We start from the raw sequence: 50,390 nt of genomic DNA on the forward strand, positions 1-50,390 counted from the left end.
GAGCTGGACATGAAGCGAGGTCAGAAGACGGGTGCGGAGCAGGTGGTGCTGAAGCTGCGCCAGATCGAGGTGCAGACGGCGCAGGGTAAGAGTTTGGCGATAGCGTGCCGGGAGGCGGAGATCTCCGAGCAAAGCTGCTATCGCTGGCGCAAGGAGTACGGCGGCCTGCAGATCGACCAGGCCCGTCGGATGAAGGATCTGGAGCGCGAGAACGCTCGATTGCGCCGGCTCGTGGCTGATTTGTCCCTGGAGAAGCAGGTGCTGGCGGACGTCGCCGCGGGAAACTCGTAGCCCCGGAGCGACGCCGGCGGGCGGTCGACGGCATCAGAGAGAAGCATGGTCTCTCAGAACGCCATGCCTGCCGGATCGTCGGCCAGCACCGGGGCACGCAACGCTACGTGCCCACGGTACCGGCTGACGAGGATGCGCTGACCCGCGCCATCGTCGCCCTGGCGTCTTCGTCACGGACGCTACGGCTACCGCCGCGTCACCGCGCTGCTGCAGGCAGCGGGCTGGCAGGTAGGGAAAGACCGGGTTCAGCGGATCTGGCGTCGTGAGGGGCTCAAGGTTCCGCAAAAGCATCGGCCGCGAAGCCGGCTGTGGTTGAACGATGGCTCCTGCGTACGGCTGCGGCCTCTCCATCGCAATCACGTCTGGAGCTTCGACTTCGTGCAGGGCCAGACCCACGACGGGCGAAGCCTGCGCATCCTGACGCTGATCGACGAGCACAGTCGCGCCTGCCTGGCGCTGAAGGTCGCGAGGCGCATCAACAGTCTGGGTGTGATCGAGGCGCTGGCCGACGCGATGTGCCTGCATGGCATCCCGGAGAACATCCGCTGCGACAACGGCCCGGAGATGATCGCGAAGGCTTTGCGGAAATGGGTCGCCAAAACCGGCCAGCAGATCCAGTACATTGCACCAGGATCGCCGTGGGAGAATGGCTATTGTGAGAGCTTCAATGGCAAGCTGAAGGACGAGTGCATACGCCAAGAAATCTTCTACTCGCTCAAGGAGGCACAGACCGTGATTGGGATCTGGCAGAACACCTACAACCGCGTTCGCCCGCATTCGTCCTTGGGCTACCGGCCGCCCGCGCCTGTCACCGTCCCGGACCTGGCCTTCCGGCTACCCATGGCCGCCACCATGCAGTAGCCTCTCAATCGGCTCGCTCCAAAATACCGGTCAGGTCAACCGTGAATGACGAGAACACGCTTCTGTTGTCGAGCACGCTCATCAAGGTCTGCCCGGATACGCAGTAGCTGAGTTCGGTCGCGTTGGCATGCCAATGCGGTTCGCGAACGGCGCCGGCGGCAAGGATCAGGCGCTTGATGGACAGCCGCCTAAGGATAGGCATGGTGTCTGCATCGAGACGCGCGATCGATCCGAGTTCGCTCTCGAACTCGATGGGGCCTGAGTTCAGAGATCGAATGTACTTTCCCTGCATCATTGTTCTCCTGTACATGGATTGTTTACAAGAAACTCCTGAAGGCGCGGAGATCCGACTAGACTCGACGCGGCGCTCGCACAAGCGAGATGCCGACCGGGTCCCTCGACGCCCGGCCTCCGATGCCGCGACCACGCGCCGGCTCTCGGTTCCTCGGCACCCGGAATTTCATCGGGGCTCGGAATCCACCCGACGGCGAAGTCCCCTATACCGCCGCCCTCATCGCGACCGCGATCATCGGCCGCCGCGATCCGGCGGGGCAGCTCGGCTGGTTTGAGCGGAGGAAGCATCCTTCTTGTGTCGGAGGTTCGAACTCCTCCCTCGCCGCCCCGAATCTATCCCGATGCGTCTCTGGTTGATCTCTGTTTTTTGCTGAACTGCCAGCCGGGCTTGTCCTGCTCAGCGACGCTTCGCGTGGGCGCCGAGGCGGGGCGACAGGACGAGCATGAGCGGCACGACGGCAAGGGCCGTGGCGGCGGTGGCCAGCATCGCGGTGCGAGGGCCGGCGGCGTCGCCCAGGCGGCCGTAGAGCAGGGGAGCCGCCAGGGCACTGCCGCCCAGAGTCCAAGTATAGAAGACCGCGAAGGCCTTCGCGACCTGGCCGCCCGGCGCGAGTTCCGGCACCGTCCCGTAGAGCACGGAGGAGGTTCCGTTCAACATGAGGCCGACCACCGGCAGGAGCGCCAGGACGGGCACAAGCGGGAGCACGATCACGGCGAGGATCGCCAGGGCCGTGCCGGTCTCCGTCAGGATCACGGTCCGCGTGACGCCGAAGCGTTCGCCGAACCGTCCGCAGACGGCCTTGCCGAGCGCGCCTCCGATGAAGACGGCCGAAAGGGCGAAGCCGACCGTGGTCAGGCCGGCGCCCTTTTCCTGGAGCAGGAAGGGCAGGTAGAGCAGGAAAGCCGGGCGTGCGGCGTTGTCGAGCGTGCCGATGGCCACGAGCAGGCCGAAGCCGGCCCTTCCGGTCCCATCGGGACCGGCGGAGCGCCGCGGCCGCGCCGGCGCATCGTCTCGTGACGCGGGATCACGCGGCAGCATGCGCAGGAGGCCCATGGCCACCACGACGCCGAGGGCGGCGATCAGCCAGAGCGCCGTGCGCCAGTCCGTCAGCGTCAGCAGGAGCCCGACGAGGGGCGGCACGCTGGCCTTTCCGAGGTCGCCCGTGAAGTTGTAGGTGCCGAGCGGTCCGCGTGCCGAGCCGCTATAGGCGCGGGCGATCACCGCTGAGGCCAGGGGATGCTGGGTGCTGCTGCCGATGCCGCCCAGGGTGAGGGCGACGCAGAGGCCGGTCAGGCTTCCGGAGAAGCCGGCCAGCGCGTAGCCAGCAGCGCTGAGCAGGGTCCCGAGTATGAGCACCGTCCGGGCACCGACGCGCTCTGCGAGCCTTGCCGCCGGCATCTGCAGGGCGGCAAGCGCGCCGTTGTAGAGGCTGCGCAGCAGGGCGAGGGCGGCGTATCCGAGGGCGAACTCCGCCTGCCAGACCGGCAGGAGCACGTAGATCAGGTCCGTGTAGCCGTCGTGCAGGGCGTGGTTGAGGCCGACGGCGGCCAGGGTCCGCCGCGCCTCCGAGCCCGGCGGGGCGGCGACGGCGGAGACGCTGGAGGACGCGGCGAGATCCTGCGTGGGCGGCATGTGGGAATGATCCTGTTTTGCCGCCTGAGGATCGCGCGCTCGTCCGCGGCTGACAAACGCCTTAAGCTGACGCTCGCGTGAGGAAACCTGACCCGTGCTGCGCCGCCTGCCACCCCTGAACGCGCTGAAGGCCTTCGAGGCCGCCGGGCGCCATGCCAGCTTCACCCGAGCCGCCGAGGAGCTGCGCGTCACCCACGGGGCCGTGAGCCGGCACGTCCAGGCGCTGGAGGCCTGGCTCGACCAGCCGTTGTTCGAGCGCCACAACCGGCGCGTGGTCCTGACGGAGGCGGGGGCAGGCTACCTCGCCGAGATCGGCGCCGCCCTCGATCGGATCGCCCTCGCGACGGCGCGCCAGGTGGAGCGCGGACGGCCGCGCCTGCTGCGCGTGAACGCACTGGCGACCTTCACCCTGCGCTGGCTGATCCCTCGGCTCTCCGCCTTCCAGCGTGCCAACCCTGCCGTGGAAGTGCGGCTGACCACGTCGAACGTGCCCCTGGCGAACCTGGCCGAGCCCTTCGACGTCGCGATCCGGGGCGGTCCCGACCTGCGGCCGGGCCATATCGGGCGGCCCTTCCTGTCGGAGCGCCGCCTGCCCGTCTGCAGTCCCGCCCTCCTGCGGCGGCTCCCCCTGACGGAGGCGGGGCAGCTTCGGGACCACACTCTGCTGCACGCGGCGACGCTGCCCCAGGTCTGGCCGCAATGGCTCGAGGCCGCCGGCGTCCCCGGCTTGGAGCCGCGGGCCTCGGTGACGCTGGAGCATTTCTACCTGACGCTCCAGGCCGCCCTGGACGGTCTCGGCGTGGCGATGGGGCCGGAGCGGCTGATCGCCGACGACATCTCCGCCGGTCGGTTGACATGCCCCATCGCCGGTCCGTCCCTGCCGGCGCGGAGCTACTTCACCTACGTGCCGGAGACCCGCGCCGACGATCCCTCCGTGCGGGCGTTCTGCGCCTGGCTCGTCGCGGCGGCCGGTCCGTGAGACACGGGCCTGCCTCGCGGCGGGATCCGACCGCTGGTCTCAACGGGCGGTCGGAGACGGGGCCGCCCTCGTCGCGGACAGGGCGGCGGCCTTGCCGGCGGCCGCGTAGAGATTCAGGCGCGCATAGAGGCCGAAGGCCGATCCGTCGTCCAGGAACCCGCCGCCCGGACCCTGCGTCTCGGTCAGGATCGCGTTGGCTTCCGCGAGGCTGAGCGCCGGGAAGGCGGCGGTGAGCAGGTGCCCGGCCTCCGGGGCGACCCGGCCGACATCCTCGAAGGTGCCAACCCGCTCGGGATGCACCACGGGCAGACCGTAGGTCTGGGTCGCATCGTAGAAGGCCGCGTTGGCCGCGGCATCGCGGAAGCGGCCGGTATCGGCAGCCGCGCAAGCGGCGACGGTGTCGCCGCATTCCGCCTTCAGGAAAGCGGTCAGGTCGGTGCGGGCCGCCTCAAGGGCCGCGCGGTAATCGGTGACGGCCACGGCCGTGTTCGTCGAGCGGCTCATCTCGTTGACCACGGCCGGGTTCCGGCGAATCTGACCGACATAGGCCGGGTCGTTGGCGAGGAGATGGGCGACCGCGTGCAAGGCGACGGCCCGTCCGCCCAGCACGTCCATGGCGTAGTGCGCCCCGAGAATGATCCGGTTGGTACCGTACTCGGCCGCGCGCGCGACCATCTGCTGGTAGCGCTCCGGCACCAGGATCGCGAGCACCACGGACTCGGTGTAGCCGTAGGTGGTGTGACCGCTCGGATAGGAGGGACTGTCGGTCAGGTTCTGGCGCGGGCCCCGCAGCCAGTCCAGGCTGTGGGACGGCCGGCCGAAGTAATCGGTGCCCCGATAGGCGAACAGGCTCGGCAGGGTCTGGAACGGGCGGGCGTTGCCGTAGAGATCGCCCCCCGGCGTGCCGGCCGGCCGGTCGTAGGCCTTGCCGAACACGTCCGCCGTGCCGCCGCGCTCCGTGAGGATCTTGGCAGCGGCCTCCGAGACCGGCACCTTGCCGTTGGTGGTGCCGTTGGCGAAGAAGTACTTGCCGGCGTTCGAGTCGGACTTGGCGACGTTGTTGGTGTAGCCGAGGAGGTCGGCGACGGACTGCGCCACGTTGGTGAAAGTCTCGTCGACGGCGTAGCGGGCCTTGGCCTGGTACGCGTCGCCGAGCCTGCTGCCGAGGCCAGCGGCGAGCTCCGTCGCATTGCCGTCGGTGATGAAGGCGTCGCGCAGGGCGAGTTGGCGTTGCTCGGCCAGCGGCAGGAGGAGCGGCGTCTTGGCGGACCCGGACTGGATCGCTCCGGTGACGGCCAGGTTGGCGTCGAGGGCCACCCGCCCCGCCGCGCTCCCGCGCAGGATGCTGACGGGTGCGAGCCCGCCCAGCGCCGTGAGGTTCGGGGCCGACTGCGCAGCGGCGGGAAGGGGCGCCAGCAGGCACAGGACCGTCGTCCAGGTCCTCAGCGTCTTCCTGGTTTTCAGCGTCTTCGCCATGGCATCGCCTCCGCTGCGCGCCGTCGCTTCGTTGCCAGTCATAGGACGACCGCGTGACATATCGGCGTCAGATGCGCGGGACGATCGACCGCTCAGGCCGATCGGCCGGGGCCGATCGACGAGTCCCGGTCCGCGGCGAGCTGAAGCATCAACTCCGCGAGACGCGGGTCGAGGGGCTCGTCGATGACGGGCTCGTAGAGGGCTTGCAACTGGCGGCCGAGACGAAGCCGCGTGGCCTCGTTCAGGGTCGGCAGAGATATCTCCTCGGGACGGCGATGCCGTTCGTGCTCTAGATCGCTGGCCATGAGCCTCATGTGGCGGACGAACGGTTGCCGGCAATGGGCGAACCCGTCCTCGCCCACACCCTTTCGCTCCGCGGCCCGGCCGGAACCCTCCGCACCCGCCCCCGGTTGGCCGCACACGACACCCGGAGGATCCATCCATGAAGACCAGTCTCGCCTGTACCATCGGCCTCGGTCTCAGCCTCGCTCTCGGCCCCCTGGCTCTCGCGGGTCCGGCCGAAGCCAAGGGCTGCATCAAGGGCGCCATCGTCGGCGGCGCCGCCGGGCACATGGCCGGGCACGGGAAGATGGGCGCCGCCGCAGGCTGCGCGGTCGGGCACAGCAAGGCGAACAAGAAGGATCAGCAGCGGAGCGGCGGCCAGCAGGCGCCGCAACAGAACTGAAGCGCAGGGCCGGACACCCGCCGCCTCGGCCCTGAACAGGACAGGAACCGGAGGAGCCGAAGCCGCCCCTCCGGCATCGATCGCACCGTCTCGAAAGATCTGTTTCCCGGCGAGATCCGGCATCTTGCAGGCCCTGGGACAGACTCCTCAAAGCGCGACGGAAGTGCCGGGAACTTCGCCGCCGAAATGCCCGTTCCCGCGGGCGTGCCCCAAGCTGCGCGCCGCTGCCCAACGGCATGACCTCGGGCGAGCAGAAGGGGCAGATCCTGTGGCAGTCGTCCGGGCTGCGGCCCGGCCCGCAATACGACGCTGCCCTCGTCGACGCCTCATTGCAGGGACACCCGGAGGCCGACGCGATCCACGGCGCCGACGCGGAGACATGGGGAAGATCCTCAGCTCCGCCGCATCGCCCGCGGAGCCATTCCGCTCGTCCGGCTTCACATCTCCCAGCACACCCAGATGCGCGGCATGATGGGCGGCCCGACCAGCTGAGGCCGACACCATCCGGGCGCAGGTGGCCATCGCAAAGACCGACCGCGCCCCTCTCGACCGTCCGGCGCACCGGGGACCGAGGCCTGACCGGCGCGGCGCGCGGCGCCTCGGCCCGAGCGGGGCACGGGGCGAGACCGCCGGCTTCCCGTGGCGGCCGCAGACGCCCGACGAGCCCGAAACAGCCTTAAGGATCTGTGCAGCAGGACCGGCTAAACTCCGACGATGCGCTACACACCGGCGGCCGGCCTTCTTCTCCTCGCCTTGCTCCACGCTCCCGCGGCGTCGGCAGGCCCCCTCGATACCCTGATGGGGGTTCCCGACGCGCCGGGCGTGGTGGCCGGAGGGTCCTTCGGCCCGAACGGGAACGACTATTTCGGCGATATGCGCCTGCAGCGCCCGGGCCCGCGGCCACTCGCCGACCGGTACGCCCGGGTCAAGCCGCGGTCCGCCAAGATCGACAGGCCGCTCCCGAAATCCTGAGGCGGCCCGGATGCGGACATCAAGAAACCCGCCGCGGCCGGAGCCGGGCGGGTGAGGTGTTCGCCTTGGGAGGAAAGCGTCTCTCTTCCTAACGGCTCCGCGAAGCAAAACCACTTCGCCCGGCGCGGGTCTGGTATACCAGAATCGTGCGGACCGCCCGATCCTGCCTCCGTCCCATCCTATTCGGCGAACGGGAACGCCCGCGCGTCGGCAACGATGCCGTCGAAGCGGCCGAGACCGAGAGAGACAAACTCGGTCCTTCGGCACAGTCACGATCCACCGCGCCCCCTTGCCGTGCCCCGAAGGCGGCGGTTCGCCGGCCGCGGCAACGCCCCGATCGATTTCGCCCTGGCGAGAGCGAAGTCCGGGCAGCCTGCCTCGTGCGAGCCGTGGGTGATGACCGCCGCCCCTGATGATCCTGCGACGAAGCGGCGCGCGAAACCTGTCCGATCCGAGTCGTGCCGACCGGAGTGCATAGCGTGGTCGGGAACTTGCCTTCCCGTGCCCCAACCGGTTCTCCGCCGGTCATTCACAAGATCTCGATCCGTAATCCGAAGTCCGAGCTCAAACGTGGATCGAGCCCAAGCCCGCAACCCAACGTTCCTCGACAGTCAAAAAAGTACGTAGATACTATCAAAAGTGAAATACAGCTTACTTCTTAAGTAACGGGTTGTAATCAATTGATCCGCGTTGTAGCTAAGCAAATTATCGTGTCGGCTGTCTTCGAATCTCGGGATCGCCAGCGAGTCGGGCCCACGTGAATGATCGCAAGGGGGAGGCCACGCTATGTCACTCGCCGCAATCGAACCGAGCGCTTCCGTTGCGAGCGATGAAGAGTCGACTGTCGTCGTCATCGACCCCCGGATCCTGTTCAGGGAGAGTCTGATCTCCCAAATCCAGAAGAATGCCGGCGCGCCTCGGGTCCTCGGCTTCTGCAGCGTCGGGCTCTGGCAGAAGGAGGCCAAGGACCGTCCGCCGGCCTCTGTGATCATCATCGCGGCGACCCACCGCAGCATCGCGCAGATGGAGGGCGAGCTGGACGCGCTCGCAACGGTCAGCCCCGGCGTCCCGGTGATCCTGCTGTCGGAGATCGAGGAATACCATCAGGTCACGGAAGCGATGCGGCGCGGCCTCAGCGGCTTCATTCCGATGACGAGTTCCGTGAAGGTCGCCCAGAGCGCGATCGCGCTGGTGCTGGCGGGCGGCTGCTTCGTCCCGTCCGGCATCCTCTGCACGCCTCCCACGCGCCCGGTCTCGGAGGCGCGCGGACGCGGGTCGATCCGGCTGACCGAGCGTGAGGCGGCCGTGCTCAGCGTCCTGCAGATCGGCAAGCCGAACAAGGTGATCGCCTACGAACTCAACATGTGCACCAATACGGTGAAGGTGCACGTGCGCAACATCATGAAGAAGCTCCAGGCCAAGAACCGCACCGAGCTCGCCTATCTGGTCAACACCAATGGCGTGGTGTCCTGGGCGCCCCAGCTCGGCGGGGCCTGGTTCCACGCGCGTCCCTCCGCCGAGCCTGCCGCCGCCGCGCAGCCACCAGCCCTCTCTCAGACCTCCTGACGCGGGACCGGGCACCGCCTCGCCCGCATCCGGGTTCCGGTCGCCGGCGCATCCGGAGCATCGGGCTCGCCCATGGAGGGCCATGCCCGCGCCAGAATCTCCGGGCGGAGACCGGTCAGGCCGACGCGGTCATTCCACGCAGGGCGTTCTCCGCGGCGAGGAAGGCCTCGACCTCGGCGGGCATCGGCTGCGCCTCGACCTCGATGCCGATGGCCGCGAGCAGCGTCCGCATCGGCACGTAGCTGCGCCGCCGACGGTGGTAGAGGCCTGCCTGCACCAGGGCGATGGCCGCGACCGTGCCGGACTCCCGGATCACCAGGCGGTGCTCGATGACGAAGCGGGTGTCGTCCCAATGCGCCAGCCGGGTCTCCAGGTCGAAGGCCTGGAACGGGCGGAGTTCGCGGCGGAACCGGATCTGGCCGGCGCTCACCACCGGGGTCCAGCGTCGGCGCAGCACCGAGCGCCACAGGCCGGAGCCGAGCATGAGGTCTGCGCGGCCGAGATCCATCAGGGTCCAGTAGCGCCCGTTGTTCATGTGCAGCGAGGTGTCGAGGTCGTGGGGCCAGACCCGGAAGCGGAGGCGCGAGACTCCGAAGGGCAGGGCAAGGCGTGGCCGTCGCCACGCGGTCGCGACGAGCCAGAGGAGACGAAGCCAGAGGTTCATGGAAATCCTGGATCGGGGCTATCGGCCCGTCCGGATTGGCAGAACCCCGGCGCCGGCGCCAGCCTGCGCCACCGCCGGGACACGCGCATGCCGGCAGGCCCGGCGGCGGACGAGGGTCGCAACCTCAAGCCGCAGGAGGTCCCTCGCCGGCCCCGGAGCGCGAGCGCGAGCAGGAGGGGTCCCGGCCTCGGCCCTTCGGCTCCCCGTCCCGGCGCCGAGGAAGATGCCGCGCCGCGCCGAAAGCCGCCGCCGGCCTGGTCCATCGGGCCTCTCGGCGCTGTAGGCTCGCCGGGGCTCGGGCGCGACGCGCGCCGGTCGGGTCCGGTGAGAGGGATGGACATGCTGGCCCCGACGCTCCTGCGGCGCCTCGATCCGACGACGCTGCGCCTGTTCGTGGCGATGTGCGAGGACGGCACCCTGACCCAGGCGGCCCGGCGTGCGGCGATCGCCCCGTCCGCCGTCAGCAAGCGCCTGGTCGAGCTGGAGCAGAGCCTGGGCGTCCAGCTGATGACGCGCCAGGCCCGGGGCATGGTCATGACCCCGGCCGGTGAGACCCTGCTCCATCATGCCCGGCGCATGCTGCACGACGTCGAGCAGATCGTGGTGGAGCTCGCCGAGCACGCCAAGGGCGTCCGGGGCATCGTGCGGATGTTCGCCAACCTGTCGGCCATCGTGCAATTCCTCCCCGAGGACCTGCGCGCCTTCCTGGCGCGCCAGGAGACCATCAAGATCAGCCTGGAGGAGCGCCCGAGCGGCGGCGTGGTGGCCGGTGTGGAGGCGGGTCTGGCCGAACTCGGCATCTGCTCCGGGAGCATCCCGGCCCGGGACCTGCACAGCGTGCTCTACCGCCGCGACAGCCTCGTCGTCGTCATGCGGCACGACCACCCCCTGGCGGACCGCCCCGCGCTCGCCTTCCGCGAGACCCTCGACCACGACTTCGTCGGGCTCCACGCCGAGAGTTCGATCTATGCCAGCGTGCGCGGCGAGGCCCAGAGCATCGGCCGCCCCTTGCGCCTGCGCGTCCACGTGCCGGGCTTCGATGCGGTCCTGCGCATGGCCCAGGCCGATATGGGACTCGGCGTGGTGCCGCTCGGGGTCTTCGCCCTCCTCGGAAAGGCCATGGACCTCGCCGCGATCCCCCTCACCGACCCCTGGGCGCAGCGCGAGCTGCGCATCGTGACCCGCCCCGGCGAACTTTCCCCGGCGGCGGGTCTCCTCGTCGCCAGCCTCACCGCCGACGCCGCCTGAAAGCCGCGACCGTTCTCCGGATGCGAACGGTCATGGCCGAAAGACGGTTGGCTCTCCTCCGCCCTTCGCGGGTATCGATGGGGCACCAGGACGGTGGCCGAAGACCATCGCCGACACATCCGGAGGAATCGTTCATGGCCGGACCGCTCGCCGGAATCCGCGTTCTCGAACTCGGACAGCTCATCGCCGCCCCCTTCGCCGCCCGCCTGATGGCGGAATTCGGCGCCGAGGTGATCAAGGTCGAGGCGCCGGGAGAGGGCGATCCCCTGCGCAAGTGGCGCAAGCTGCACGAGGGCACCTCGCTCTGGTGGTACCTCCAGTCCCGCAACAAGAAGTCGATCGCCGTCGACTTGAAATCGCCGGAGGGCGCCGACGTGGTGCGTGCCCTGGCCACCAGCGCCGACGTGGTCATCGAGAACTTCCGGCCCGGTGGCCTGGAGAAGCTCGGGCTCGGCTGGGCGGACCTCTCCGCCCTCAATCCCAGCCTCGTCATGGTCCGGATCTCCGGCTACGGCCAGACCGGGCCCTACCGCGACCGGCCGGGTTTCGGCGCCATCGGCGAGGCGATGGGCGGCCTGCGCTTCACCACCGGCGACCCGGACAGCCCGCCGGCCCGCGTCGGCGTCAGCATCGGCGACACCCTGGCCTCCCTGCACGGCGTCATCGGCGCGCTGATGTCGCTCCTCCACGTCAAGACCGCCGGCGGCAAGGGCCAGGTCATCGACGTCTCCCTGGTGGAGAGCGTGTTCAACGTCATGGAAAGCCTCGTCCCCGAATACGACCTCCTCGGCGAGGTCCGCACCCGGACGGGCGGCGCCCTGCCGGGCATCACGCCCTCGAACACCTACCCGACCCAGGACGGCGGCTACGTCGTCATCGCGGGCAACAGCGATCCGATCTTCCGGCGCCTGATGCAGGCGATCGGCCGGCCCGACCTCGCCGACGACCCGGCCCTGCGCAGCAACGACGGCCGCTCGGCCCAGGCCGCGATGCTCGACGCGGCCATCGCGGCGTGGTCGGGGTCGCGCAACATCGCGGATGCGCTGGCGGCCCTCGAAGCGGCGCAGGTCCCCGCCGGGCGGATCTACTCGGTGGCCGACATCGTCGCCGACCCGCACTACCAGGCCCGCGACATGATCGTGGCGACCGAGCTGCCCGGCGGCACGGCGGTGAAGATGCCCGGCATCGTGCCCAAGCTCTCGGGCACGCCCGGAGAAGTGCGCTGGTCCGGCCCGGCGCTCGGCGCCCATACCGACGCCGTGCTGGCGGATCTCGGCTACGACGCCGCCGCGATCGCGGCCCTGCGGAACACGGGGGCGGTGGCATGATAGGCGGCATGGGCGACGAGGCACCCCTGATCGTCCAGGAGGTCGCGCCCCGCGACGGCCTGCAGATCGAGCCCGTCTTCGTCGAGACCGCCGACAAGGTCGCGCTGATCGACGCCCTCTCGGCCGCGGGCTTCACCCGGATCGAGGCGACCTCGTTCGTCTCGCCCAAAGCCGTCCCGGCCCTGCGCGACGCCGCCGAGGTGCTGGCGCGGATCACCCGGCGCCCCGGCACGCTCTACGTCGCCCTGGTGCCGAACCTGAAGGGCGCCGAGCGGGCGCTCGCGGCGCGCGCCGACGAGCTCAACCTCGTGATGTCGGCGAGCGAGACCCACAACCGCGCCAATATGGGCCTCACCCGGGAAGCCTCCCTCGACGGCTTCGCCCGCATCGTCGCGGCGGCGCGCGGCACCGGGGTCAGGCTCAACGCCACCGTGGCCACCGCCTTCGGCTGCCCCTTCGAGGGCACGCAGCCGCCGGAGCGGGTCCTCGGGATCGTCGAGCGCTACCGCGCCCTCGGGATCGACGGCATCACGCTCGCCGACACCACCGGGATGGCCAATCCGCGCCAGGTCGCCGATCTCGTGACCCGTGCCCTCCGGCTCGTCCCGGCGCAGGCGCTGACGCTGCACTTCCACAACACCCGCGGCCTCGGCCTCGCCAACGTGCTGGCGGCGCGGGCGGCCGGCGGCCGGCGCTTCGACGCGGCCCTCGGCGGCCTCGGGGGCTGCCCCTTCGCCCCGGGCGCCACGGGCAACATCTGCACCGAGGACCTCGTGAGCATGGCCCACGAGATGGGCATCCCCACCGGCCTCGACCTCGACGCGCTGATCGCCCTCGCGCGCGGGCTGCCCGCCCTCGTCGGCCACTCCGTCCCGGGGCAGGTGGCCCGGGCCGGGCGCCCCGGCGCGCTCCATCCGCCGCCGCCCGGGATCGCGACCTGACGCCCGGCCCCGGCCCGAGGTCGTCCGAACTCCGAAGGTCGTTCGGACATCGAAGACCGCCTGAACGTGCAAGACCGCCTGAACGTGCAAGACCGCCCGGCCAAGGGCGGCGCGCCCCATCGAGACGCCCCCAGGGAGAGACACCATGACCCTCGCCGCCCCGGCCGCCCTCGGCGCGCCCGCAGACAGTCGCGAAGCCGCGACCTACCGGAAGATCGCCTGGCGGCTGATGCCGCTGATCATGGTCTGCTACCTGTTCGCCTTCTTCGACCGCATCAATATCAGCTTCGCCAAGTTCCAGCTCCAGAGCGACCTCGGCTTCAGCAACACCGCCTACGGCCTCGGCGCGAGCCTGTTCGTGGTCGGCTACGTCATCTTCGAGGTGCCCTCGAACCTGATCCTGTACCGGGTCGGCGCCCGGCGCTGGATCGCCCGGATCATGATCTCCTGGGGGCTCGCCACGGCCGCCATGGTGTTCATCACCCAGGAGTGGCACTTCTACGCCCTGCGCTTCCTCATCGGCGCCATGGAGGCGGGCTTCGCCCCCGGCATCCTCTACTACCTGACCCTGTGGTTCCCGGCCTCGCGGCGGGGGCGCATCACCGCGATGCTGTTCGTGGCCTCGGCTTTCTCGGGCATCTTCGGCGCCCCGTTCTCGGGCCTGATCCTGACCTCGCTCAACGGCGTCGCGGGCCTCGCCGGATGGCAGTGGCTGTTCCTCGCCGGCGGCCTGCCCTGCCTGCTCCTCGGCGCCCTGGTGATGAGCCGCTTCGACGACCGCGTCACCGATGCCCGCTGGCTCACCGAATCCGAGAAGACCCTGGTGGCGAGCCAGATCGCCGAGGCCAATCGCGGCATCGGCGACCACTCGCTCCTGGGCGCCATCCGCAGCCCCGGCTTCCTCAAGGTCGGGCTGATCTACTTCCTGCTCCAGATCGGCTCCTACGGCCTGAATTTCTGGGGACCCGACCTGATCCGGACCGCGAGCGGCGCCAGCACCGGGACGGTCGGCCTCCTGGCGGCCCTGCCCTACATCTGCGGGGCGATCAGCATGGTGGTGATCGGGCGGCTGTCCGACGCCTCCGGCAACCGGCCGAAATTCGTGGCCGGCCTCGCCATCGCGGCGGCCCTGGGCTTCTTCGCCGCCGGCCTGTTCGACCGTCAGATCGTGCCGCTGATGCTGGCCCTCTGCCTCGTCGGGACCGGGATCGTCGCCTCGATCCCCACCTTCTGGACCCTGCCGCCGAAGCTGGTCACCGGCGTCGGCGCCGCCGGCGGCATCGCCCTCATCAACACCCTCGGGCAGTTCGGCGGCATCGTCAGCCCGGTGATGGTGGGCTGGGTGAAGGACCTCACCGGATCGACCACCCCGGCCATATGGGTGATCGCCGGCCTGTGCCTGACCGCCGCCGCGATCAGCCTGTTCGCCCTGCCGGCCCAGCTGCGCCGCAGCGACCGCATCCACTGACCCGTCCGGGGTGCCCCTGGGAGGGGGCGCCCCGCCCGGCCTCAGGCGTGGGGGACGGGCAGGGGCGCCTCGTCCGTCGCCCCGACGAAGCGGCCCAAGACCCGGCCGAGGACGGCGCCGAGGCTGTCCATCAGCAGGAACACCGCGGGCACGAAGACCAGCGAGAGCAGGGTCGAGACGATCAGGCCCGAGATCACCGCCACCGCCATCGGCGCCCGGAACTCGCCGCCGATGCCGAGCGCCATGGCCGAGGGCACCATGCCGGCCGCCATGGCGATGGTGGTCATCACGATGGGGCGCGCCCGCTTGCGGCCCGCATCGACGATCGCGGTGACCCGGTCGACGCCGCGGGCCATCTCCTCGACGGCGAAGTCCACCAGCATGATGGCGTTCTTCGTCACCAGACCCATCAGCATCAGGATGCCGATCACCACCGGCATCGAGATGGGCATGTTCAGGATCAGGAGGCCGAGGATGGCGCCGCCGATGGAGAGCGGCAGCGAGAACAGGATGGTGAGGGGCTGCAGGAACGAGCCGAACAGCAGCACCAGCACGGCGTAGACCATCATGATCCCGGCCCCCATCGCCATGAGGAACCCGGAGAACACCTCGGCCATGATCTCGGCGTCGCCCGTCTGCCGGATGGTGACGCCCGGCGGCAGGCTCTTCGCGGTCGGGGTCTCCAGCGCCTGGGCGATGAGGGAGCCGAGCGCGTCGGAGCCCTCCATGTTGGCCTCCACGGCCACGCGCACCACACGGTCGTAACGCTCGATGGCGCCGGGGCCCTGGTCGAGCTCGATGTCGGCGACGGCCGCGAGCGGCACGGCGGCGCCGTTCTTGGCCGGCACCTTGAGGTTCTCGAGGCGCGAGACCGCGCCCCGTGCACTCTCCGGCAGTTGCACCCGGATCGGCACCTGACGGTCGGGCGCGTTGAACTTCGCGAGATTCAGGCCGATGTCGCCGATGGTGCCGACCCGCACGGTCTCGGCGATGGCATCGGTGGAGACGCCGAGATCGGCGGCGGCGGCCTCCTTCGGCCGGATGCGGACCTCGGTGCGATTGAGGGGGGCCGTCGACATCACGGAGACGAGGTGGGGGATCGCCGCCATGTCGCGCTGAAGCCGGGCGGCGACCTCCGTGACGACGTCGACGTCGGGTCCGCCGACGACGAGAGCGAGGTCGCGCTGGCCGCCGTCGCGCAGCGTCCAGGAGCGGATGTCGGGTTCCTGGGCGAGCAGGCCGGCGATCTCGGTCTCGATGTCCGCCTGCTTGCGGCTGCGCTCACTCTTCGGCGTCAGGTTGACGATGAGGGTGGCGAGCCGGGTCTCCTTCTTGCCGCCGGCCTGCCGGCCGCCGTCGACGAAGACCGAGACCACTTCGGGCAGGGTCCGGATGCGGGCCACCACCCGGTCGGAGACCGCAACGGTGTCGGGGAGCCGCGCGCCCGGCGCGAGCTCGACCATGAACAGCGTGCGGGCATTGTCCTGCTTGGGCACGAACCCCGAGGGCAGCAGGCCGGTGGAGGCCAGGGAGCCGGCGAACAGCGCGAGGCCCACGATCAGCGTGACGACGCGGTGGCGCACCGACCAGCCGACGAGGCGCCCATAGGCGCGCATCACCGGCCCCTCGCGCTCCTCGGCATGGCCGTGGTCGCGCAGGAAATAGGCGGCCAGCATCGGTGTGATCAGGCGCGCCACGAGGAGCGACATGAACACCGAGACCGCGATGGTCAGACCGAACTGCATGAAGTAGCGCCCGGCGATGCCGCCCATGAACGAGACCGGCGCGAACACCGCGATCAGGGTCGCGGTGATGGCGATGACGGCGAGGCCGATCTCGTCGGCGCCCTCGATGGACGCGCGGTAGGGCGATTTGCCGAGCCGCATGTGGCGGACGATGTTCTCGATCTCCACGATGGCGTCGTCGACCAGGATGCCCGTCACCAGCGTGATGGCGAGCAGGCTGATCCCGTTGAGGGTGAAGCCCATGGCGTCCATCGCCCAGAAGGTCGGGAAGACCGAGAGCGGCAGGGCGATGGCGGCGATCAGGGTCGCGCGCCAGTCGCGCAGGAACAGGAACACCACGAGCACGGCGAGCGCCGCCCCCTCGATCAGGGTGTGCATCGCCGAATCGTAGGAGCCGATGGTGGCCGCCACCGAGGAGTCGATGGTCTCGAACTGGATGTCGGGATAGGCGGTCTTGAACTCGGCGATGCGCTTCTCGACGCCGGCCGCGACCTCCGCGTCGCTGGCGCCCGAGCCGCGGGAGACCGCGAAGGCCACCACCGGCTCGCCGTTGAAGCGCGCGAAGGTGCGGGGCTCCTCGATGGAATCCTCCAGGGTCGCCAGCTCATCGAGGCGGACCTTGCGGCCTCCGGGGAGCACGATCGAGGTGGCCTTGAGGTCGCGCAGCGAGCGCGAGGCGGCCAGCGTCCGGATCGACTGCTCGCGCCCGCCGACCTCGCCGCGCCCGCCCGCCATGTCGGCGGAGGTCAGCCGCAGCTGCCGGTTCACGTCGGCCGCGGTGATGCCCAGCGCCAGCAGGCGGTCGGGGAGCAGGGTGACGCGCATCTCGCGGGCGACGCCGCCGACGCGCTCGACGCCGCCGACGCCCTTCACGCCCTGGAGGGAGCGGGCGACCTTGTCCTCCACGAACCAGGACAATTCGGCCGGCGTCATGCCGGGCGACTTCACGCCGTAGATCAGGATCGGCAGGCCGGTGATCTCGACGCGCTGGATCACCGGCTCGTCGATGGTGCGGGGCAGGTTGATGCGGATCTTCGAGACCGCGTCCTTGACGTCGTTGACGGCCCGGTCGGTGTTCACCTCCAGGCGGAACTCCACCGTGGTCGTGGACGAGCCCTCCGTGATGGCGGAGGTGATGTGCTTGACCCCGCGCACGCCGGCGATCGAATCTTCGACCCACTTCGTCACCTGGGTCTGCAACTCGGCGGGAGCCGACCCGCTCTGCGTGATCGTCACCGAGACGATCGGCACGTCGACGTTGGGCATCCGCGTCACCGCGAGGCTGCGGAAGCTGACGAGGCCGAGCACGATCAGCACAAGGAACAGCACGAGGGGCGCGATCGGGTGGCGGATCGCCCAGGCGGAAATGTTCAGGCGCATGCGGCGACTCGATGGGGGTTGGAGGCAGGGGTCATGCGCGCGTTCCCCCCTCCGGGAGACGGTGGACCGCGAAGCGGGTCGGGCGAGGGGAGCGCGCTGACCGGAGAGGTCGCCCCCTCTCCCGGTCGCTCCGGGACCGCCCGTCCCCCGGAGGGGGGGGGAGGGTTTGGTGTCAGGGCGTGCCGGCCTCGGCGGTCTCACGCGGAGAGGGCGCGGCGGCCACGGCCGGCTCCGGCACGGCCAGCGTCACCGGGCGGACCCGGTCGCCGTCGCGCAGGAAGCTGCCGGCCCGCGCCACCACGCGCTCGCCGTCGGCGAGCCCGGCGCGGATCTCGATGTCGTCGTCGTCGGACAGGCCGGTGCGGACCTCGCGGGCCTCGACCACGTCGTCGGCGACCACCAGGACGGAGCTGCGCTTGGCCCCGCCATACAGCACGGAGGCCTGCGGCACGGTCACGCCGCGGGTGCGGGCGAGCTCGACGGCGCCGCGCGCGAAGGTGCCGATGCGCAGGCGCGGGTCCGGCTCCAGGCGGATTCGGACCTTGCCGAGGCGGGTCGCGCGGTCGACTTCCGGGTAGACGGTCCGTACGCTGCCGGCCAGGCGAACGCCGTCGCCGAGGTCGATCCAGGCCGGGGCGTTCTCGCGCAGCTGCGGCAGCTTAGTCTCGATGACCTCGCCCTCCAGCTCGATCTCGCCCCGGGCGATCAGGCGGAACAGGGGCTCGGCCGAAGCCGAGGCGGCCAGACCCACCCGGGCGGTGCGGCGGCTGACGATGCCGGCCTCCGGCGCGCGGATCTCGGCGCGGGCCAGGCGCAGGTTCAGTTCATCCAAAACGGCCCGGGCCTGGGCGAGGTCGGCCCGGGCGATGCGCAGGCCGTTGCGGGCGAAGGCGAGCTTGCCCTCGGCCTGGCGCAGGCTCGCGGTGCGGCCCTCCATCACGGCCGCGGTGGCGTTGCCGGTCCTGAGGAGCTGCTGGACACGCTCATAGGAGAGGCGCGCCTCGGTCTCGGCTGCCTCCGCCTGCTCGATGCTGCTCTGGGCCTGGGGCACGGCGGCCTCGGCCTTCTCCACCAGCGCCGCCTGCTGGGCGAGCTGGCGGTCGATGAGGTCGCGCGAGAGGCGGGCGAGCACCTGGCCGCGGGCCACCCGAGCGCCTTCCTCGACCAGCACCTGGGTGACCCGGTAGCCCTCGATTTCGGGTGTCACCAGGATCTCGTCCCGTGGGACCAGGGTGCCGGTGACGACCACCGACTCGACGATCTCCCGCCGCCTGGCATCGACCACGCTGATCGTCGGCACGAGGCTGACCTTCACCGGCTGGCCGGAGCCGGCCGGGGGCTGAGCCGAACCCGCGAGGGTCGCGGAGGCCGGCAGCGCCAGGGCGAGCAGGGCGAGGCCGAGGCGGGCGGCGATCATGGGCGGAGTTCCGTGGCGGGGAAGGGGGCACGGCCGGCGAGCCCGGCCTCGATGAGGACCTGGAGTTGCGCCACGGCGGATCCCGTGTCGAAGTCGGGCAGGATGGCCCGGCTCAGGACAATGCCCTTCAGCTGGGGCGCCAGCAAGTCGTAGAGGGCAACCGGATCGCAGTCCGGTGCGGTGGCGAGGTCGGCGAAGGTCTCTTCGAACCAGGTCCGGGCCTCCGCCTCGGTCTCCGCCGTCAGGGCGGCGATCGCCGGGTTGCGGGTGCCCTCGGACCAGATTTCGAGACGCAGCACCGCCGCCTCCCGGGTCAGGGCGCCGAAGTACTGCCCGAGCACGCCGAACAGCGCGCCGCGCCGGTCACCCTCCTGCTGAAGGCGCGTCACCAGCTGGGCGCCGCTGATCCGCTCGCGCGCGACGAGGCCGAGGACCAGCGCCTCCTTGGAGCGGAAGTAGTGGTAGAAGTTGCCCGCCGTCATGCCGGCCTCGCGGGCGAGATCCTGCATCGTGGTACGGTGGAACCCGTTGCGCACGAAGCAGGCGCACGCCGCGTCGAGAATCTGTTCCCGGCGCGCGGCCTGGCTGGCGCGGGCATCGATCAGGGTGCCGATCGGCGAGGCCATGGTCAGGAGACCTTGCCGCCCGCCGCCGGGGCGACCACCCGGCAGGCGGCGACCGAGGCATCCGCATCGGCACAGAGCCGGGCCTGCCAGCCCACCGCCCCGTTGCCGGTCCAGGCGATCAGCGCAGCCCATCCGAGCAGCAGGACGGCTCCGAGCAGCAGGTGCTCCGGCGCGACGAAGGCCCGTACTTTTCGAGCCAGCGCCTGAACCGGAACGGTCTCGTATGTCCGCTGCATCGCAACCTCCTACCGACCATGCCGTCATATTGAATGTTCATTCACTAGTCAATGAGCGTTCATTTCAGGTGTGTCGTTCGGCACGGCCTCGCGGCTCCCCGTGACGGTCAAATCGTTCGGCGTAGGGCGCCGTGTCAACGTGAAGCAAGCCCGAGCCGGAACGAGGATGCGCCGCACGGGTTCGAGCAGACCCCGCGGAGGATCCGGGTCGGCCCGGTTCGGACATACGCGACGCGCACGGACTGCCCGTGGCGCCACGCCCGGCCCCGTCCGGGACCGTCCGCTCACCATCCGAGGTCGCCCGCGCCGTGCTGAAGCCTTTTCCCCGCGAGGGCGGTGCCGTCGCCCGCACCGACGGATTCCTTCCGATCGAAGGCTACGCGGCCATCGGCGAGGGCCGCTCGGTGGCGCTCTCGGGGGCCGACGGATCCATCGACTGGTGGTGTTGCCCCAACCTCGATTCACCGCCGCTGTTCGACCGCCTGCTCAGCCCGGAGGAGGGCGGCTACTTCGCGATCACGCCGGAGGAGCCCTTCACGGCCGAGATCGGCTACCGCGACGGCAGCAACGTCCACGAGACCGTCTTCACCACGAAGACCGGGCGGGCGCGCCTCACCGAGAGCCTGAACAGCGGCCCGGCCGGACGCCTGCCCTGGGCGGAACTCGCCCGCCGGATCGAGGGCCTGGAGGGGCACGTGCGCTTCCGGGTTTCGCTGGTGTTCGGCACGCGGGGCGACACGGCGGCTCCCTACCTCTCCGGCAACAGCAACGGCACCGCCTTCCACGTCGCCGGCATGATGGGCCTGTTCCGCACCAGCGACGGCGTCCGGATCGAGACGGAGAACGACCACGCCATCTCGGGCTTCGTCGAGGTCCGGGCGGGCCAGCGGGAGATCGTCGCCATCGTGGCGGCCGAGAACCAGCCCCTGGTGGTGGCACCGATCGGCGAGATCGACGGGCGCATCGACGTGTCGTGCCAGGAATGGCGGGACTGGACCGAGCGTCTCGCCTATCGAGGCCGCTACGCCGAGCCCGTCGAGCGCAGCGCCCTGGCGCTGAAGCTGCTGCTCTACTCGCCCACCGGGGCGATCGCGGCGGCGGCCACCAGTTCCCTCCCCGAGGGCATCGGCGGATCCAAGAACTACGATTACCGCTACGCCTGGATCCGCGACGCCGGCTACGTCATCAAGGCCTTCCTGCGCCTCGGCGCGCAGGCCGAAGCCAACGCGGCCCTGTCCTGGCTGATGCGCCACATCGGCGAGCACGGGGCGCAGGTGCTCTACACCCTCGACGGCGGGTGCGTACCCGGCGAGCGGGACATCGACCTGGCCGGGTATCGCGGCTCGCGTCCCGTGCGCACCGGCAACGCCGCCACGAGCCAGCACCAGCACGGCATCTACGGCGACATCTTCGAGACCGCGGAGCGCTTCGTCGCCGACGGCAACATGCTCGATCTGCGCACCGGGACGCTGCTCGCCCAGCTCGCCGACCAATGCGCCGAATCCTGGAAGCTCAAGGATGCGGGCATCTGGGAGCTGCCGGATGCCGAGCACTATACCGGCTCCAAGATCAGCTGCTGGCAGGCGCTGGCCCGGGCGGTGGAACTCGCCGATGGCGGACACCTCCCTGGCACGTGCCGCGAGCGCTGGGCCCGCGCCCGCGACCGGGTCGCGGAGTGGATCGACCGGAACTGCTGGTCGGAGGCGAAGCAATCCTACGTCATGCATCCCGGCACCGAGAAGCTCGACGCCTCCCTGGCGCTGGCCGTACGCTTCCGGTTCGGCAACCCCGAGCGCCTCGCGGCGACCTGCCGGGCCATCGACCGGGAGCTGGGGCGCGGCCCCTACCACTACCGCTACACCGGCGCCGAAGCGGAGGAGGGCTGCTTCCTCGCCTGCACGTTCTGGCTCGTGGAGGCCAAGGCGCTCCTCGGTGAACCGGAGGAGGCGCAGACGGCGTTCGAGGCCCTGGTAAAGGCCCTCGACCGGAATTCCGGCACCTATTCGGAAATGGCCGACCCGGCGACCGGCGCCTATCTCGGCAACCTGCCGCAGGGGCTGACCCACCTTGCCCTGATCCAGGCCGCCGCCACCCTGTCGGGCCTCAGCCTCTGAGGCTGCGGCATTCGGCGGGAGCATCGGTCGCAGATCCGACCCCCGCCCTGCCGCGTTCCCGGAGGCCACAACAGGAGACGGCAGCATGGCCAAGGCCACGGACAAGACGACGGACGTGACGACCTACACCCTCAAGCAGGCCCTGGCGGCACGGGTCGACGATCACGTGGAGATCGCGGTCGAGGCCGAGGACGGCACCCGGTTCAAGATCCGGGCGACCTCCGACCAGCTCGACGCCCTCACGGGCGACCTCGAGACCATCCTCGAGGCCGACGACGCGGACGCCTGACGACGTCCGGGGCCCGCGACCCCGCGGGCCCCTTTCGCTCCAAGACAACCCGCGAAATCAACTCGCGAAGACAAGCACCGAAGACAGCACCGGAAGGCCCTCAAGCCGATGACCATCGATCCCCGTGACGCCGGCCCGCGGCCGCCCTTCCCCGGCGACCAGCAACAGGAGCGGCCGGGCCTGACCTCGCGGATGCGTCCGGCCCCCGACCACGGCGAGACGAGCTACGTCGGCAAGGGGCTCCTCACCGACCGGGTCGCCTTGGTGACCGGAGGCGATTCCGGCATCGGCCGCGCGGTGGCCATCGCGTATGCCCGCGAGGGCGCCGACGTGGCGCTCTCGTATCTGCCGGTCGAGCAGTCCGATGCCGAGGACACGGCCGCGTGGGTGCGCAAGGCGGGCCGGCGGGTCCTGCTCCTGCCCGGAGACCTGCGCGACCCGGCCCATTGCCGCGACCTCGTCGCGCGCACCGTGTCCGAGCTCGGCGGCCTCGACATCCTCGTCAACAACGCCGCCGCGCAGGTGGTCAACGAGACGCTCGACGACGTGACGCCGGAGGACCTCGAGGGTTCGTTCCGCGCCAACGTGTTCGCGATGCTCTACCTCGCCCAGGCGGCCGTGCCGCACATGAAGCCGGGCTCGGCCATCGTGAACTCCACGAGCCAGCAGGCCAAGGTCGCCGACAAGACCATGCTGGTCTACGCCTCCACCAAGGGCGCCATCGCGAGCCTGACCATCGGCCTGTCCAATCTGCTGGCACCCCAGGGCATCCGGGTGAACTGCGTCGCCCCCGGCCCGGTCTGGACCCCGATCCAGCCCATCGTGAAGAGCCCCGAGCAGATCGAAGCCCTCGGCGCCGACACGCCCCTCGGCCGCGCCGGCCAGCCCGCCGAACTCGCCCCCGCCTACGTGCTCCTCGCCTCGCGCGAGGGCAGCTACATGACCGGGGCGCTGGTGCCGGTCACGGGTGGAACGCCGATGTATTGAGAGGGTTCGACGCGGTTTCGTTCGGCGAGCCATCGCCGACGCACTGTCAGTCTCAAGCGTCGATGACGCTGGTCAGAGCAGATTCGATGAGCGCCGAACGGGTGAGGCCGCGGGCTTGCGCCGTCTCGTCGGCCTGCAGCAGCATCGCCTTGCTGATGGTGATGTTCACGCGGACTCGATCGGTCGGAAGGTGGCGTGGAAAGATCAGCTGCGGGAGGCCTTCGGCGTCCTTGGGCGTCCGGCTCTCGAGAAACTGAACCATGCTACGTCCTTCGGGTACCGGCTCCCGATCCGCGCGCAGGGCCGCCAAGTGGCCGGAAAGGGCTTCGCGTGCCGCCACCACCGCGTCCTCGAAGGTGTCACCGCCAGTGACGCATCCCGGCACGTCGGGAAAGGTGACCCCCCAATCCGAATCGCCTTCCGGGGGGTGGATGAGCGCGACATAGCCGTGGTTGCTGGGTGCTTTCATGACGTTCGCTCCTGCAGCGAGAAGGGCTTCCGGGACATCGTTATGGATGCCCTTGCGCTAGAGACCTGCCGCTTCCCGGATGCTCCTCACCGTCTTTGGATGCATATCCTTCTTCGGATGGGGAATAGTGATCTTTCCCGGCCGGGTTGGATGCTTGAAGTGCCGGTGACTGCCGGTCGTCGAATGCCAAACCCAGCCGGCGGCCACGACCTCCCTGATGAGGCCCCTGGAATCCATCGCCGCCCAGCCGTCCTTCGTATGTATGGCATACACACGATGGGTCCGGATGACAAACGGATCCGCTCCGTGGAAGCGGTCGGGGGCCGCCGGGTCGAATTCCGTTTTCGCTTATGCTCAGCCGATCAGCGTCCCGCCTTCAGGAACGCCTCGGCGCTGCGGAGGCTCAGCGCCATGATCGTCAGGGCCGGGTTGGCGGCGAGCGAGCTCGGGAAGGTCGAGCCGTCGCAGACCCAGAGGTTCGGGACCTCGAAGGTGCGGCCGAAGGGATCGACCACCGCCGTGTCGCCGTCGCGGCCCATGCGGCAGGTGCCGATGGTGTGGGCGACGCGCTCCAGTGTCCAGAGATCCGTCGCCCCCGCCGCCGCCCAGACACGGTTCAGGAAGCGGGTCGCGTGAGCGTTGAGCCGCTTCTCGTTCTGGCTGTAGCCGAAGCTGATCGCGGCCTTGCGCATGCCCAGCGCATCGACCTCGTCGGACAGGGTCAGCACGTTGGCGTCGCAGGGCAGGGTCTCGCCGTTGATGCCGATGCCCGCCATGTGGTTGTAGCGGGCGAGTTGGTCGGCCAGGGCCCGGCCCCAGAGCTTGCGGCCCCGTGTCAGGGAATTGGCGAAGGTCAGCGGCACCACCCCGAGGCTCTGGACGAGGTAGCCGCCGGCGAAGTCCGCGTCCGCCGGGCGGATCATGTCCTCGGTGATGAGCGAGGAGGGATAGCCCTTGTTCATCCGCATCTCGGGCTCGAAGGTGCCCCAGACCTGGGTCGCGACGTGCCCCATGTAGTTTCGGCCGACCTGGCCGCTGCCGTTGGCGAGGTCGAGATGCAGGAGCAGGCGCGCGGATTCCACCGAGCCGGCGCAGAGGAAGACGTTGCGGCAGGGCTGGCGACGATCGATGCCGCCCTGGCGGTAGATGACCGCCGTCACCCGTCCGTCCTTCGCGCGTTCCACACCGTGGACCCGGGCCTCGGCCCGGATCTCGGCCCCGTGATGGAGGGCGAGGGGCAGGTAGGTGACGTCCATGCTGGTCTTGGCGCCGGTGCGGCAGCCCTGGTGGCAGTAGCCGCAATTGATGCAGCCGGGCCGCGTCGGACCGTGCTCCTGGGCGAAGGCGCGCGAGACCACCGCCGCCGGCGCGTCGGCGAAGCGCACGCCGAGGGCTGCGCAGGCGCTCGCCATGGCCTGGGCCGGAGCGTTGCGGGCGACGGGACTTAAAGGATAGGCGCGGGTCTCGTCCCAAGGATAGGCGGCCGGGCCGGAGACACCGATGAAGGCCTCGACGCGCTCGTAGAACGGCAGCAGCTCGGCATGGTCCAGGGGCCAGTCGACGCCCTCGCCGGTCTCGGTATGGAGGCGCAGGTCCCGGGCGTCGGCCCGGGGCGTGAAGGCGCCCCAATGCAGGGTCGAGCCGCCGACGCCGGTGCCGCTGTTGTTGCCGCCGAAGGCCTCGGGCGTCGAGCCGCCGCTGAGCCGCTCCTCGGTCCAGTAGATCTCGTCGGCCAGGGTCTCGTCGAAGGCGAATCCCTTGGGGTCGAAGTTCGGTCCCGCCTCCAGGGCGACGCAGGAGAGGCCGGCCTGGGAGAGGCGCGCCAGCAGGGGTGCGCCACCGGCGCCGGTGCCGATCACCACCGCGTCGACGGTCTCGGAGGTTGCGTGGCGACGCATCGCGTCGAGGTTCATCGGGCGGTCTCCAGGGGGGCGTTCGGTTCCCAGCTCTCGCGTTGGCCGATGCCGACCGCGCGGAAGCCCGGCAGGGGGTCGGTGTCGCCGCCGGCGCCGATGCCGCCGAAGCTCATGCGGGCCAAGGCGACGGGATGAGCGAGATAGGTGCGGGCCACGTCCGCGCGCAGGTCCTCGAACCAGAAGCCCATCTGCTCCGCGTCGAGGTCGCCCGAGACCGCACCGGTCTCCAGGCTTCCGAGCATCGCATCCTGCGCCTCGGCCTCGAGGACGACGAAGGGCGCGTCGTGCGCGGCACGGGCGGCGGCGTCCAGGGTCCTGAGAGCGCACCGGTAGGCCTCCGGGTCGGGCGGAAGCCGGGCGAAACGCCAGCCATCCCCGGCCCCGCTCGCCAGCCGCGCGTCGATGCGGGCCGCGAAATCGATGGTCGCTGCACCGTCCTGCGGCAGCACCCGGGCGCAGGCGGCCCTCAGGATGGCGAGACCGACGGGGTCGAGGGCTCGGGGCTGGTAGGCCGGGTCGTCCGGCTCGGCGCGCTGCAGCAGAGCCGCGCGCAGGCGGGCGTTCACGCGGTCCGACCGGATCAGGTCGGCATAGGCGTCCGGGAGCAAGGGCGCCTCGGCCCCCGTCGCGCTCGCTCCTGCCGCTTCTCCGGCCACGAGGCTTCGCACCGCCTCGGCCACCGCTTCGGGGCGCTCCAGCGGAATGAGGTGCCCGGTCCCGACAAGGGAGACGAGGCGGTGATGGGCGAGATGCGGTGCCGTCAGCGCGGCCTGGGCCGCCGGGCCGAGATCGGCATCCTCGACCCCCGCCAGGATGACCGCCGGGCTGCGCAGCACGCCGATGCGGGCGCACCAATCCTCACGGCTGCCCGACGTGAGCCAGAGCGTCCAGGCCGCGGGGCTGGCGCGCAGCACATCCGCCACGGTCCGCGCCATCCGATCCGGGTCGAGGGGCGCGGCGACGTTCGCGGCGACGAAGGCCTCGGCCTCCCGCTGCCGGGTCTCGGAATCGGCGTCGATCCAGGCGATCATGGCGGCGCGCCTGTCCTCGGCCATGGGCTCGGGGGAGGGCGGCGAGCCCGCCATGAGCACGAGGCCGGCGAGACCTTCGAGGCCGGACGCGCCGTCCTCCGCCTGCCGGGCGACCGCCAGGGCGACCTTGGCGCCCATGCTGTTGCCGGCCAGCAGCCACCGGCCCGGCGCATCGGCACGGATCCGGGCGGCCACACCCTCGGCCATCGCGGCGACGTCCCGTCCGGGACCGGCGCCGTCCGCGCCGAAGCCGGGCAGGTCGAGGGCGACGCAGGTCACCGCGTCCGCGAGGTGTTGCGACACCGTCTCGAAAGTCCCGGCACTGCCACCGAGGTAATGTAGGCAATATAAGACCGGGCGGTCGGATGGTTTGACGGGCATAGGCTCGAAAGAGCGCGCGGCGTCGTCTCTTCAAGTCATCGGGGACGCGGCGTTCGGCAGCAGCCCGGGCGCGGAACGAACGCCCGCGCCGCTAGCGGGGCGCGGAGGCCTGCAGGGCCGCGAAGACGCGCAGGCTCGCCTCGAGATCGGCTGTGCTGACCTCCGCGAAGACCTCGGCGCGGAGCCGGGCGAGGTCGGCCTCCATGCGGGCGACCACGGCCGTGCCGGCGGGCGTCAGGCTGAGCACCTTCGCCCGGCGGTCGGTCGGATCCTCGCGGCGGAGGGCGAGGCCGGCCTCGCAGAGCTGATCGAGGAGGCGCACCAGCGACGGACCCTCGATGCCGACGGCCTCGGCGAGGGCGTTCTGGCGCGGGGCGCCGTCGAGGCGGGCGATCATGATCAGCGGAACCGCCGTGGCGTCCGAGAGGCCGTGCGCCTCCATCACGGCGTTGGCGGCGCGGCGCCAGTGCCGACCCGTCAGCAGCAGCGTATGGGTGTAGGCGAGGCGGAGCTGATCCAGGCTCCGGACAGACGGCAATTCGGCAGGCGGCAGGTCCGCGGGCGGTTTTCGGGACGACACGCGCGAGGCTCCTGCGAGCACCGGCCCGTGGGCGGGCCGGTGCTCTTTTCGTTTGCGTATTATTAGGATGCAAGCCGTTTGATCGCAAGCGGACATCGTCGTATCAGGGCACCAGCACACGTCTCGCCGTCCGGCCGCATCCGGCGGCCCGCGCCGTGGCTGGCGCCGCACCGGCCCTTGATTGATCCGACGAGACGTAAGTAAGGACTGACGATGAGCGCCCCCGACGACCTCTCCTTCACCACGCAGCCGCATGCCTCGCCCGTCTCGCCGGAGCGTCGGGCCGAACTCCTCGTCGATCCCGGTTTCGGGCGGGTGTTCACCGACCACATGGTGACCATCCGCTACGTCGAGGGGCGCGGCTGGCACGATGCCCGCGTCGAGGCGCGCGCGCCGATCTCCCTCGATCCGGCGGCGGCGGTTCTGCACTACGCCCAGGAGATCTTCGAGGGGCTGAAGGCCTACCGCACCGCCGATGGCGGCGCCGCCCTGTTCCGGCCGGAGGCGAACGCCCTGCGCTTCCGCCGTTCGGCCGAGCGCCTGGCGATGCCGCCCCTGCCCGACGCCGTCTTCGTCGAATCGGTCAAGCGGCTCGTCAGCGCGGATCGCGACTGGATCCCCTCGAGCGAGGGCGGCAGCCTGTATCTCCGCCCCTTCATGATCGCCAGCGAGGTGTTCCTCGGGGTCAAGCCGTCCTCGGAATACCTCTACCTCGTCATCGCCTCGGCGGTGGGCGCCTACTTCAAGGGCGGCTCCGAGACCGTGACCGTCTGGGTCTCGCAGGACCAGACCCGCGCGGCGCCCGGCGGCACCGGGGCCGCCAAGTGCGGCGGCAACTACGCCGCCAGCCTGCGCGCCCAGGCGGCGGCCGTCGAGCATGGCTGCGCCCAGGTGGTGTTCCTCGACGCGATCGAGCGCCGCTGGGTCGAGGAGCTCGGCGGCATGAACATCTTCTTCGTCTTCGACGACGGCTCGATGGTCACCCCACCGCTGAGCGACACCATCCTGTCGGGCATCACCCGGGACTCGATCCTGACCCTGGCCCGGGCCGACGGCATCGCCGTCGCGGAGCGGCCCTATTCCATCGACGAGTGGAAGGCGGACGCCGCCAGCGGACGCCTGCGCGAGGTCTTCGCCTGCGGCACCGCCGCGGTGATCACCCCCGTGGGCACGGTGCGCAGCGCGGATGGCGCGTTCTCGGTCTCGGACAACGTCGCCGGCCCGGTGACGAAGCGCCTGCGCTCGGCCCTCGTGGACATCCAGCGCGGCAACGCCCCCGATCCCCACGGCTGGGTCACGCGGGTGTACTGAGCCGGCCGCCGCCGGTTCGGGCACAGCGGCACGCACGTCGGATCGGCGATCCGTGGGTCGGGCGGGGGTCTCCTCTCCTTCCAGGCAGGGCGATCGCAGATCGCTCCCCCCCCCGTCATTCCGGGTCGCCGCAGGCGAGCCCGGAATCCAGATCCGCCGACAGCGTCAGACCTTGCACGACCTGCGTGTCTGGATCCTGGGCTCCGCTGCGCGGCTCCAGGATGACGCGGCGGTGACGCAGCCATGACGAACAGCGGACCGCCTTCTGCGTTCGCCCTGCCTTCTTGGAGAGAGGGCAAGGGGGCATCCCAGACGCTTGCGTCGCGATGAGGAACCCGGCTCAGGCGAGCCAGGGCCGGGCCGCGAGGTGCCGGGCCTGGAACGCCCGGATCGCGTCCGCGTGGTCGAGGGTGGCCCCGATCGCGTCGAGGCCGCGGACGAGGTGATCCTTGCGCCGAGCCGGAATGTCGAAGCGCTGCACCGCGCCGTCCGTGGTGGTGATGGTCTGGGCCGGCAGGTCGATCGTCATGCGGTTGCCCGCGGGGTCCGCCGCCCGGGCCGCGAGCTCGGCGAGGGGACCGGGCGCCAGCTCGATCAGCAGCAGGCCGTTATTGGCGGCGTTGTCGGCGAAGATGCCGGCGAAGCTGGTGCCGATGACCGCGCGGATGCCGCCCTGGAGCAATCCCCAGACCGCGTGCTCGCGCGAGGAGCCGCAGCCGAAATTCGGGCCGACCACGAGGATGCACGCGCCCTGCCACTCGGGCCGGTTCAGGACGAAGTCCGGGCGCGGCTGCCCCGGGCCGACGTAGCGCAGGTCGTGGAAGGTCGCCGCGCCCAGGCCCTCCCGGTCGATGCCTTTCAGGAACTGCTTGGGCATGATGACGTCGGTGTCGATGTTGGCGCCGGGCAGGCCGGCGGCCGGACCCGAGAGGACCGTGAAGGGCTGCATGGTCAGGTCTCCGGCGCGAGGCGGTTTTCCGGCGCGAAGCGGCGGCTGTCGGTGAGATGGCCGGCGATGGCCGCGGCCGCCACCATGGCGGGGCTCATCAGGTGGGTGCGCCCGCCCGCACCCTGGCGGCCTTCGAAGTTGCGGTTGGTGCTGGAGGCACAGCGCTCGCCCGGCGCCAGCACGTCGTCGTTCATGGCGAGGCACATCGAGCAGCCGGATTGGCGCCACTCGAAGCCGGCGTCGAGGAAGATCCGATCGAGGCCCTCCGCCTCCGCCGCCCGGCGCACGCTGGAGGAGCCGGGCACCACCATGGCCTGGACCCCCTGCGCGACCCGCCGGCCGCGCACGAGGGCGGCGGCCTCGCGCAGGTCGGAGAGCCGGGCGTTGGTGCAGGAGCCGATGAAGGCGCGCTGGATCGGGATGGCCTCGAGGGGCGTGCCCGGCACCAGATCCATGTAGGCCAGCGCCCGGACCATGTCCCGACGCCGGGCCGGATCGGGCTCGGCCGCCGGATCGGGCACGCGGCCGTTGACCGGACCCGCCTGGTCGGGGCTGGTGCCCCAGGTCACCATCGGGTCGATCGACGCGGCGTCGAGGGCGACCTCGCGGTCGAACACCGCGCCGTCGTCGCTGCGCAGGGTCAGCCAATGGGCGCAGGCGGCCTCCCAGAGGGCGCCCTTCGGAGCGCGGGGCTTGTCCGCCAGGTAGTCGAGCACCGTCCGGTCGGGAGCCATGACGACGCCGCGGGCGCCGCACTCGACCGCCATGTTGCAGATCGTCATGCGCCCCTCGACGGACAGGGCGTCGATCGCGGGGCCGGCGAACTCGACGGCGTAGCCCGTCGCCCCGTCGGCGCCGATCCGCCGGATCAGGGCCATGACCACGTCCTTGGCGGTGACGCCCGGCGCCAGGAGGCCCGAGACCGTGACCCGCAGGGTCTTCATCCGGCGGTACACCAGGGTCTGGGTGGCGAGGTAGTGCTCGATGTCGGAGGTGCCGATGCCGAAGCCGAGGGCGCCCAGGGCCCCGTAGGTGGTGGTGTGGCTGTCGCCGGCCGCCACGATCATGCCGGGCTGAACGAAGCCCTGCTCGGGAGCGACCACGTGCTCGATGCCCTGGAGCGGGTGCAGCACGTCGAGGAGTTCGATCCCGAAATCCCGGCAATTCTCGTCGAAATACGCGACCTGGCGCGCCCCGCCGGGATCGGGCATGGCGGCGACGCGCCGGGCCGCCGTGGGATTGACGTGGTCGACCACCGCCAGGGCGGCCTCCGGCCGCCAGACCCGGCGCCCGGCGGCGCGCAGGCCGCTGAAGGCCTGGGGGCTGGTGTACTCGTTGAGCACGGTGCGGTCGATGTAGAGGAGGACGCTGGCGCCGGGGCCTTCGGCGCCGTCGAGGCGGCGCACGGTATGGGCGTCCACGAGCTTGTCGTAGAGGGTGCGGGCCTGCATCGATCGGTTCTCGGCTGTGCGGAAACGGTGTCTCGGAACTGAACCCGATCCCGGACCGGGAGGCCAATGCCGATGCGGCATCACGTGATGCCGTGCCGCGCGGCCGGTTGATTCTCCGCCGGACCCCTCGCATTCTGGCGCCCTCCGGCAAGGCCCGAGACCCGAGCCCCCGAGACCCGAACCCCCGAGAGCGCACACGCGATGGATTCCGCCTGGCTGGAGGATTTCCTGGCCCTGGTCGATGGCGGCCACTTCTCCCGGGCCGCCGAGCAGCGCGGCATCACCCAGCCGGCCTTCAGCCGCCGGGTCCGTGCCCTGGAGGATTGGGTCGGCGGCCCGCTCTTCGACCGCGACAGCCAGCCCGTGACCCTGACCCCGGCGGGCCTGCGCTTCCGCCCGGTGGCGGAGGAGACCCTGCGCCGGCTCTACCAGGGCCGGGACGCCGCCCGCGCGGCCGGGCGCGCGGCCGCCGAGACCCTGCGCTTCGCCGCGACCCAGGCCCTGTCCCTGACCTTCTTCCCGCCCTGGCTGCGGGCCTTGGAGGCGCGCGAATCCTTCAACGCCACCGTGCATCTCACGGCGGCCCACATGGCCGCCTGCGAGCAGGTGATGCTGCGCGGCGAGGCGCAGTTCCTGCTCTGCCACCACCATCCCGTCGCGGCGAGCGTCCTGATGTCGGAGCCGTTCCGGAGCCTGCCCGTCGGCACCGACCGCCTCCTGCCCGTGAGCGCGCCGGTCCCCGGCGAGGCGACGCCGCTGTTTTCCCTGTCGGAGGCCTCGCGCACCCCGGTTCCGCTCCTCAGCTTCAGCGGCGAGTCCGGGATCGGGCGCATCCTGGCGGCCACGCGGGCGGTGGAGGAAAGCGGCACGCGGCTCAGCCCGAGCTTCACCTCGCACCTCGCCTCGGTGCTGGTGGCCATGGCCCGCGACGGACGGGGTCTCGCCTGGGCGCCGATGAGCCTGGTGGCCGACGACCTCGCCCGCGGCACCCTGGTGCGGGCCGCGGGCCCCGAGCGGGACATCGCCATCGAGATCCGGCTCTGCCGCGCCCGCGCCCGGCAGAGCCCGCCGGCCGAACGCCTCTGGACGGCGGTGGCGGGCGGGTCCGATTGGGCGGGGGGCTGAAGGATCAGGGCAGGGCGGCGCGCTTGCGCAGGATCATGTCGCCCCGGAACAGGAACTTCTGAGCGCGCTTGCCGGTGTCGACCTCGGTGGTGAAGACGTTGCCGCGGCTGTCCACCGCGAGGTTGTGGACCCAATGGAAGTCCCCGGCCATGCGGCCGTTGCGGCCGAAGGCGCCGAGGACCTCGCCGGTCTCGCGGCTCAGGGTGCGGACCTCGTTGTTGGCCCCGTCCGCGTTGAGCAGGTAGCTCTGGTCGGCGTCGGGCCAGAGCGCCAACTCCCAGACGGAGCCGTTGGCCCGGGTGTTCTTCTCGACGAAGAACTCCTTCACGAAGGTGCCGTCGCGGCGAAACACCTGGACCCGGTCGTTGGTGCGGTCGCAGATGTAGACCAGGCCGTCGCGGGCGATCTGCACGCAGTGGACGGGGTTGCGGAACTGCTGGGCCGGAGCCGCCGCCGGATCGTAGGCCGGCAGGGTCTCGTCGGTCGGCGGCTTGCCGTAGGCGCCCCACATCCGCTTGAAGACCCCCGTCTCGGCATCGAACACGATGACACGGTGGTTGAAGTAGCCGTCGGCGACGTAGAGTTCGTTGGTCTCGGGATCGACCTGCATGGCGGCGGGCTTGCCGAGCCGGCTGGTATCGAGGCTGTTGGTCTGAGGTCCCTGCTTGCCGATCTGCAGCACGAACTTGCCGTCGGGGGTGAACTTCAGGATCTGCCCGTCGGTCTCCCCGTTGCCGGCGAGCCAAACGAAGCCCTTGTGGTCGATGTGGATGCCGTGCTCGTTCTGGGGCCAGTCGTAGCCCTCGCCGGGGCCGCCCCAGCTGCGGATCAGGGTGCCGGCCTGATCGAACACCAGCACCGGGGGCGCGGGGAAGCAGCACTTGGTGCGCGGCGGGTTGAGGCTGGCCGCCTTCTCGTCGTCGGTGAGGGTGCGCGGGCGCTGCACCACCCAGATGTTGTCCTGCGCGTCGACGGCGACCCCCGAGGCCTGGCCCATGATCCACTGGTTCGGCAAGGGTTTAGGCCAGGCCGGTTCGACCTGGAACGCCAACGGGTCCGCGGACGCCACGCCCGCCCACGCGACCGCGATCGCGGCCAGACCAAGCCGAAGCCTCATGCTTTCCTCCCGATGCCGTCCGGTCTTGCCGACCGTGACGTGCACACAGTATTCGCGGCCGGCGGGAGGGCGTCCAGTCGCGGCGGGGCGGAGGCTTGTCGCCGGCCCCGATCTGTCACCCGGCCCGGCGCGTCAGGCGCTCGCGTGGGAGGGACCCCTCAGGACGGATTCCCACAGGATCGCCGCCCGCTCCCAGGTCAGGGCCCGGCGCTGCAGGAGCGCGCCGGCGCTGAGTTCCGACCAGAGGTCGTCCTGGGTGGCGAGGCCGACGACGGCCTCGGCGAAGGCCGCGTCCGTCCCGGCGACCCAGCCGTTCACGCCGTGCTGCACCCGTTCGGCGAGGGCGCCGATGCCGGCGGTCACCACCGGCAGCCCCATGGCCTGGGCCTCCGCCGCCGCGAGGCAGAAGGTCTCGTCGGGGGAGCCGGGGCAGACCATGGCGCGGGCGTTGCCGTAGAACGCCGCCAGGGCGGCGGCGCCCCGCCGAGGGTGGAACACCACCGGGCCGCGATCGTCGGGCGAGTCCGGCTGTTCCGAGCCGAAGACGTGGAGCTTCGCCCCCGAGGCGATCAGGGGCGCCGCGCTGCGCCAGAGCCGCAGCATCCGGTCGAGGCCGCGCTGGGGCTGGGACGCGTAGACGAAGTCCCGGCTGCGGCCCCGCGTCGGCTCGGACGTGCGGAAGACCGGCGAGACGCCGTGCGGGACGACGTGGCGGCGCCGGAACGGGTAGAGCGGCGACATGATCCGCGCCGCGAGGGTGCCGACGAACACGGCCTCCGGCCGCAGGGTCAGGAAGGGGAGGAGATAGCCCTTCCGCACGGCCTTCTCGACGTTCAGCGGATTGTGGACCCAGACGATGCCGCGCCGGCCCGGATGGGCGCGGAGCGGGCGCGGGTCGTTGCTGGTGACGACCGCGTCGGCCTCGCAGGCCGCCGCCTCCGCGAGCGGGATGTTGCGGACGCCGTCGCGCTCCACCGTCCCGCTCCGGCGCGTGGCCAGGGTCACGGTCCAGCCGCGCCGGGCCAGGGCGCGGGCGAGGGCGATGTTGGTGCTCTCGATGCCGCCGAGGCCGATCTCGGGGGGCGTGTCGAGGCCGAAGGCCACCGGCGTCGCGCAGATGAACAGGACCCGACGCATCGACATCTCCAGGGATCGCATGTCCGGCCGGTCAGAGGCCGAGGCTCCGGGCCTGCTGGCCGAGCCAGGAGGTGGCCGGGGGCGGGGCGTCGAGCCCGATCGACCAGAGCTTGCCGCGCCAGGCATGCACCGACACCGTCTCGGGCACGACGAGCGCCCGCGCCGCCCGGTCGTCCGCCTCGGCGAGGCGATGCGCCTCGTCGTCGCCGAGGGGATAGAACACCTCCCGCGCCCGGGCATGGTCCTCCAGGCGGAGCTCGCGCACGAAATAGGTGAGGGCGCGGGGGCCGATCGCCAGGCGCTCCGGGTGGAACGGGACGCGCTTGCCGACCAGCAGTTCCAGGCGCCGCTTCACCCGGATGTGGCCGGTGGCCCAGGGCGCGCGGATCGGCACCTTCGAGATCGCGTCCCAGTAGCGGGACACGAGCTCGGAATCCGGAGGCGCCGACAGGATCGCGTTGTTGAGCCGGCTCGCGTTGAGCCAACCGAACAGGTATTCCCCCGCCCCGCCCGGCGTCTCGAGGGGGCGCAGGAAGATGCAGTCGAGGTCCGACCAGATGCCCCTGCCGTCGCGGATCAGGCTGAGGCGCAGGTAATCGGCGTAGAAGGCGAGGACGCCGCGGCTGCGATAGAGGTCCGCCATGAGGTTCGGTCCGATCCCCTCGCGGGCATCGATCACCGTCCCCGGCAGCCCCTGCGCGCGCAGGGCCGCCACGTCGTGCGAATAGATGTGCAGGGGGTGCCCGGCCGCGACGATCGAGGCGGCACTGAGCCGTTCGAGCCAGGTCACCGGCCCTTCCCAGTAGGTCACGATGGTCCGGAGCGGGGTCGGTCCCCCGGAGGGAGCGGAGGTGGGCGCGGATCGACTCATTCCCCCCTCACGCCCTTCTCGCCATCGCCCGAGGATCACCCGAACGCGGATCGCCCGCCCCGGATCATCTGGGCTGCTCTATCGCGGCGCCTCGGGCGCGACCACCGCTAAATCCGTGCGGATCAGGGCCGCGGCTCGGGAGCGGCCAGGATCCGCTCCCGCAGCGGGGCGTCGGCGTAGCCGTCCGGGGGCAGGCCGTTGGCCGCCTGGTAGGCGCGGACCGCCGCCCGCGTCCTGGGGCCGATCTTGCCGTCGGCAGAGCCCGCCGGGAACCCGCGCTCGGCCAGGCGCAGCTGGAGCGCCCGGACGTCGCCGGCGGTCGGCATCGCGTCGCCGCGCGGCCAGTCCCGGGTGAAGCCCGCCGCGCCACGCAGGCGGTCCGACAGGTGCGCCACGGAGAGCGCATAGGCGAGGGCGGTGTTGTAGCGCAGGATGATCCGGAAATTCGACTGGAGGAGGAAGGCCGGTCCGCGCGCTCCGGCCGGCAGGATCAGCGTCGCCGTGCCGTCCTCCGCCAGAGGCTGGATCGGGACCACCCCGAGCGCCTTCCAGGCGGCGATGCTCCGCTCCGTGGTCTCGTCGGCGAGCGCGAGGTCGAACCCGTCGGGAAGGCGCGCCTCGCTGCCCCAGCGCGCGCCGGAACGCCAGCCCATCGCCGTGAGGTAGTTGGCCGTGGAGGCGAGGGCGTCCGGCACGGAGGTCCAGATGTCGCGCCGGCCGTCGCCGTCGAAATCCACCGCATGAGCCTGGTAGACCGTCGGCATGAACTGGGTGTGGCCCATGGCCCCGGCCCAGGACCCGGTGAGCGGTCCGGGTGGACCCTTGTCCTGGGCCTGAATCTCCAGGGCGGCGATCAGCTCGGCGCGCCAGTACGGCGCCCGCGGCGTCTCGCTGCAGGCCAGCGTCGCCAGGGAGCGCAGGACCGGACGGACGATCGCGGGATCCTCGAGCACGCTGCCATAGGTGGATTCGACACCCCAGAACGCCGCCAGGATGAAGCGGTCGACGCCGTATCGGGCCTCGATGGCGTCGAAGGTCGCGGACCACTCCGCCAGCTTGCGCCGGCCTTCGGCGATCCGCGTCTCGGTGAGGTTGGCATCGAGGTAGGACCAGATCGGCTTCACGAACTCCGCCTGACCCTGGGGTGCCGCCGCCACCTCGGCATCGGGGGACAGGGCGCGCAGGTGGTCCGTCACCCGGGTCGGGACGCCGCGCGCCTCGGCCTCGGCGGCGATCGCCCCGGTGCAATGCGCGAAGGCGAGGGGTTGCGCATCGGACCCGGCTGCGGCACCCCCGGCGGACGGCTCGGCCGAGACGATCTCGACCGCGCCCGGGATCAGGGCGGCCAGACCGGGGACCGCCAGGACTGCGAATGCGATCGCGGCGGCGCGCCGCATGGGAGCCCGGAAGCGTCGCTGCCATCCCATGCCGGTTTCCTTCCTGCGCCGCCCCGACGGGACCCTAGCGGCGGGAGCCCGGAGGCGGAAGCGGGACTTGTCCAGGATAACCCTCGGCCATGGGGAACCTCGGCCACGGGGAACCTCGCCGGCGGAACCTTGGCCTTTCGGCCGTCTCAGCCGACCGTTGCAAGGGCGGCGCGTCAGCTGTCGGGCCAGGGAGGACGACCATGCGGTGCCGCGATCTACTCGACCGCGCGAGACGGTGCCGATGCTCGTCGCGCTGATCCTGTTCCTGAGCGGGATCACGGTCGGTCTCACCTGCCGGGCCACGGTCGCCATCGGCCTGTCCGCCCTCGTGGTCGCGCTCTCGGGCATTGTCTGGATCGCCCGGTGGGATGTCTCCGCCGTGAGCCTGCTCGTACTGTTCGCACACCTCACCGCGGTTCAGGCGGGCTACCTGCTCGGCGCATACCTGCGCGTCCGCAGCGACAGCGCCTGAAGGCGTCACCGCCTCACCAGAACCAGACCGCCGTCGGGCTGAGCACGAAGATCGGCCACCACAGGAGCAGGGCCGTCGCGCAGAGAAGGGGGACCAGCCCCAGCGGCGGCCGCTGGTTCGGGTCGCTACGGACTGTCTTGAAGCGGGACATGAGTGGTGCGGCCCGGAACGTTTCAGTGTTCGTCTCGCGCTGAACTGCACGGGCCGGATCTCAGGTCTGGCGATGCATCCGGACATCTCTGCGTAACCAAACGCGGGGAAGTGAGGGCCATGGGACGGATCGCAGCCAAAATTGCCGCAATGAGGCTCGACTCACGGTCCCGTTTGTCGCCTTGCTCCGCGCAAGGGGAAGTCATCGATCCGTGCGCCCCCCGAACGGCGTCGCACGGCCAGGGAGTTTTGACATGATCGGACGTGGGTATCGGACGCCGTGGATCGCGGCGGCCTTCGCGGCGCTCGTCTGTGCGACGGGCGCGGCGAACGCGGCGCAGTGCGGCAACAGCGCGGCCGGCTTCGAGGCCTGGAAGCGGGACTTCGCCGAGGAGGCGCGCGGCCGGGCCAGCGCCGCGAGCCTCTCCGCACTGATGGGCACCTCCTACTCGACGGCGACCATCTCGGCCGATCGCGGCCAGAAGAGCTTCAAGCTCTCCCTCGACCAGTTCCTGGCCAAGCGCGGCGGCAACACCATCGTGTCGCGCGGCCGCGCCCTCAAGGCCCAGAACGCCGCCCTGTTCGACTCGATCGAGCAGCGCTACGGCGTGCCGCCCGGCCCGCTCCTGGCGATCTGGGGCATGGAGACGGGCTTCGGCGCGGTGAAGGGCAACGTGAACACGCTCTCGGCGGTCGCGACCCTGGCCTACGATTGCCGCCGCTCGGCCTACTTCACCGACCAGCTCTACGCCGCCCTCACCCTGGTGGATCGCGGCGTCCTGACCCCGAGCACCCGGGGCGCGGCCCATGGCGAGGTCGGACACACCCAGTTCCTGCCCAGGAACGTCCTGAACTACGGCGTCGGCGGCAGCCTCGACAGCACGGCCAACGCCCTGAACTCGACGGCGAACTTCCTCAAGGGTCATGGCTGGCGCGCCGGTGCCGGCTACCAGCCGGGCGAGCCGAACTTCGCGGCGATCCAGGGCTGGAACGCCGCCTCGGTCTACCAGCGCGCCATCGCGCTGCTCGGCGAGCGCATCGACGGCCGGTAAACCCGACCGCGATCCGTCAGGCCCCGGCCGGAGGCATGGGTCGATCCCGGCCTCCGGCGAACCCGAGTGCGGCCCCGGGTGCGGCGGCCGACCTCAGGGTCGCAGCCCCGCGACGTCGTCGCTGCAGGGCATCATGTCGGTCGCGCCGGCGACGAGGCCGGCGAGCGCGCGAAGGTCCTGCGGCTGGCGCGGGCTCGCCGCCAGCCGGCCCGCATCGCGCTTGAGGGCGCGGTTGCAGCCGCAGGAGGGCAGGCCGCCATCGGGCGTGCAGGCATCGTGACTGCGGCACGCCGCATCCAGCGCGTCGATCGGCGCGACGTCCATGCCGTCGTTGCCGGGGCCGCAGTAATGCCCATGGATGAGCAGGGCCGGGCGCGGCGTCTGTCCTGGACCCGTGAGGTCCTGGGCGGCGAGGGGCGTGACGACGGGGAAGGCCCCGAGAAGCAGGGCGAGTGTCAGTATCCGCATGGCGGGTCTCCGGTGGGGAATTCGGGTCGGAACGGGGCGGGGACGCGCCCGCCCGGCGCTGGGCGACGCCGACGGAAGGTCGGGCAGGGTCTGGGACGAAATCGGGAGGCGGAGGACGCCCGGAGGCGGTCCGCGCCAGGGCTCTCAGGTCGGGGCGGCGTCGCGGACAGGCGCCTGGGCGTGTCTCGGGCCGGAGCCGGCGATCCCGGTGGTCGGCGTCGCGAACGTCATGATGTTTGTCCCGCGTCTCGTCAGGACGGATCGGAGGCGCGCCGCTCGCGCTGGCCGCATCCGCCGTCCGGTAGCCCCCTCGCGGAGACAACCCTATCGGAACCGCTGCGTTCCATATTCCTGGATCGAAGCGGCGCCGGTTCGGCCAGCGGGTCCGATGCCCACGCGCGAAAGCGAAGCTTCGCGGAGCGCAAGCGGCACCCGCCCGGGTGACGGAAACCAAAGCGTAGGGTTAGACAGGCGAATAAGGAACTCATCAGTTCCTTATTCGCGATCCGTCAGCAGGCCGCGACGTTCACCGCGAGACCGCCCAGGGAGGTCTCCTTGTACTTGGCCTGCATGTCGTGGCCGGTCTGGCGCATGGTCTCGATGACCTCGTCGAGGCTGACCCGGTGGATGCCGTCGCCGCGCAGGGCCAGGGAGGCGGCCACCACCGCCTTGTTGGCCCCGAAGGCGTTGCGCTCGATGCAGGGGATCTGGACCAGGCCGCCGATGGGATCGCAGGTCATGCCGAGATGGTGCTCCATCGCGATCTCGGCGGCGTTCTCCACCTGGGCCGGGCTGCCGCCGAGGAAGGCCGCCAGCCCCGCCGCCGCCATCGCGGCGGCCGAGCCGACCTCCCCCTGACAGCCGACCTCGGCGCCGGAGATCGACGCGCGGGTCTTGATCAGGCCCCCCACCGCCGCGGCGGTGAGCAGGAATTCCCGCGCGCGGGCATCCGACCAGTCGGGGCAGAAATCGCGGGCGTAGCGCAGGACGGCCGGCACGATCCCGGCCGCGCCGTTGGTGGGGGCCGTCACCACGCGCCCGCCGGCGGCGTTCTCCTCGTTCACCGCCAGGGCATAGAGACTGATCCAGTCGACGATCTCGTGGGCAGCGCGGGCGTTGCGCAGGCGGCCGGCGGTGAGGTCGTCGTGCAGGCGCTTGGCACGGCGCCGGACCTTGAGGCCGCCCGGCAGCTCGCCGTCCTGGCGCAGGCCCCGATCGATGCAGGCGAACATCGCGTCACGGATGGCGTCGAGGCCAGCCTCCACCGCCTCGGGGTCGCGCGAACCGCACTCGTTGGCGAACTGCACCTGCGCGATCGTGCGGTCCTCGCTTAGGCACAGGGCGAGGAGTCCGGCCGCGGAGGCGTAGGGCAGGGGGCAGTCCGTCTCGGTGCCCGGCGCGGCCTCGGCCTCGGTCACCACGAAGCCGCCGCCGACGGAATAGTAGGTCTCGGCGTCGAGGATCGCGCCGGCACCGTCGAGGGCGCGGAAGCGCAGGGCGTTTGTGTGCAGCGGCAACAGGTCGGTGAAGTTGAAGGCGAGGTCCGCGGCCGGGTCGAAGGCCGCCCCCCCGGGGCCGAGCCGCTTGCCCGCCCCGAGCGCCGCGACGAGACCGGCGACGGCATCCGGGTCGATGGAGCGCGGGTCGTGCCCGAGGAGCCCGAGGAAGATCGCCGTGTCGGTGCCGTGCCCGCGCCCCGTCCAGGCGAGGGAGCCGAAGATCTCGGCCTGGATGCGGTCGAGGCCGGGCAGCCCCTCGGTCCGGGTGCGGAACCGCAGCGCCGCCACCATCGGGCCGACGGTGTGCGAACTCGATGGGCCGATCCCGATCTTGAAGAGGTCGAAGGCGCTGATCATCGGCTCTCGCGTTCCGGAAGGCACGGATGCCCGGGGCAGGACCCGCGTCACCGGCTGCTCGGGCCGGGGGCGGGCGCCGGCCGGGACCCCAGGACCTTGCCTGATACACCGCCGGGCCGAGGCCATGCATCCCCCCATCGGCGCCACCGCATCGGATGGGCGGCGTGGACCGCTCCGCCGGAGCGATCCGGATCCGCTCAGGCCGCCGCGCGGTCGTAACCGGTCCGGTCGGCGGCCGAGGTGAGCAGCTCGGCGACGAGGGCCACGAGCTGGTGCCCATGATAGGGCGTGCGCAGGCGCAGGGCTCCCGGTTCGAGGGCTTCGCCGTCGAGCCGGCGCAGGGAGCGCGCGGTGTAGACCACGCCCACCGCGGGATCGAGGCAGCGGGCGACCCCGGCGAGCGAGAGGCCGTCCACGGTGTCGCGCACGTCGGCATCGGTCACCAGCACGTCGACGCGGCGCTGGCCCGTCTGCGCCAGAAGCAGGCTCTCGACTTCGCCGGCCGTCCGCGCGCCGAGCACGTCGTAGCCCGACATCTCGAGGCAGCTCGTGGTGATGGAGCGGGTCAATTCGTCTCCGGCGAGGAGAACCACGAGCGGTTGGCGGGACGCGGCCATCATGGACGAACTTCCTGGGTGAACCGATATCGAGCGCTTCGGCTTTCAAATGGACGGTGGTGCGACCGTAGAAGCGACCAGTTAACGCGTCCTTAAACGACCGGTTTCACGAGGCAACAGCGATTCTGGAGACAAGCTGAAGAGATCAGCAATTTCACCTGGATGCTCACCTTATCAGCATCGACATGCCCGAAAAGGCAGCGAACCTAGCACTTTGGCCGCGTCGACTGGATTTTACGGCATTCGGGCGCCCGCAATAAGGGCACCGCGCCGGGGAAGACGGTCCAGCGTGGTCCCGCCGACAGGTCGAATCGGCGCCCTGCGCCCCCTTCCGCAGGCGTGAGGCAAACCTTCGGCCTCACCCCGCGATCGGGAGAACGCGCATTCCCTTTCCGGCCGAAAAAAGCCGTTTGCTTCCTTTGACGCCAGCACAGCATCGCGCAATTCTAGGACAGCAATGACAGACCGGGGCACCAACGCGCACTAAGTCAGTCTTCACAGGAATGTGAGCGCTCCGATTTTTGTATTCAATTGATCGAATTCGAACACCGGGGCGCACGGCCTGTGCGTCGTGCCGGAACGCATGGGTGTGATCATGGGCTTTCAACCTGAATTCCGCGACGCGGGCGAGCCGATCCGCTTCGCCTACTGGGTGCCCAACGTCTCGGGCGGACTCGTCATCAGCAAGATTCCCCAGCGCACCGGCTGGGACGCGCCCTACAACCGGCGCCTGGCGCAGATCGCGGAAGCAGCCGGGTTCGACTACGCCCTGACGCAGATCCGCTTCACCGCCGGCTACGGCGCCGAGTACCAGCACGAATCCGTCGCCTTCAGCCACGCGCTACTGGCCGCCACCTCGAAGCTGAAGGTCATCGCCGCGCTGCTGCCCGGTCCCTGGAACCCGACGCTCGCGGCCAAGCAGATCGCCACGATCAGCCAGCTGACGGAGGGGCGCATCGCCGTCAACGTGGTCTCGGGCTGGTTCTCGGGCGAGTTCCGCGCCATCGGCGAGCCGTGGCTCGACCACGACGAGCGCTACCGCCGCTCCGAGGAGTTCATCCGCGCCCTGCGGGGGATCTGGACCCAGGACAACTTCACCTTCCGGGGCGATTTCTATCGCTACAGCGACTACACCCTGAAGCCGAAGCCGGCCGACCCGCAGCCGGAGATCTTCCAGGGCGGCTCGTCCCGCGCGGCCCGCGACATGGCGGCCCGGGTCTCGGACTGGTACTTCACCAACGGCAACACGCCCGAGGGCATCCGGGCGCAGGTCGACGACATCCAGGCCAAGGCGCGCGTCAACGGCCACGCGGTGAAGGTCGGCGTCAACGCCTTCGTCATCGCGCGCGAGACCGAGGCGGAAGCCCGCGCCGTCCTCCAGGAGATCATCGACCACGCCGATCCGGACGCCGTGAAGGCCTTCGGGCACGAGGCGAAGAACGCCGGCAAGGCCTCGCCGGAGGGCGAGGGCAACTGGGCGAAGTCGAGCTTCGAGGACCTCGTCCAGTACAACGACGGCTTCAAGACCAACCTGATCGGCACGCCGGACCAGATCGCCGAGCGCATCGTGGCGCTGAAGGATGCCGGCGTCGACCTCGCCCTGCTCGCCTTCCTGCACTTCCAGGAGGAGGTCGCGTATTTCGGCGAACACGTGATCCCGCGGGTTCGTGCCCTGGAGGCGGCCCGCCGCGAGCGCGCGCAGGCGGCCTGAGCCGCGCCGCGACCCGATCTCGTCACCCGATCCGGAGACACCGCATGAACATCGCCGTCAGCCCGCCTCCGCGGGACACCCATCGCTGGCCCACCGGCGCGCCCGGTCCCGAGCGCCCGGCCGCGCCGGCCCACGTCATTCGCGACGGGGCCGAGGCCCTGCGCGTCGCCCATGCCCTGGCGGAGGCGTTCGGGGCCGGCGCCGCCGAGCGCGACCGCACCGGTCGCCGTCCCCTGGCCGAGCTCGACGCGTTCTCGCAGAGCGGCCTGTGGTCGATCAACGTGCCGCTGGCCCATGGCGGGCCGGGGCTGTCCTACCGGGTTCTCGCGCAGGTCATCGCCATCGTCTCGGCGGCCGACCCCTCCATCGGGCAGATCGCCCAGAACCACCTCGGCATCGTGGCGTCGATCGACACGGTCTCGGACGAGGCCCAGAAGGCGCTGCTGTTCGGCCTCGTGCTCGCCGGCACCCGCTTCGGCAACGCCTTCTCGGAGATCGGCACGCCGCGGGCCGCCGACTTCAAGACCCGCTTCGTGGAGGACGGCGACCACGTCGTGGTGCACGGCACCAAGTTCTACGCCACCGGCGCGCTGCTCGCCCACCTCGTGCCCATCGTGGCCCTCGATGCGCAGGGCCGGGCCTGGTACGCGATCGCCGAGCGCAACGCGCCCGGCCTGACGGTCATCGACGACTGGTCGAGCTTCGGCCAGCGCACCACCGCGAGCGGCACCGTGCAGATCGACGGCGTGCGCGTGCGCAGGACCCACCTGGTGCCGGCCTGGAAGGGCTACGAACGCCCGAGCGCCGACGGAGCGATCTTCCAGATCATCCAGGCGGCGGTGGATGCGGGCATCGCCCGGGCGGCGCTCGCCGACACCATCGCCTTCGTGCGGACCAAGTCCCGACCCTGGGTCGACAGCGGCCTGGAGCGCGCCTCGGACGACCCGCACACCATCCGCATCGTCGGCGATCTCACGATCCGCCTGCACGCGGCCGAAGCGCTGCTCGACCGGGCCGGCCTCGCCCTCGACGCCGCCGTGGCGGCGCCCGGCGCAGACACCGTGGCGGCCGCCCAGCTCGCGGTGGCGGAAGCCAAGGTGCTCACCACGGAGGTGGCGCTCAACGCCAGCAACACTCTGTTCGAGCTCGCGGGCACCCGCGCCACGCTCGCCGAGCACAACCTCGACCGGCACTGGCGCAACGCCCGCACCCACACGCTCCACGACCCCGTGCGCTGGAAGTACGCGATCATCGGCAACCACGCCCTGAACGGGGTGAATCCGCCTTTCCACGCCTGGAGCTGAGGGCGGAGTCGAAGGCAGCGGCCGGACGGGGCGCAGCCGGGTTTCGGCTCTCCTGAAAGGCCGGGTTTGCAGTCCGGGACACCGGAAGCCCATGGGTGGACGGGAAGCCCACGGCTAGGCGTCCACCCGGAGCCGATCCTGGCGCCGACAGGATTGCACCTGCACAGAACCTCGGCGCATCGGCGTGTGCGGCCGCACCGGCCGTGGGCCGACGGGCGCATGGCAGCGTTTCCGCGTGCGGATCTGCTCAATTCCAAGAAAGCCGCCCATCTTAAGGTGGTCGTCATGGTTTTCGTCGCGGAATGCGGCGGAGCAAAACTGTATTCGGGAATCGGAACCGTGGATATCGAGACCGCCAAGATGCTGGTGGGGGCCGTCCTGATGGTGGCCATCGGCGCCTTCTCCGTGCTGAGCCTGGGCTGGATGGTGCGGGACATGGTCGCCGACCTGCGTGCCGGGCGCGCGAACCTGCGCGACGAGACGGTCTCCGAGCCGCGTTGACCGCCCTCGCGTTGTCGACCCGGACGGGCGACGACGCGCTTTGACGCGGGAAAAGATCGGGGTTGGTATGCAACCCGCCCCTGGCGGTCGCGCATCCGTGATCCATGTCTCGATCATGAACGCCCTTCCGCAGGACTGCATCGACACCAGCCCCGCACGGATCGCGACCGCCGCACGCGCGGTCTCGCGCCGCGCGGCCGAACGCGCCGACAGCCTCGACCGCGACGGCGGGTTTCCGGCCGAGGACGTCGCCCACGCCCATGCGGCGGGCCTGCTCACGGCGCCCCTGCCGGTGGCGCTCGGCGGGGCCGGCCTCGATGCGCCCCATCGGGCGCCGGTCCTGGCCGATCTCCTCGCGCAGGTCGGGCGCGGCAGCCTCGCCCTCGGCCGGCTCTACGAAGGCCACGTCAACGCCCTCGCGTTGGTGCTGCGCTACGCCGAGCCGCCGGTCGTGGAGCGCCTCGCCGCGGATGCCCGCGCCGGGCACCTCTTCGGCGTCTGGAACACGCAGCCCCAGGCGGGCGGCCTCAGCCTCGAGCAAGTCGGCGGCCTCGCTCCGGCGGGCGCCTCGTGGATCCTGGCCGGGGTTAAGTCCTTCGCCTCCGGCGCCGGAGCCGTGACCCGGCCCCTGGTCACCGCGCGCCGGCCGGACGGCCGCCAGCAGATGCTTGTGGTGGACCTGGAGCCCGGCACCCGCGCCGACCTGTCCGGCTGGCGGGCTCAGGGGATGCGGGCCTCGACCTCGGGCGTCCTCGACTTCACCGGCCTGCCCGCCGGCCCCGGCAGCGTCATCGGCGGCCCCGACGACTACTTTTCCGAGCCGCGCTTCTCCGGCGGCGCCTGGCGCTTCGCCGCCGTGCAGCTGGGCGGCATCGAGGCGGTGTTCGACGCCCTGCGGACGCATCTCCGGACCACCGGGCGTGGGGGCGACCCGCACCAGGCGGCCCGCCTCGGCGAGGCCGCGATCGCGGTGGAGAGCGCCCGCCTCTTCGTCGGGCGCGCCGCGCAGCTCGCCGCCGATCCGGAGGCGGAGCCCGGCCAGGTGATCGCCTACGTCAATCTCACCCGCCTCGCGGTTGAGCGGGCCGGGCTCGACGTCCTGGAGCGCGCCCAGCGCTCGGTAGGCCTCGCGGGCTTCCTCAGCCCGCATCCCCTGGAGCGTCTGGCGCGCGATCTCGCCACCTACCTGCGCCAGCCCGGCCCCGACCGGGCCCTGACCAGCGCGGCGGCCCACGTTCTCGCGGCGGACCGGCCGGCGGACCTCCTCTGGCGCAATCCCGCCGGGGTGCCTATGCCTGACGAGGTTCCGGCCGATCTGTAGGCGCTGACGCCCATGACACGCTCCTCGCACACGCTGCCGTCGGACTACTTCACCGAGCTCTACGCCGCGAACCCCGATCCGTGGGACTTCGCCACCAGCCCCTACGAACACGCCAAGTACGACGCCACCCTGGCCGCCCTGGGCCGGGAGACCTACGGGCAGGCCCTCGAGGTCGGGTGCTCCATCGGCGTGCTGAGCCGCCGGCTGGCCGACCGCTGCGCGGCCCTGCTCGCCCTCGACGTGGCGGAGGCCGCCCTCGACGCCGCCCGGGCCCGTTGCGCCCCGTGCCCGCATGTCAGCTTCCTGCGCGCGGCGGTGCCGGAGGCGTGGCCCCCCGGCCGGTTCGACCTCGTGGTGCTCTCGGAGGTGCTGTACTTCTTCACGCCCGAAGACCTCGCCCGCATCGCCGAGCACCTCGCGGCGGCCCTGAACCCGGGCGGCGAGGTCGTCCTCGTCCATTGGCTGGGGGAGACGAACTTCCCCCTGAGCGCCGACGCTGCGGTCGAGACGCTGATCGGATTCACCCGAGGCCACCTGGAGCCGGGCCACCGGAGCCGCACCGAGCGCTACCGCCTCGACGTGCTGCGGGCGCCCGCGTGAGCCGGACGCCGAGGGCGGAGGAGCCCGGCCCGTCCCTGGTTCACCGGCACGCCGCCTGGGTGCGCCTGACCCATTGGCTCAACGCCGTCGCGTTCCTGGCCCTCGTGGTCAGCGGCATCGCGATCCTGCTCGCCCTGCCGCGGCTGTTCTGGGGCGAGACCGGAGCGAACGGGGCGCCGGCGGCCCTCGACCTGCCGCTGCCGGTGAACCTCGAGCAGACGGGCTGGGGCCGCAACCTGCACTTCCTCGCCGCCTGGGTGCTCGTCCTCAACGGGATCGTCTACCTGATCGTCGCCTTCGTGGGCGGCCACTTCGCCCGCGACCTCGTGCCGGACCGCGACCAGCTGGCCCCGCGCCACCTCGCCCGCGAGATCGCCGACCACGCCCGCCTGAAACCGGCGCGCGGGCGCGAGGCCCTGCGTTACAACGCCCTGCAGAAGTTCGCCTATCTCGTCGTGCTGTTCGTGCTGTTTCCCCTCATGGTGCTCACCGGGCTCACCATGTCCCCGGGCGTCACGGCAGCCTATCCGGAGCTCTTCGCCCTGTTCGGCGGCCGGCAATCGGCGCGCACCCTGCACTTCCTCGTCGCCTGCCTGCTGGTGCTCTTCCTCGTCGTTCACGTGGCGCAGGTCTTCGTCGGGGGCGCGGGCAACCTGATGCGCTCGATGATCACCGGACGCTTCCGCATTCCCCCGGAGACCGCCCGGAAGCCCCTGACGGAGACCCCCGATGCATGACCTCTCGCGCCGTCGGCTCCTGACCGGCTCGGGCAGCCTCATCGGCGCCGGCCTCTTCGGCGGCTGCGACGCCCCGGCCCTGTCGCGGCTGGCCTCTCCTTACGACTGGAGCAACGGGCTGACCTTCGCGGTCCAGCGCTGGCTCCAGCGCCACCAGCCCCTGGTGCGCGAATTCGGACCCGAAGCGATCTCGGCGGTGTTCCCGACCATCAACACCACGGACCCCGACAACCCGGATTACCGGCGCTCGAAGGCGATCGGATTCTCGGACTGGCGGCTGCCGGTCAGCGGCCTCGTGGAGAGGCCCGGCGCCTTCGCGCTCTCCGAACTGAAGGCGATGCCCGCCCGCACCCAGATCACCCTGCATTCCTGCGAGCAGGGCTGGTCGGCCATCGGCGGCTGGACCGGGGTGCCCCTGGCCCATCTCCTCGCCCGGGTCGGGCTGAAGCCGGCCGCGCGCTTCATCGTGGTGCGCAGCGTCGACGGCTGGTGGGACAGCTACGACCTCTTCGACGCCCTCCACCCGCAGACGATCCTGGCCTACGGCATGAACGGCGGCGACCTGCCGGTGGCGCACGGCGCGCCGGTCCGCCTGCGGGTGGAGCGCCAGCTCGGCTACAAGAGCCTGAAGTACATCAGCGCCATCGAGGCCGTGGAGCGGGTCGACGGCCTCGGCCAGGGCCGGGGAAGCATGGTCGCCGAACTCGGCTTCCCCTGGTACGCGGGCATCTGACATCCCGCGGGCCCTGTAACCGCGAGCCGCAGGATCGTATAGCGAGGTCCGGTCGTCGTTGAACCAACCACGAGGCACGTAACCGCTCCAGCGGCATCGACTGTTGAAGACACGACCAACCAGTCATCGTTACGTTTCGTGCCCATCCGATAACGCCGTGTTAAACATGAAGTTGTTTCATCCGGTCGGAATTCAAATCCGGACGGTCTCACAACGATGCGCGTGTCACTGAAATCCATCCTGATCGGCTCGATAACTCTGCTCGGCGTCGCCGCGGCGGGTCAGGGCGTGGTCAGCGTCGTGAAGCTCAGGACGATCGAGCGCGAGGTGAAGCAGGTCGCGACGAACTGGCTTCCCTCCGTCAACGTCGTGAACACGATCAGCACGGCGACGCGCGACGTGCGAGTGAAGCTGTACCGCTTCGTCGTCGCCTCGGAGACGCCGCAGGCGCTCGCGGAGAACGAGGCGGGCCTGAACACCTCCCTCAAGACCCTCGACGGCCTGCGCCGGACCTACGAACCGCTGATCGCCTCCGCCGAGGAAAAGGCGATCTACGACGCCTTCACGCCCCTGTGGACGCGCTACCTCGAGGGCCAGCAGAGGGTCGTCGACCTCATGAATGCGGGCCGGAAGGCCGACGCCCTGGCGCTCACCACCAGCGCCGAGATGGCCGACCTCAACAACGGCGCCATCCGGGCCCTGCAGCGGGCCGTCGACTTCAACCGGGAAGGCGCCGAGCGCAGCACCGCGTCGAGCATGGCGAGCGCCGACTCGGCCATGCTCACGGCCTGGATCGCGATGGCGATCTCGGTGGTGGCCGCCATCGGCGCGATGCTGTTCAGCCTGTTCGGCGTCGCGCGTCCGATCGAGCGGATGACCCGCACCATGGGCCGTCTGGCCGGCGGCGACACCGCCGTGGACATCCCGTCCCGGACCCGCCGCGACGAGATCGGCGACATGGCCGCCGCCGTGAGCGTGTTCCGGGACAACCTGCTCCAGACCCGCAAGCTCGAGGAGGAGACGGTTCTGGCGCGGTCCGGGGCGGAGGCGCAGCGCAAGGCGGCGATGCGGGCGATGGCCGAGAGCTTCGAGGGGGCGGTGGGCGGCATCATCAGCATGGTGACGAGCTCGGCCACCGAGCTGCAGGCCACCGCCCAGAGCATGGCCGGCACCGCCACCCAGACGGCCAACCAGTCCACCAGCGTGGCCGCGGCCGCCGACGAGGCGGCCTGCAACGTCAACACCGTGGCGGCGGCGGCCGAGGAGCTCGGCTCCTCGGTGCAGGAGATCGGCCGCCAGGTCAGCAACTCGGCCGCCATGGCCCAGACCGCCGTGGCCGAGGCCGCCCAGACCGCCACCTTCGTGCAGACCCTCAACACGGCGGTGGCGCGCATCGGCGACGTGGTGACGATGATCACCTCGATCGCGGGCCAGACCAACCTGCTGGCGCTGAACGCCACCATCGAGGCGGCGCGGGCCGGCGAGGCGGGGCGGGGCTTCGCGGTGGTGGCGGCCGAGGTCAAGGAGCTGGCCAACCAGACGGCGCGGGCCACCGAGGAGATCGGCGGGCAGATCGCCCAGATCCAGGGCTCGACGGGCCAGGCGGTGGAGGCGATCGGCGGGATCGCGGCGCGCATCCGCGAGATCAGCGGCGTGGCCACCTCGATCTCGGCGGCGGTGGAGGAGCAGGGGGCGGCGACCCAGGAGATCGTGCGCAACGTGGCCCAGGCGGCGCAGGGCACGGGGGCGGTGACGACCAACATCGCGGGCGTGGCCGGCGCGGCCGAGGAGACGGGCGCGGCCGCCGCCCAGGTGCTGGGCGCCGCCTCCGAGCTGTCGCGCCAGTCCGAGCATCTCAGCGCCGAGGTCCAGCGCTTCCTCGCCACCGTACGCGCCGCCTGAG

General features: G+C 71.1%; 47 protein-coding genes and 1 pseudogene. 24 read left to right on the forward strand and 24 right to left on the reverse strand.

The features are described from left to right. Positions 1–9 precede the first annotated feature (9 nt). A pseudogene (locus ACLBWX_RS19625) lies at positions 10–1,152 on the forward strand (IS3 family transposase). 4 nt (positions 1,153–1,156) lie between these two features. On the opposite strand, the gene ACLBWX_RS19630 reads toward ACLBWX_RS19625, so the two are convergent. Both ACLBWX_RS19630 and ACLBWX_RS19635 read right to left on the reverse strand, forming a co-directional pair. Further along, entirely contained in the window at positions 1,157–1,447 is a 291-nt protein-coding gene (locus ACLBWX_RS19630; RefSeq protein WP_447678672.1) for a cupin domain-containing protein, read from the reverse strand. Between the two features lie 396 nt (positions 1,448–1,843). Continuing rightward, positions 1,844–3,079, reverse strand: a complete 1,236-nt coding sequence (locus ACLBWX_RS19635; RefSeq protein ID WP_447678673.1) for an MFS transporter — start codon at positions 3,077–3,079, stop codon at positions 1,844–1,846. Positions 3,080–3,173: 94 nt separating this feature from the next. Here ACLBWX_RS19635 and gcvA point away from each other — a divergent pair, with 94 nt between their 5' ends. Continuing rightward, positions 3,174–4,058, forward strand: coding sequence for a transcriptional regulator GcvA (gene gcvA / locus ACLBWX_RS19640; protein ID WP_447678674.1), 885 nt, complete (start codon positions 3,174–3,176; stop codon positions 4,056–4,058). Positions 4,059–4,097: 39 nt separating this feature from the next. On the opposite strand, the gene ACLBWX_RS19645 is transcribed toward gcvA, so the two are convergent. Together ACLBWX_RS19645 and ACLBWX_RS19650 are read right to left on the reverse strand one after the other, a co-directional pair. After that, positions 4,098–5,534 carry a phosphatase PAP2 family protein gene (locus ACLBWX_RS19645; protein WP_447678675.1) on the reverse strand — a complete coding sequence of 479 codons (1,437 nt, stop codon included), beginning with the start codon at positions 5,532–5,534 and terminating at the stop codon, positions 4,098–4,100. Between the two features lie 92 nt (positions 5,535–5,626). Next, a complete protein-coding gene (locus tag ACLBWX_RS19650) occupies positions 5,627–5,839 on the reverse strand; it encodes a hypothetical protein (RefSeq protein ID WP_447678676.1) in 213 nt (70 codons plus the stop codon). Between the two features lie 137 nt (positions 5,840–5,976). On the opposite strand from ACLBWX_RS19650, the gene ACLBWX_RS19655 reads away from it, so the two are divergent. From ACLBWX_RS19655 to ACLBWX_RS19665, 3 genes are all read left to right on the forward strand, one after another. Continuing rightward, a complete protein-coding gene (locus ACLBWX_RS19655) occupies positions 5,977–6,219 on the forward strand; it encodes a hypothetical protein (RefSeq protein WP_447678677.1) in 243 nt (80 codons plus the stop codon). A gap of 714 nt (positions 6,220–6,933) precedes the next feature. Further along, complete coding sequence (locus tag ACLBWX_RS19660) at positions 6,934–7,191, forward strand: hypothetical protein (RefSeq protein ID WP_447678678.1); 258 nt, start codon at positions 6,934–6,936, stop codon at positions 7,189–7,191. 786 nt (positions 7,192–7,977) lie between these two features. After that, positions 7,978–8,757, forward strand: coding sequence for a LuxR C-terminal-related transcriptional regulator (locus ACLBWX_RS19665; protein WP_447678679.1), 780 nt, complete (start codon positions 7,978–7,980; stop codon positions 8,755–8,757). 115 nt (positions 8,758–8,872) lie between these two features. Here the strand turns inward: ACLBWX_RS19665 and ACLBWX_RS19670 are convergent, their stop codons facing one another. Further along, complete coding sequence (locus ACLBWX_RS19670) at positions 8,873–9,421, reverse strand: acyl-CoA thioesterase (RefSeq protein ID WP_447678680.1); 549 nt, start codon at positions 9,419–9,421, stop codon at positions 8,873–8,875. 339 nt (positions 9,422–9,760) lie between these two features. Between ACLBWX_RS19670 and ACLBWX_RS19675 the strand changes: the two genes are divergently transcribed. From ACLBWX_RS19675 to ACLBWX_RS19690, 4 genes are all read left to right on the forward strand, one after another. Continuing rightward, positions 9,761–10,669, forward strand: coding sequence for a LysR substrate-binding domain-containing protein (locus ACLBWX_RS19675; protein ID WP_447678681.1), 909 nt, complete (start codon positions 9,761–9,763; stop codon positions 10,667–10,669). 134 nt (positions 10,670–10,803) lie between these two features. Then, positions 10,804–11,997: a CaiB/BaiF CoA transferase family protein gene (locus ACLBWX_RS19680; protein ID WP_447678682.1), complete on the forward strand. Its 1,194-nt coding sequence runs from the start codon at positions 10,804–10,806 to the stop codon at positions 11,995–11,997. Between the two features lie 8 nt (positions 11,998–12,005). Next, on the forward strand, positions 12,006–12,938 hold the full coding sequence (locus tag ACLBWX_RS19685; protein ID WP_447678683.1) for a hydroxymethylglutaryl-CoA lyase: 933 nt from the start codon (positions 12,006–12,008) through the stop codon (positions 12,936–12,938). A gap of 145 nt (positions 12,939–13,083) precedes the next feature. Beyond that, positions 13,084–14,406 (forward strand): MFS transporter, encoded by a 1,323-nt coding sequence (locus tag ACLBWX_RS19690; RefSeq protein WP_447678684.1) that lies wholly within the window; start codon positions 13,084–13,086, stop codon positions 14,404–14,406. Between the two features lie 41 nt (positions 14,407–14,447). Here the strand turns inward: ACLBWX_RS19690 and ACLBWX_RS19695 are convergent, their stop codons facing one another. The 4 genes from ACLBWX_RS19695 to ACLBWX_RS19710 all read right to left on the reverse strand — a co-directional run bounded on the left by ACLBWX_RS19695 (position 14,448) and on the right by ACLBWX_RS19710 (position 19,810). Further along, the gene (locus ACLBWX_RS19695) at positions 14,448–17,531 is read right to left on the reverse strand and encodes an efflux RND transporter permease subunit (protein ID WP_447678685.1); all 3,084 of its coding nucleotides are present in this window, start codon (positions 17,529–17,531) and stop codon (positions 14,448–14,450) included. A 172-nt stretch (positions 17,532–17,703) separates the two neighbouring features. Further along, a complete protein-coding gene (locus ACLBWX_RS19700) occupies positions 17,704–18,948 on the reverse strand; it encodes an efflux RND transporter periplasmic adaptor subunit (RefSeq protein WP_447678686.1) in 1,245 nt (414 codons plus the stop codon). Continuing rightward, complete coding sequence (locus ACLBWX_RS19705; protein ID WP_447678687.1) at positions 18,945–19,574, reverse strand: TetR/AcrR family transcriptional regulator; 630 nt, start codon at positions 19,572–19,574, stop codon at positions 18,945–18,947. Before ACLBWX_RS19705 ends, ACLBWX_RS19700 begins: the two co-directional genes overlap by 4 nt. Before the next feature lie 2 nt (positions 19,575–19,576). Then, entirely contained in the window at positions 19,577–19,810 is a 234-nt protein-coding gene (locus ACLBWX_RS19710) for a hypothetical protein (protein WP_447678688.1), read from the reverse strand. A gap of 308 nt (positions 19,811–20,118) precedes the next feature. Here ACLBWX_RS19710 and ACLBWX_RS19715 point away from each other — a divergent pair, with 308 nt between their 5' ends. The 3 genes from ACLBWX_RS19715 (at position 20,119) to ACLBWX_RS19725 (ending at position 23,200) form a co-directional block, all read left to right on the forward strand. Continuing rightward, on the forward strand, positions 20,119–21,924 hold the full coding sequence (locus tag ACLBWX_RS19715; RefSeq protein ID WP_447678689.1) for a glycoside hydrolase family 15 protein: 1,806 nt from the start codon (positions 20,119–20,121) through the stop codon (positions 21,922–21,924). A gap of 85 nt (positions 21,925–22,009) precedes the next feature. Continuing rightward, positions 22,010–22,213, forward strand: coding sequence for a hypothetical protein (locus ACLBWX_RS19720; RefSeq protein ID WP_056478157.1), 204 nt, complete (start codon positions 22,010–22,012; stop codon positions 22,211–22,213). Between the two features lie 108 nt (positions 22,214–22,321). Further along, positions 22,322–23,200: an SDR family oxidoreductase gene (locus tag ACLBWX_RS19725; RefSeq protein WP_447678690.1), complete on the forward strand. Its 879-nt coding sequence runs from the start codon at positions 22,322–22,324 to the stop codon at positions 23,198–23,200. 52 nt (positions 23,201–23,252) lie between these two features. Here ACLBWX_RS19725 and ACLBWX_RS19730 read toward each other — a convergent pair whose 3' ends face one another. The 5 genes from ACLBWX_RS19730 to ACLBWX_RS19750 all read right to left on the reverse strand — a co-directional run bounded on the left by ACLBWX_RS19730 (position 23,253) and on the right by ACLBWX_RS19750 (position 27,577). Then, the gene (locus tag ACLBWX_RS19730) at positions 23,253–23,669 is read right to left on the reverse strand and encodes a type II toxin-antitoxin system HicB family antitoxin (protein ID WP_447678691.1); all 417 of its coding nucleotides are present in this window, start codon (positions 23,667–23,669) and stop codon (positions 23,253–23,255) included. 57 nt (positions 23,670–23,726) lie between these two features. Next, positions 23,727–23,906 carry a type II toxin-antitoxin system HicA family toxin gene (locus tag ACLBWX_RS19735; RefSeq protein ID WP_447678692.1) on the reverse strand — a complete coding sequence of 60 codons (180 nt, stop codon included), beginning with the start codon at positions 23,904–23,906 and terminating at the stop codon, positions 23,727–23,729. Between the two features lie 125 nt (positions 23,907–24,031). Beyond that, positions 24,032–25,582 (reverse strand): GMC family oxidoreductase, encoded by a 1,551-nt coding sequence (locus ACLBWX_RS19740; RefSeq protein ID WP_447678693.1) that lies wholly within the window; start codon positions 25,580–25,582, stop codon positions 24,032–24,034. Beyond that, entirely contained in the window at positions 25,579–26,997 is a 1,419-nt protein-coding gene (locus ACLBWX_RS19745) for an alpha/beta fold hydrolase (protein ID WP_447678694.1), read from the reverse strand. The genes ACLBWX_RS19740 and ACLBWX_RS19745 overlap by 4 nt, the downstream gene beginning before the upstream one ends. Positions 26,998–27,088: 91 nt before the next feature. Further along, entirely contained in the window at positions 27,089–27,577 is a 489-nt protein-coding gene (locus ACLBWX_RS19750; protein WP_447678695.1) for a MarR family winged helix-turn-helix transcriptional regulator, read from the reverse strand. A 213-nt stretch (positions 27,578–27,790) separates the two neighbouring features. Here ACLBWX_RS19750 and ACLBWX_RS19755 point away from each other — a divergent pair, with 213 nt between their 5' ends. Further along, the gene (locus ACLBWX_RS19755) at positions 27,791–28,888 is read left to right on the forward strand and encodes a branched-chain amino acid aminotransferase (RefSeq protein WP_447678696.1); all 1,098 of its coding nucleotides are present in this window, start codon (positions 27,791–27,793) and stop codon (positions 28,886–28,888) included. A gap of 340 nt (positions 28,889–29,228) precedes the next feature. Here ACLBWX_RS19755 and leuD read toward each other — a convergent pair whose 3' ends face one another. Then, positions 29,229–29,837 carry a 3-isopropylmalate dehydratase small subunit gene (gene leuD, locus ACLBWX_RS19760; RefSeq protein ID WP_447678697.1) on the reverse strand — a complete coding sequence of 203 codons (609 nt, stop codon included), beginning with the start codon at positions 29,835–29,837 and terminating at the stop codon, positions 29,229–29,231. 2 nt (positions 29,838–29,839) lie between these two features. Beyond that, positions 29,840–31,288 carry a 3-isopropylmalate dehydratase large subunit gene (leuC, locus tag ACLBWX_RS19765; RefSeq protein WP_447678698.1) on the reverse strand — a complete coding sequence of 483 codons (1,449 nt, stop codon included), beginning with the start codon at positions 31,286–31,288 and terminating at the stop codon, positions 29,840–29,842. 201 nt (positions 31,289–31,489) lie between these two features. On the opposite strand from leuC, the gene ACLBWX_RS19770 reads away from it, so the two are divergent. Beyond that, positions 31,490–32,413, forward strand: coding sequence for a LysR family transcriptional regulator (locus tag ACLBWX_RS19770; RefSeq protein ID WP_447678699.1), 924 nt, complete (start codon positions 31,490–31,492; stop codon positions 32,411–32,413). Between the two features lie 4 nt (positions 32,414–32,417). Here ACLBWX_RS19770 and ACLBWX_RS19775 read toward each other — a convergent pair whose 3' ends face one another. From ACLBWX_RS19775 to ACLBWX_RS19790, 4 genes are all read right to left on the reverse strand, one after another. Continuing rightward, positions 32,418–33,530 (reverse strand): hypothetical protein, encoded by a 1,113-nt coding sequence (locus ACLBWX_RS19775; protein WP_447678700.1) that lies wholly within the window; start codon positions 33,528–33,530, stop codon positions 32,418–32,420. 132 nt (positions 33,531–33,662) lie between these two features. Beyond that, positions 33,663–34,667 carry a glycosyltransferase family 4 protein gene (locus ACLBWX_RS19780; protein WP_447678701.1) on the reverse strand — a complete coding sequence of 335 codons (1,005 nt, stop codon included), beginning with the start codon at positions 34,665–34,667 and terminating at the stop codon, positions 33,663–33,665. Positions 34,668–34,698: 31 nt separating this feature from the next. Beyond that, positions 34,699–35,538 (reverse strand): hypothetical protein, encoded by an 840-nt coding sequence (locus ACLBWX_RS19785; RefSeq protein ID WP_447678702.1) that lies wholly within the window; start codon positions 35,536–35,538, stop codon positions 34,699–34,701. Positions 35,539–35,660: 122 nt separating this feature from the next. Then, positions 35,661–36,965 carry a lytic murein transglycosylase gene (locus ACLBWX_RS19790; protein ID WP_447678703.1) on the reverse strand — a complete coding sequence of 435 codons (1,305 nt, stop codon included), beginning with the start codon at positions 36,963–36,965 and terminating at the stop codon, positions 35,661–35,663. Positions 36,966–37,170: 205 nt separating this feature from the next. On the opposite strand from ACLBWX_RS19790, the gene ACLBWX_RS19795 reads away from it, so the two are divergent. Continuing rightward, positions 37,171–37,437, forward strand: coding sequence for a hypothetical protein (locus ACLBWX_RS19795; protein WP_447678704.1), 267 nt, complete (start codon positions 37,171–37,173; stop codon positions 37,435–37,437). Between the two features lie 13 nt (positions 37,438–37,450). Here the strand turns inward: ACLBWX_RS19795 and ACLBWX_RS19800 are convergent, their stop codons facing one another. Next, positions 37,451–37,588: a hypothetical protein gene (locus ACLBWX_RS19800; protein ID WP_447678705.1), complete on the reverse strand. Its 138-nt coding sequence runs from the start codon at positions 37,586–37,588 to the stop codon at positions 37,451–37,453. 253 nt (positions 37,589–37,841) lie between these two features. Between ACLBWX_RS19800 and ACLBWX_RS19805 the strand changes: the two genes are divergently transcribed. After that, positions 37,842–38,639, forward strand: a complete 798-nt coding sequence (locus ACLBWX_RS19805; RefSeq protein WP_447678706.1) for a lytic murein transglycosylase — start codon at positions 37,842–37,844, stop codon at positions 38,637–38,639. A 93-nt stretch (positions 38,640–38,732) separates the two neighbouring features. Here the strand turns inward: ACLBWX_RS19805 and ACLBWX_RS19810 are convergent, their stop codons facing one another. The 3 genes from ACLBWX_RS19810 to ACLBWX_RS19820 form a co-directional block, all read right to left on the reverse strand. Further along, a complete protein-coding gene (locus tag ACLBWX_RS19810; RefSeq protein ID WP_447678707.1) occupies positions 38,733–39,107 on the reverse strand; it encodes a hypothetical protein in 375 nt (124 codons plus the stop codon). A 509-nt stretch (positions 39,108–39,616) separates the two neighbouring features. After that, positions 39,617–40,963 (reverse strand): L-serine ammonia-lyase, encoded by a 1,347-nt coding sequence (locus ACLBWX_RS19815; protein WP_447678708.1) that lies wholly within the window; start codon positions 40,961–40,963, stop codon positions 39,617–39,619. Positions 40,964–41,160: 197 nt separating this feature from the next. Continuing rightward, on the reverse strand, positions 41,161–41,583 hold the full coding sequence (locus ACLBWX_RS19820) for a response regulator (RefSeq protein WP_447678709.1): 423 nt from the start codon (positions 41,581–41,583) through the stop codon (positions 41,161–41,163). 592 nt (positions 41,584–42,175) lie between these two features. Here ACLBWX_RS19820 and sfnG point away from each other — a divergent pair. The 8 genes from sfnG to ACLBWX_RS19860 all read left to right on the forward strand — a co-directional run bounded on the left by sfnG (position 42,176) and on the right by ACLBWX_RS19860 (position 50,389). Then, the gene (gene sfnG, locus ACLBWX_RS19825; protein ID WP_447678710.1) at positions 42,176–43,291 is read left to right on the forward strand and encodes a dimethylsulfone monooxygenase SfnG; all 1,116 of its coding nucleotides are present in this window, start codon (positions 42,176–42,178) and stop codon (positions 43,289–43,291) included. Positions 43,292–43,335: 44 nt separating this feature from the next. After that, positions 43,336–44,595 carry an SfnB family sulfur acquisition oxidoreductase gene (locus ACLBWX_RS19830; RefSeq protein ID WP_447678711.1) on the forward strand — a complete coding sequence of 420 codons (1,260 nt, stop codon included), beginning with the start codon at positions 43,336–43,338 and terminating at the stop codon, positions 44,593–44,595. Between the two features lie 219 nt (positions 44,596–44,814). Continuing rightward, complete coding sequence (locus tag ACLBWX_RS19835) at positions 44,815–45,096, forward strand: hypothetical protein (RefSeq protein WP_447678712.1); 282 nt, start codon at positions 44,815–44,817, stop codon at positions 45,094–45,096. A gap of 115 nt (positions 45,097–45,211) precedes the next feature. Further along, positions 45,212–46,417, forward strand: coding sequence for an acyl-CoA dehydrogenase family protein (locus ACLBWX_RS19840; RefSeq protein ID WP_447678713.1), 1,206 nt, complete (start codon positions 45,212–45,214; stop codon positions 46,415–46,417). A 12-nt stretch (positions 46,418–46,429) separates the two neighbouring features. Continuing rightward, positions 46,430–47,017, forward strand: coding sequence for a class I SAM-dependent methyltransferase (locus ACLBWX_RS19845; RefSeq protein ID WP_447678714.1), 588 nt, complete (start codon positions 46,430–46,432; stop codon positions 47,015–47,017). After that, positions 47,014–47,754: a cytochrome b/b6 domain-containing protein gene (locus ACLBWX_RS19850; protein WP_447678715.1), complete on the forward strand. Its 741-nt coding sequence runs from the start codon at positions 47,014–47,016 to the stop codon at positions 47,752–47,754. The genes ACLBWX_RS19845 and ACLBWX_RS19850 overlap by 4 nt, the downstream gene beginning before the upstream one ends. Further along, complete coding sequence (locus ACLBWX_RS19855) at positions 47,747–48,487, forward strand: molybdopterin-dependent oxidoreductase (protein WP_447678716.1); 741 nt, start codon at positions 47,747–47,749, stop codon at positions 48,485–48,487. The genes ACLBWX_RS19850 and ACLBWX_RS19855 overlap by 8 nt, the downstream gene beginning before the upstream one ends. 216 nt (positions 48,488–48,703) lie before the next feature. Further along, positions 48,704–50,389, forward strand: coding sequence for a methyl-accepting chemotaxis protein (locus ACLBWX_RS19860; RefSeq protein WP_447678717.1), 1,686 nt, complete (start codon positions 48,704–48,706; stop codon positions 50,387–50,389). The last annotated feature ends 1 nt before the right edge of the window (position 50,390 follow it).

It is taken from the genome of Methylobacterium sp. M6A4_1b (assembly GCF_053345175.1).

Excerpts from the sequence above, each read along its gene's own strand:
- ACLBWX_RS19630 (WP_447678672.1), bottom strand. The coding sequence starts at position 1,447 with ATGATGCAGGGAAAGTACATTCGATCTCTGAACTCAGGCCCCATCGAG.
- ACLBWX_RS19635 (WP_447678673.1), bottom strand. The coding sequence starts at position 3,079 with ATGCCGCCCACGCAGGATCTCGCCGCGTCCTCCAGCGTCTCCGCCGTC.
- ACLBWX_RS19645 (WP_447678675.1), bottom strand. The coding sequence starts at position 5,534 with ATGGCGAAGACGCTGAAAACCAGGAAGACGCTGAGGACCTGGACGACG.
- ACLBWX_RS19650 (WP_447678676.1), bottom strand. The coding sequence starts at position 5,839 with ATGGCCAGCGATCTAGAGCACGAACGGCATCGCCGTCCCGAGGAGATA.
- ACLBWX_RS19655 (WP_447678677.1), top strand. The coding sequence starts at position 5,977 with ATGAAGACCAGTCTCGCCTGTACCATCGGCCTCGGTCTCAGCCTCGCT.
- ACLBWX_RS19660 (WP_447678678.1), top strand. The coding sequence starts at position 6,934 with ATGCGCTACACACCGGCGGCCGGCCTTCTTCTCCTCGCCTTGCTCCAC.
- ACLBWX_RS19665 (WP_447678679.1), top strand. The coding sequence starts at position 7,978 with ATGTCACTCGCCGCAATCGAACCGAGCGCTTCCGTTGCGAGCGATGAA.
- ACLBWX_RS19670 (WP_447678680.1), bottom strand. The coding sequence starts at position 9,421 with ATGAACCTCTGGCTTCGTCTCCTCTGGCTCGTCGCGACCGCGTGGCGA.
- ACLBWX_RS19675 (WP_447678681.1), top strand. The coding sequence starts at position 9,761 with ATGCTGGCCCCGACGCTCCTGCGGCGCCTCGATCCGACGACGCTGCGC.
- ACLBWX_RS19680 (WP_447678682.1), top strand. The coding sequence starts at position 10,804 with ATGGCCGGACCGCTCGCCGGAATCCGCGTTCTCGAACTCGGACAGCTC.
- ACLBWX_RS19685 (WP_447678683.1), top strand. The coding sequence starts at position 12,006 with ATGGGCGACGAGGCACCCCTGATCGTCCAGGAGGTCGCGCCCCGCGAC.
- ACLBWX_RS19690 (WP_447678684.1), top strand. The coding sequence starts at position 13,084 with ATGACCCTCGCCGCCCCGGCCGCCCTCGGCGCGCCCGCAGACAGTCGC.
- ACLBWX_RS19695 (WP_447678685.1), bottom strand. The coding sequence starts at position 17,531 with ATGCGCCTGAACATTTCCGCCTGGGCGATCCGCCACCCGATCGCGCCC.
- ACLBWX_RS19700 (WP_447678686.1), bottom strand. The coding sequence starts at position 18,948 with ATGATCGCCGCCCGCCTCGGCCTCGCCCTGCTCGCCCTGGCGCTGCCG.
- ACLBWX_RS19705 (WP_447678687.1), bottom strand. The coding sequence starts at position 19,574 with ATGGCCTCGCCGATCGGCACCCTGATCGATGCCCGCGCCAGCCAGGCC.
- ACLBWX_RS19710 (WP_447678688.1), bottom strand. The coding sequence starts at position 19,810 with ATGCAGCGGACATACGAGACCGTTCCGGTTCAGGCGCTGGCTCGAAAA.
- ACLBWX_RS19720 (WP_056478157.1), top strand. The coding sequence starts at position 22,010 with ATGGCCAAGGCCACGGACAAGACGACGGACGTGACGACCTACACCCTC.
- ACLBWX_RS19725 (WP_447678690.1), top strand. The coding sequence starts at position 22,322 with ATGACCATCGATCCCCGTGACGCCGGCCCGCGGCCGCCCTTCCCCGGC.
- ACLBWX_RS19730 (WP_447678691.1), bottom strand. The coding sequence starts at position 23,669 with ATGAAAGCACCCAGCAACCACGGCTATGTCGCGCTCATCCACCCCCCG.
- ACLBWX_RS19735 (WP_447678692.1), bottom strand. The coding sequence starts at position 23,906 with ATGGATTCCAGGGGCCTCATCAGGGAGGTCGTGGCCGCCGGCTGGGTT.
- ACLBWX_RS19740 (WP_447678693.1), bottom strand. The coding sequence starts at position 25,582 with ATGAACCTCGACGCGATGCGTCGCCACGCAACCTCCGAGACCGTCGAC.
- ACLBWX_RS19745 (WP_447678694.1), bottom strand. The coding sequence starts at position 26,997 with ATGCCCGTCAAACCATCCGACCGCCCGGTCTTATATTGCCTACATTAC.
- ACLBWX_RS19755 (WP_447678696.1), top strand. The coding sequence starts at position 27,791 with ATGAGCGCCCCCGACGACCTCTCCTTCACCACGCAGCCGCATGCCTCG.
- leuD (WP_447678697.1), bottom strand. The coding sequence starts at position 29,837 with ATGCAGCCCTTCACGGTCCTCTCGGGTCCGGCCGCCGGCCTGCCCGGC.
- leuC (WP_447678698.1), bottom strand. The coding sequence starts at position 31,288 with ATGCAGGCCCGCACCCTCTACGACAAGCTCGTGGACGCCCATACCGTG.
- ACLBWX_RS19770 (WP_447678699.1), top strand. The coding sequence starts at position 31,490 with ATGGATTCCGCCTGGCTGGAGGATTTCCTGGCCCTGGTCGATGGCGGC.
- ACLBWX_RS19775 (WP_447678700.1), bottom strand. The coding sequence starts at position 33,530 with ATGAGGCTTCGGCTTGGTCTGGCCGCGATCGCGGTCGCGTGGGCGGGC.
- ACLBWX_RS19780 (WP_447678701.1), bottom strand. The coding sequence starts at position 34,667 with ATGCGTCGGGTCCTGTTCATCTGCGCGACGCCGGTGGCCTTCGGCCTC.
- ACLBWX_RS19785 (WP_447678702.1), bottom strand. The coding sequence starts at position 35,538 with ATGAGTCGATCCGCGCCCACCTCCGCTCCCTCCGGGGGACCGACCCCG.
- ACLBWX_RS19790 (WP_447678703.1), bottom strand. The coding sequence starts at position 36,965 with ATGGGATGGCAGCGACGCTTCCGGGCTCCCATGCGGCGCGCCGCCGCG.
- ACLBWX_RS19800 (WP_447678705.1), bottom strand. The coding sequence starts at position 37,588 with ATGTCCCGCTTCAAGACAGTCCGTAGCGACCCGAACCAGCGGCCGCCG.
- ACLBWX_RS19805 (WP_447678706.1), top strand. The coding sequence starts at position 37,842 with ATGATCGGACGTGGGTATCGGACGCCGTGGATCGCGGCGGCCTTCGCG.
- ACLBWX_RS19810 (WP_447678707.1), bottom strand. The coding sequence starts at position 39,107 with ATGCGGATACTGACACTCGCCCTGCTTCTCGGGGCCTTCCCCGTCGTC.
- ACLBWX_RS19815 (WP_447678708.1), bottom strand. The coding sequence starts at position 40,963 with ATGATCAGCGCCTTCGACCTCTTCAAGATCGGGATCGGCCCATCGAGT.
- ACLBWX_RS19820 (WP_447678709.1), bottom strand. The coding sequence starts at position 41,583 with ATGATGGCCGCGTCCCGCCAACCGCTCGTGGTTCTCCTCGCCGGAGAC.
- sfnG (WP_447678710.1), top strand. The coding sequence starts at position 42,176 with ATGGGCTTTCAACCTGAATTCCGCGACGCGGGCGAGCCGATCCGCTTC.
- ACLBWX_RS19830 (WP_447678711.1), top strand. The coding sequence starts at position 43,336 with ATGAACATCGCCGTCAGCCCGCCTCCGCGGGACACCCATCGCTGGCCC.
- ACLBWX_RS19835 (WP_447678712.1), top strand. The coding sequence starts at position 44,815 with ATGGCAGCGTTTCCGCGTGCGGATCTGCTCAATTCCAAGAAAGCCGCC.
- ACLBWX_RS19840 (WP_447678713.1), top strand. The coding sequence starts at position 45,212 with ATGAACGCCCTTCCGCAGGACTGCATCGACACCAGCCCCGCACGGATC.
- ACLBWX_RS19845 (WP_447678714.1), top strand. The coding sequence starts at position 46,430 with ATGACACGCTCCTCGCACACGCTGCCGTCGGACTACTTCACCGAGCTC.
- ACLBWX_RS19855 (WP_447678716.1), top strand. The coding sequence starts at position 47,747 with ATGCATGACCTCTCGCGCCGTCGGCTCCTGACCGGCTCGGGCAGCCTC.
- ACLBWX_RS19860 (WP_447678717.1), top strand. The coding sequence starts at position 48,704 with ATGCGCGTGTCACTGAAATCCATCCTGATCGGCTCGATAACTCTGCTC.